The sequence below is a fragment of the Candidatus Nitrososphaera sp. 86-2 genome (genome assembly GCF_056726185.1).
Window position 1 is genome coordinate 382,206 of record NZ_JBWZON010000001.1, and the last position, 54,245, is coordinate 436,450.

A 54,245-nucleotide genomic window follows, 5' to 3' on the forward strand; every position below is an offset into this window, starting at 1 on the left:
CGGGATTGTGGAAGAGCATGTCAATAAGGCAGGTTCCTAGAGAAATTTTCGTAGTGTTTCCTGCTACGTAGGTGAGAGTTTCAAGTGGGTCAAGCACGTTCTGGTATTCTGTTGGAAGGGAACCGTCAGGAGTCGCAACGTATGGCGTCTGCGGCTTTAGCGGCCACAGGAGGCGCTCAAACACCCAGACAGAATCGAGACCCTCCTTTTCTGCTTCCTTTGCTACATACAACACGTTTTCTTTGGTAGCGTGCTCTGTAACTTGCGGCAATAATATTCCGACCTTCATATCTGTACATGCAAAAGCCGTAGCAGCTATAATAAGAATTTTGGAAATTACTTTATTTTTTTTTACAGCTGTTATCTGCTGATTCGATTACGCGACATAAAAAGCGGTAGCTAAAGACTCAAAAGAATAATACTCGTGAATATTATGTGAAAATGCTTACCGACTCTAGTGACAGTTCTAGTTCTGGTGCTACTGATACTATAGATGACAAGATTGCTTATCACGAGGAGCTGGAACATATCGCTACTACGGCAGGAGACTTTACAAAGGCAGAGCACCACAGGAAGATGCAAGAGATTTACAAGGCTATCCAAGAGGCAGTAACCGCTGAAGCTGTTCGATCTAAAAGTCGCGACTAGACTCTAACATGAGCATCGGTGGCAACACTCGGTGTACGAGTCTAAGCGATAGTGGCAGACATGAATCTGGTCAATGTGATTTGTTGTGTATGTATGCAATTACTTCTCTCCTCTAGTCCTTTACTGCATCTTGTCATACACAGGATCAAAAAACATGACGACTATTCATCATCTCATGGCTGGCCAAAAACCACCAGTGTGCCACCCCAAGCATATAGCCAACCTTCAGTGTTGCAACCGCCGAGCCTAGTTATCGGTATCAGCGTCAGGGAATGTTTGCCTTCGGGGATACCTTGCAGCGTTATAATTCCTGTATCGAGTGGAAGGGGTGGAGACCTGCCTTCGTAGCCTAACCAGCGGGTTACACCTACAGTCTTGCCGTCGACTTTTACCACTGCTTTGATATCTGCACACTGGACAACAGATGGCGTGGCGTCGTCAGAAACGTCATCGAAGAATTGGAATTGCAGCGTCCGTGTCTGATTTACATTTACAAGATTTGTCACCACCAAAGACCTTGGAGAAGATCCTTCAGACTGGCTGCCTCCACTTTTTGTAAATTGAATGACTTTCTGTGCATGAATTGCGTCAATACTTGCTGGACAACATAGTGCCGCTATACTGTCTTCCAAGCTGACTCCTGGTTGTCGACCACTCAAAATAGGAACGGCGGCAGAAGAAGACGCTTCTGCTGTTGCCATCGTCGTCGTTGTTGTTGCGGCATTGGCATTCTTTCCAATCGTAAATGCAGGAACTGGCAGTTGCAGCATCGACATGCCAGTGGAGGACAAGAAGAACAGTGAGGCACCCAGTATTATTGCCACTGCTGCAATCGACAGAACCGCAATTATCTTCTGACTAGAACAAGCTTTCTTGGAGTTGCCAGTCACATCATAGTTACGTTAAGCTGAGTATAAGCATTGTTGACTATTGATCAGCAAGTAAATGATGACTTTGCTCTTTTTGTTTTGAACGAGGCCGGTTAGTTAGTCATGACATCGTCTTGTCGCTGATATGGAGAAACTGTTCATACTCATCACTGCGCTGCACGCAGGCACTCTTGGCACATTAGGCAACGTCAAAGTCAGCGCGAGCGTACAGAAAACCCCTGCCAGAAAAGCAACTCTGCTTGTCACTTTTCATCGCTGGCCACCTTCAAGCTCGCTTTCGGCAAGCAGGACCAAAACTCGTGCCCCGTTTTCCGTTATGGAATAGTACCTCGCGGTTCCGATTACGTTCCTTTCCTCGACAAGCCTAGCCTCAAGCAGCATCTCGACGTGGTTGTCCACAGTCTTCCAGTCGACTCCAAGCTCGTTTGCAAGCTGGAGCTTGTTCTTTTGCTCGCTCTTGACTGCTTCGAGAAGCTTTTGCCGGGTCGGGCTCCCGCGCATTTTTGCGACCAGCTTGAACATGTCATAGTCGTAGCCCTGCTTGCTCCACTGCGCCCTTACCCTTCCCCGCCAGATGACGGTCCCTGCTACCGCGCCCCACGTTATGGGAAGGGTGAAAGGCGCATACTCGTACACTGCCTTTGCTGCCGGGTGGTCAAGTGGCCCTGCCGGCTCTGCATCTGCCAGAGTCACGGCAAATTTGTTTCCGTTTACCTGACTTTTGTCTCCACTCCGCTGGCTTGGCGACAATGTCGGGTTTCCGGACAGTTGCTGATTTGCGTCAGGGTTTGTAATGATAAGTTTGGTGTTTTCTTGAACGTTGGCATAGTTCATTGTATGAAACGTGTCAGTCACAACCTTTGCAACGACAATGGCCGTGATGCAGATCGCAATTATTGCCAGAGCCACAAATATGATGTCGATTATGCGCTGTGTAGCAAGCAAGTGTGTGATGCAAATCCGTCTCTAGGGTGTTCTAATAAGGTTTTACCCAAACGAGAGCGACTAAAAGAAGAAGGAAAAGAGAGAGGAGGAGAGTTTTTACTCTGTGCTGAACGAGTGTCCGCACGAGCAGCTCTTTGTGACGTTCGGGTTATTGATCTTGAAGCCGGAACCCATCAGGCTCTCGACATAGTCGATGCTTGCGCCTTTCAGGTACCTCTGGCTGTAGCTGTCAACAAGAACCTTGACGCCGTTCTGCTCGATGACGCTGTCGTCCTCGTCGGCCTTTTCTTCAAAGCCCATGCCGTACGACAGGCCGGAGCATCCGCCGCCGGTGACGTAAACCCTAAGAAAGAGGCCAGTGTTACCCTCCTGCTTCATGAACTCGGCGACCTTTTCTGCCGCCTTGGGGGTTACTGTTATGCTTTGTACGTGTTGAGCGCTTTCCATGCTGCCTAAAAGTTGGGTTTTTTAATATAATAAGTTTTTGCTACTGTAAGAAGGGTAAAAAGGGGAGGGCTGTTACTTGGCCGCTTCTGCCTTGGCTGCCTCGGCCGGTTTTGCCCCTGCTTCTTCCTTCTTTTCAGCAGCAGCTGCCGCCGGTTGTGGGGCTGCATAGTTCTCTACGAACTTGACATTCTTGACGGCCGGCACGAACTTGAAGACATCGTTTGCGACTGCCCTCTTTATTATCTGCAAGCCCTCTGCCAGGTACGTCTCTTCCGGCAGTTCCATTTCCAAGTTTGCGCCAGACAGGTTGAACTTGATCTTGCTGTCCTCTATCGGAATCCTGCGCTTTATGAGTGCAGTTACCTTGTCGTTGTCAGTGTCAAGCTTTTTGATGATGTTTACGTCGTACACGAGTGTCTTGCCCGCAAGGCGGTGGTTGAAATCGACCTGCAGCCTGCCAGAGCCGACGTAGCGAATGATCCCTGTCCTGTCGTCCAGTTCCACGACGTCGCCGACGCGGACCTCGTCTGCCTTGTCGCCGAGCTTGCGCTGCGGAATCATCCTCACCTTGTTTGGGTCGCGCTCGCCAAAGCCCTTGTCCGGCGTGACTTCGATATTCATCTTGTCGCCGACACTTGCCTTTGCCAGCGCCTCGTCGAGGCCCTTTAGCACCCACGCCTCGCCGACGGAGACGAGCCTCGGCTCGTACTTGCGGGTCGGGTCGTAGAGGTCTGTCTTTTTCGCCTCTTCTTCGCGAGTAGTCTCAAAAACCTCGTTAGTGTCCTTAACTTTGGCAGTGTAATCTAGCAATACAAGTGAACCCTTTTCCAAAGGCATGAATTGCGAGACGGTTTCTACCTTATATTAATCTTGACGGGTGGTTGATCCTGAAATAATTGCCTTGTTGAATTGGAATATTTTGAACGTGGGTCGGAATATATTCCATGAAAACGCGGGTGCATAAGGCCGGATTTTGAGCGTGCATAATTGCATAAAATGAGCACGTATCTGCATAGACCTCCGATTCTTTTCCTGTTTTCTGCTTTGCAATTGCGGTAATGCTTTGCAGGTACGCAGTTAAAAGAAGTAATTTTGGCAGGAGTGAGAAGATGAGAGCATAGACAAATTCAAAAGCCATAATTAGAGTGGTGCGGGCTGCGGCGGCGCTTGGCAAATTTTCTCCCCTTGGGGAGTAACGCCTTTTATGTCATCTACTATAATTCAAACATGAACAAAAAACTCGGCTTACAGGAGGAAATAAAATGAGAAAACTAAATGTCCTGTCTTTCCTATCGCTCGACGGTGTGATGCAGGCTCCGGGCGGTCCGGAGGAAGACACTACAGGAGGGTTCAAGCATGGAGGCTGGGTTGCCGGATACTCTGATGACTTTATTGGCAAAGTGATGGTCAAGCAAATGAGCAAACCCTTTGAAATGTTGCTTGGCAGGAAAACGTACGAGATATTTGCGGCTCACTGGCCATACATGAACACTAGCGAAGATCCATTTGCAGCCATAATTAACAACGCTAAGAAATACGTAGCTTCAAAGACGCTTACAAAGCTCGACTGGAGCAATTCCGAACTTGTCAAGGGCGATGTCTGGAAAGAGATCAAAAAACTAAAGGAGCAGGATGGGCCAGACATACAGGTTCACGGCAGCGGCAATCTTGTCCATACGCTTTTAAAGCACGACCTTGTCGACGAGCTCTGGCTAAAGATATTTCCTGTCACCCTGGGCGCTGGCAAGCGGCTGTTTGCAGGCGGCGCGATTCCAGTTGGATTCAAACTTGTTGAAGGCGAGATTTCGCCAAGCGGAGTTATCGTCGCCTCGTACGAACGTGCGGGCAAAGTCAAGACAGGATCGTTTGGGCTAGAGACTCCAAGCGAGGCAGAGCTTGCTCGCCGAAAAAAGCTCAAGGAAGAAGAGGGATAAACTTACTCCCCTTGGGGCGCAATTCCTTTTATGCAATTTGCAATAGGGTGCATATATATGAAAAACGCCATTACCGTACAAACCGTAGTGAACGCCCCCGTGGAAAAAGTATGGGAGTGCTGGAACAGGCCGGAACACATCACTGGCTGGGCTTTTGCTTCGGACGACTGGGAGGCACCGGCCGCTGAAAACGACCTGCGCGTCGGAGGCAGGTTCAAGACCACGATGGCCGCCAAGGACAAGAGCGCGAGCTTTGATTTTGGTGGCGTCTATACTAGCGTCAAAGAACACGAACTGATAGAGAACGATATGGACGACGGCCGGCACGTAAAGGTAGAATTTGCGGATTCGCCTCAAGGAGTGAAAATCACAGAGACGTTTGAACCAGAGAACACGCATCCAGAAAACGTGCAGCGCTCAGGCTGGCAGGCAATCCTAAACAACTTTAAAAAATACGCCGAGGCTAACTAACTATAACACATTAATCATTGAGAGCAGATAGTCTTAAAACAAAAAAGGAAAAGCTGTAGAGGACATATATATGCACACACATAGAATGGCTTTGAAAAAACCCTCTTGCAATAGTTCAGGACGTGGTTCTCCATATAATGTTGGAGCAGAAAACTTGCATGAATGCTTTTTGTCATGGAGGCTATGGCATGACCCACTGTAAGACTCGATAGAACATGGCGTAGTACGCCTTAAATCAATCCCGCCGATACCTCTACTTTATGCAAGGCGATCTCGTATTTGATGAGAAAGGCAAGGTGACGGGCAGGAGGGTGCTGGATGCAATGACGATGGAAGTGTCGTTTGAAACGAAAATCAAGGTCAAAGGGGTTGACGGGGTAAACATGGGCACATACACCTCGACCATGATGCAGGACGGCTTGATGTACGGCCAGGGACAGGGATGCATGATGTCTAACGACGGCCAGATGGTCACTTGGAAGGGAAACGGCATGGGCAAGCTCATCCAGAATGGAAAGATCAGGTTTGCGGGAGCTATCTACTTGAGTACGCAGTCCAAGGGCTCGCTTGCGTCACTGAATGGCGTCGCAGTCGTTTTTGAGCACGAGGGCGACATGGAAGGGAATGTAAGCTCCAAAGGCTGGGAGTGGAAGTAAGTAAGTAACTCAACTCGCCTGCTTTCTCTTTTTTTCTTTTCAGGGCGCATATGCAGCTTGCGCCAGTACCCACTAGTGTACTACGAACGCGCATTTGACTCGCTTGAAAAACAAGCCGGAACCTACATTACCATTTTGTAGTTGTGGGGAATTGGAAACGCGCGCACGCACACATAAAGAAATGGCCCTTTGTGTAAAAAGAGGAGAAAAAGGGCTCTAGTTGAGCGCCTTGAGCCTTTCCAGTGCGACAGACGTGGCTTCTGGGTTTGCCTTGACGCCTATCATGTTCATTGCAGAAGCGATTGACGACAGCGTCCTCATGACGTGGTATCTGTGCACCTCGCCCATGCAGCCGACCCTGAACACCTTGCCCTTTAAGTCGCCAAAGCCGCCGGCGACGAGAACCTTGAACTGCTCGCCGAGCAGGCCCCGGAACTTTTTGTCGTCCATCCCCTGCAAGTAGTTGACTGCGATGACGACGTTGCTCCTTGCGTCCGGCTTGGCAAACGGGGTCAGGCCCATAGCGTTGAGGCCGGCGTAAAAGGCGTCGGCGCATATCTTGTGGCGCCTTATCCTGTTCTCCATGCCTTCTTCGAGTATGATGTTGAGAGCCTCGCGGAACGCATAGTATAATGGCAATGCAGGCGTGAACGGCGTCTCAAAGTGCTCCTCCTGGTACTTGAAGTAGCGTTTCAAGTTGAGGTAAGCAGTGGGAGGCGGGTTTTCCTGCATGTATTTCTTGGCTCTTGGGCTCACCGACACCGGCGAGACGCCCGGAGGTGCTGCAAGCGCCTTTTGCGATGCAGTGACGCAGACGTCGATGTTCCACTTGTCCACCGGGAGCTCGTCGCCTCCGAGGATTGAAACGGAATCGGCGACAAAGAACGCGCCCTTGCGTGAAGCAAGCTCGCCCAGCTTGTCCATGTAGCGGATTGTGGTGCCAGTCGAAGTCTCGTTGTACACCGCGTACAGCGCCTTGATGTCCTTGTGCTGGTCGAAAACCTTCTCAAACTCTTCGTACGGCGGGTTTTCGCCAAACGGAGCCTTTATCCTGATCGCCTGGCCGCCCCAGCTGTCGATGAGGTCTGCAAGGCGCGTGGAGAACTCGCCGTTGACCGGGATGACTGCCTTGTCGCCTTTTTTTATGAGGTTGACGACCGAGGTCTCGACCGCGCCGGTGCCCGAAGTCGTGAGGAGCACCACGTCGCCGGTGGTCTGGAAGACCTTCTGGGTCTTTTCAAATATCTCCTTGTATAGCACGCGGAAATCGTCGCTCCTGTGGTTTATCACAGGCGCAAGCATGGCGTTCATCACCCTGTTGGGCACGTTTGTAGGACCGGGAAGCATGACGAGGTATTCCATGAGCGGGGGAAATGGCGCGCTGGCCGATATTTAAATCAACAAGACAGTAGTAGTAGTTCGTAGCGCATCTGGAGCAGGCCGTTGTCGTACCTGACGAGGTCGAGCAGTTTCATATCAGCCTGTTTTACTCTGTTGAACATCGGTATGCCACTTCCCAGGATGGTCGGATGCACCGCCACGATTATCTCGTGCACCAGGCCGGCGTCAAGCAGGATAGAGTTTATCTCGGCGCCTCCGACAAGCCAGATGTCCTTCTTGCCTTCCGAGGATACGAGGTCTCTTGTGACGCCGACAACGTCAGAGGAAAACTCGACATTGCGGTATCTCTCACCCAGGCTTCTGGTGAACACGTAGCATTTCTTGTCCTTGTACGGCTGCTCCTCGAATTTCAGCGCAGTCTCGTAGGTCTTTCTCCCCATTATGGCAGTGTCGATTGAATCATAGAATTTTGCATAGCCATAGTCGCCGTCCGTAAACAGCCAGTCGACTCTTCCGTCGCTCCTTGCGATGTAGCAGTCAAGACTTGAAGCGATGAACAGCTTTACCTTCCGCATGGAACCTGAAAAGCAGGACGGACTAATAATTACCGCAGCGCCGGGAAAACCGTAACTCATTAGATAAATAAACGCCAAAGATAGCCGTGGTCGACAACAACAACAAGCGTGGCTGGAAACGCGAAATCGTTGCTCTGGAGGTCATCATCAGATGATGCCTTCTTCTTCTGACAATAATAACAAAGCGAGCCTGAAGGTGGCAGAGGCAGACGCCCGGGACGCCGGGAGAAAGATTGCAAGGATAGACCCCGAGGTGGCCGGAAGGCTTGGCATAACAACCGGCGACGCGGTAGAGATCACCTCCCCTGCAACCAAGAGGAAAACCACAGTCCTGAACTGGCCTGCGTACCAGAGGGACAACGGAAAAGAACTGATAAGGATTGACGGCTATGCCCGAAACAAGCTCGGAATAGGGATAGGCGACACCGTTGATGTCAAAAAGGTGGAGGCAAAGCCAGCGCAGAGCGTCGCGCTTGCTCCCACGGAACCCCTGCGCATTCTGGGCGCCGAAGTCTACCTTGCAGGCTTTTTGCAGGGACAGCTCGTCACAAAGGGAGACACGATTCCGCTCAGCATCATGGGTCAGCGCGTTGATCTAGTCGTCATCTCGACAAACCCCTCGGGGCCTGTCATCATAGAGCAGTCGACAGAAGTATCGATATCAGAGGAGAGCGCCAAGGCGGCAGCCGCGGCCAAAGAAGCCGGCATCCCGGCCATCACGTACGAGGACATTGGCGGCCTGCGCGGCGAGGTGACAAAAGTCAGGGAGATGATAGAGCTCCCCCTGCGCCACCCGGAGCTTTTCAGGAGGCTTGGAGTCGAGGCGCCAAAGGGCGTCATACTACACGGCCCGCCCGGAACAGGCAAGACCCTGCTTGCAAAGGCGGTGGCCAACGAGACGCAGGCCAACTTTTACTCGATAGGCGGGCCGGAGATAATGAGCAAGTTCTACGGCGAAAGCGAGGAGAGGCTGCGCAACATCTTTCAGGAAGCGCAAAAGAACGCGCCGTCGATAATATTCATTGACGAACTGGATTCCATCGCCCCAAAGAGGGAGGAGGTCAGCGGCGAAGTCGAGCGCAGAGTGGTGGCGCAGCTCTTGTCGCTGATGGACGGGCTTGCCGCAAGGGGCAAGGTAGTGGTAATCGGCGCCACCAACAGGATAAACGCTATTGATCCTGCGCTCAGGAGGCCCGGCAGGTTCGACAGAGAAATAGAGATTGGAGTACCGGACAGGGACGGCAGGCTGGAGGTGCTACAGATCCACACAAGAGGTATGCCTCTTGACAAGGACGTGAACCTGGAAAGACTGGCAGACATCTCGCATGGCTTTGTCGGGGCCGACCTGCAGGCGCTGGCAAAGGAGGCCGCCATGCGCGCCCTGCGTCGCGTCCTTCCGGAAATCGACGTATCCGCGGAAAGCATCCCCGGCGAAGTGCTAAACAAGATTATAGTAAAGATGCAGGATTTCCTGGACGTGGCAAAGGAGATGGAGCCTTCTGCCATGAGGGAGGTGTTTGTCGAAGTCCCGGATGTCAAGTGGGCCGACGTGGGCGGCCTAGAGGGCGTCAAGCAAGAGCTGCGCGAAGCCGTGGAATGGCCGCTAAAGTACCAGGAGCTTTTTGAATATTCGGACGCGACTCCGCCAAAAGGCATCCTGCTGTACGGGCCCCCGGGCACCGGCAAGACCCTTCTTGCCAAGGCTGCGGCAAACGAAAGCGAGGCCAACTTTATCAGCATAAAGGGGCCAGAGCTTTTGAGCAAATGGGTGGGAGAATCAGAAAAAGGCGTCAGGGAGATATTCCGAAAGGCAAGGCAGGCTGCGCCTTGCATCATATTCTTTGACGAGATTGACGCCATAGCTCCTATGCGGGGAGGCAGTTTTGGCGACTCGCATGTGACAGAGAGGGTGATAAGCCAGATGCTGACAGAGCTTGACGGCCTAGAGATACTGGCAAACGTCGTGGTGGTAGCCGCTACGAACCGGCCCGACATCATCGACCCCGCGCTGCTTCGCCCCGGCAGGTTTGACAGGCTGCTGTACGTTCCGCCGCCGGACAGGGAATCTAGGTTACAGATAATCAAGATCCACACAAAGAAAAAGCCGCTTGACAAGGACGTCGACGTTGAAAAACTGGCAGGCGACATGGACGGCTACACCGGCGCAGACATTGCGTCGGTCGCCTCTGCTGCCGTCATGCTTGCACTGCGCGAGCATATTGCAAAATACAAGGGCGACGCCAAGGAGGCGGAAAGCCACTCCAAGGACCTGAAAGTAAAGATGCAGCATTTCAGAGAAGCGATGGCCAAAGTGAGACCACTGTCGTCACAAGAGCTGGACATGTACCGAAATATTGCAGAAAAGTTCGGGATGCCGTCAAGAGTCTCTTCCGGGGCAGCATACGCCGGGTAGAGGCTCATCCGTCGCAACAGCATTTTTTCTTGGCAACGTTTTATAAAACTGGGCCTTTAATCGAGGCATACATATATGATGATGAAAGAGCGCAGGTCTCGACTTTTGCAGCATGCCGCAAGGGCCGGCTGCGACGCGGTGGCGGCGTTTGAGTCTGAAAACGTGTTTTACCTCACCGGCTTTTGGGGCGAGGCAATAGCGGTATGCACCGAGAGCGGAACCAAGCTCGTAGCGCCGAAACTGGAATACTCGCGAGCGCAGCAGTCGTCGGTAGACTGCGAGGTTATTCCTACAGAGAGGGGAAGCGAGCTCTTGACCACGTTTGTTTCGCAGATTAAGAACAAGAAAACGTGTACTGACTGCAGCGACTATGGCACCGTTGAGCAGGTGAGGAAGCTGCAAGGAAACATTATCGTCTACACCGAGCCGTTCTTTCTGACGCGCAGGATAAAGGACGAGGCCGAGATGAAGGTGATAGCAAGGGCATCGCGCATACTCGACAAACTGTACGAGGTCTGCGCAGACGAGATAAAGGCAGGCATGACAGAACGCGACTTGCAAGCAAAGCTCGTCTACGAGGGGCTAAGGATGGGAGCAAACCCGCCTTCGTACAAGTCGACTCTGAACCCGCTGATAATAGCAGGCGGGCCAAACGGCGCGCTCCCGCACGCCGAGGTAACCGGCCGCAAATTCCGCAGCAAGGACATGATAGTCGTCGACCTGACGCTGCGCCACCAGGGCTACATTGCGGATGCTACGCGCACGTTTGCCCTGGGCAAGCCGACTGCAGAAATGATAAAAGTCTATGAAATAGTGCAAGAGTCGCAAAAAGCCGGCCTCGACGCCGCGGTGGCAGGCGCCACGTGCGGCCAGGTCGACGCGGCGTGCAGGGACCTGATAAGGGAGCGCGGCTATGAAAAGCAGTTCATCCATTCCACCGGCCATGGCATCGGCCTTGACGTGCACGAGCCTCCTTGGGTGCGCTCGAAAAACGATGAGGTGCTGCAAAAGAACATGGCAGTGACGGTGGAGCCGGGAATCTACCTCGGGGGCAAGTTCGGAGTCCGGATAGAGGACAGCATACTTGTCACCGACGGAAAACCCAAGGTGCTAAACAGGTTCACAAAGGACTTGGTAGTGCTGTAAATAGACAGCAACGGTAAAGAAGCTGCACGACAGACTAGGAGCAATGAAGGCCGCTGCTCTGGCAGTCGCCGCGCTTGCACTCGCAGGCATGATCATTCCGCTTGCCGCAGAAGCGCAGCCTTTTGAAGAGTGGCTATTCTTCTATCCCGAAGTGCCGACCGAGAAAAGCCCGGTGACTGCCCGGGTGCTTTTGGTGACGCCGACTCCCTGTTACGGAGCAGAAGTGCAAAGTTTTGAAAAATCTGGCAATAATGAAATATCGATAAACGTCAAGGTCACGCCGCCCTCGCCGGAGACAACCTGCGCGCAGGTGCTAAAGGAGCATCTGCTTGAGAAGGACATCGGCACGCTAAAAGTTGGGGCCTATACCGCCCGGCTCTATATCAACGGAGAGCAAAAAGCCATGACGAGGCTCTACGTCACCGAAAGGGACGTCGCCGTGCTTTCGACTGGCAGGTACGTGGACTATCAGGGCGACTCCAACCTTGTGGGCGAGGTGCGCAACGACGGCAGCGCGCCGGTTGGACGCGTGGCAGTTGACGTCAATTTCTTTCAGGGCGACACGCTGTTCCGTGAAGAGCGCGTCTACACCACGATGGGGACGCTGACGCCAAACATGACCTCGGGATTCAGCCTTTTGCTCGGCGACAACGACCTGCGCGACAAAGACTACTCTGTCAGGGTGACGTCGTACGACTCTGCCCCTGCAAGGCAGGGCGCACTGCGCCTGGAAGTAGAGCCGCAGCCCGACAGAGGCGTCGTCTCGGGAACCGTCTACAACGACAGCATCGACCAAAACGCCACGCAGGTCAAAATAGCCTGCGTGCTCTACGACGCGCAGGGAGCCGTCGTGGATTCGGTGTTTGACTATTCCAAGCCAGCCACGGTTGCGCCGGGAAAAAGCGCCGGCATTGAGATACCGGCAAACCACGACGCCGGCAAGTTTACGGCCAGCTGCAACTCTGAATCAGTCGAGTTTGTCGCAGGCGCGGTGCAGGTGACTCCTGAATTTCCGGCCTCAGCGCTGGTGCTGGCAGCAGGCTCACTTGCCGGCCTTGTCGTTGTTTATAGATTTAGAAACAATCTCTAGCAGTCTTTTTGCCACCTTTTGCTTGTCGTCAAGGGGCACGTGCACCACGTTTTTCTTGGCGTCGACGATAAACACCTCGTTCCTGTCAGAGCCTGCGTTAGAGCCGTCGCGGCCAATGTCATTTGCCACTACGAGATCTGCCTTGCATTCCTGCAGTTTTTTGTATGCCTTGTCCACAAGGACAGAATCCGAAACGCCGTAATCTGCCTTGAACGCGACAAGAAAAGAGCTATCGCTCTTCTTCTTGACCTCGTCGACTATTTTCTTTGTGGCTGCAAGCGAGAGGTCCAGCCTGCCGTTTCTCGTGTCTATCTTTTTCGTAGACGCCGACGAAGGTGCATAGTCTGCCACTGCGGCAGCCATTATCGCAACATCGTACTTTTCTTTTTTCTCCAGCTCGGCGACAACTGCGTCGTACATCTGCTTGCCCGTGTCCACCCTGGCGACGCTTGCGACAACTGGCTCTTTTTCTGTGCCGTGGCCGTAGACGAGCGTCACCTTGGCGCCCATTCTCTCTGCCTCTTTTGCTATTGCGATTCCCATCTTGCCAGAGCTGGTGTTGGTGATGACGCGGATGGGGTCGATGTACTCAAAGGTGCTTCCGGCCGTTACAAGCACGCGCCTTCCTGCAAGCGGCCCCTTGGCGGCAAGCGCGCCTATCGCAGATGCCAGCACCTGCTCCGGCTCTGCAGCCTTGGCTTTTCCCTCCTCCATGTTCGGGCCGACAAACAAAATGCCCTGTTCCTGCAGCTTTTTCACGTTCTGCCGGATGAACCTGTTCTCATACATGGCCTCGTGCATCGCCGGCGCTACTAGTACCGGGATTTTCGAGCCCAGCGCGACGCTCAGGACGGACGTAACTGGCGTGTCGTCGATTCCTGCAACCATCTTGCCGATCGTGTTTGCCGTGCACGGGTACACGATTATCAGATCGGACATGCCATAGTCTGCTAGCGCAACGTGCTCCAAGTTTCCAGTGAGTTTTGAGACAACTTCGTTTCCAGTCGCCCACTTCATCATCTCCGGGTGCAGGAGCGTCGAAGCGGTGGCCTCGCTCATGACTGCGTGCACGTCGGCTCCGTGGCGCATCAAAAGGCGCGCAAGGTCGATTGCGCGGTATGCGGCCACGCTTCCTGTTATGCACAAAACTACTTTCTTGCCTTCAAGCTCGCACCCGTCAGAACTGGTGATGTCCTTTGACGGGTGGACGCCGCGTCGCTGCTTCATTTCTTGTCCTTTCCTCTGAACTTGTCCAGCTCTTCCGGGTTCATGTGGAAGGTGTTTATCTCTTCTGGGAACTTGCCTGCCTTGATGTCGTGCGTATAGCTTGAAACCGCGTCAAAGATGGGCTTGGCAAGCTCGGCGTACCTCTTTACAAACTTGGGCTTCATGTCCTCGTATATCCCAAGCAGGTCGTGGAGCACGAGCACTTGGCCGTCGCACCCCGGGCCGGAACCTATGCCAATTGTGGGCACGGACACTTTTTTTGTGATGGCGTCTGCGACCTCGCTTGCGACCATCTCTAGCACTATCGAGAAAACGCCCGCCTTTTCAAGCGCCTGTGCGTCCTGCACCAGCCGCTGCGCCGACTCGGCGGTCCTGCCCTGCAGGCGGTAGCCCTCCCACAGCGACGACGTCTGCGGCTTTAGCCCGATGTGGCCCATCACGGGCACGCCGGCGTCCACAATCGCCTTTACCTTGTCTGCTATTTCCGCGCCGCCTTCCAGTTTCACCGCGTCGCAGCCTCCCTTGATGAACTGGACGGCGTTTTCAATGGCCATGCTCGTACTCGGTTGGTACGAGCCAAACGGCATGTCGCCTATTATCATCGCCCTTTTTGCGCCCCTTGACACCGCGCCGCAGAATATCAGCATCTCCGGCATGTTGACAGGGACTGTGCTTGGGTGCCCGAGGACGACGTTTCCAGCGCTGTCGCCCACCAGCAGGACGTCGACGCCTGCCCTGTCGCATATCAGCGCGGTGGAATAGTCGTACGCCGTGAGGACAGAGATCTTTTCTTTTCCTTTTTTCATAGAGAAAAGGTCGCTGACGCTAACCTTCTTTCTTGGTGCCTGCGTCATGATACTCCACCCCTTATCTTTTTGAGCGACTGGGCGAGGTTCTTTTTGTTGTCAAACGCGCTGACAATCTTTCTCAGCGATTTTTCGTCCCTGCCCCTTAGCGCCTGCGCCTCCTGCACAAGCGCCGGCATTGCCCTTACCAAATTATCAACTATGGTCACGCGCGCGGCCCTCGCAGTCCTTGAAAGCGGGTTCAGGTCAACTGTAATCACTGTCTTGCCCATCTTGGCAAGCGCCTCCGTCCGGTCGCCGTCTTCAAGCGGCACGAAAACCGTGTCTGCCACAAATATGCCGTCCGGGTCGACGCGCCTGCGCTCGCTTGAAAGCTCGGGTATCCTGGCAGACGCGCGCGCACCGACTCCAAGCACGTTTCTTGCGCCGTGCCTTTCAAGCTCGGCCTTGATGGCGCGCTCCCTTTCCTCGGTGCGGTAAAACAGGTTCACCTCGATTGCCGCGCCAGTGATTTCAGACAGTTCCACGATCTCTTTTGGGCACAGCGCGGCCGCGTTGCCGTTGACCGAAAGCACGGCCTTGTTGCTTGATAGCAAAAGCGCCGCGGCAGCCGCGCGTATCGCTTTTTTTGCAGCCGCGTCAGTGCGCTCGCCAATCAAATAGTCAAAAGCCTCGCCCCTTCCGTGTGCTATCAGACCCTCCGCAACCACCAGGTTGCGCCTAAAGCCGTCGACCAGCATCTCCCTCGTATGCAGCGACTCGGCGCGCGGATGATCCTTGGGTATCATCTTAGAGTACCCTTGCGCCCCTGCCGTCGATGTCGCATACAAGGAGCGTGCCTTCTTTAAATTTCTGCAGGATGCTTGCTACTTCACCCGCACGTGCCTCTGGAACGACGGTGAACACCGTCTCGCCAAACATGGCCACGCTGCACTCTATCCCTGCCGCCCTCAGCGCGCGCACAGGAGCCCTGCACCTGCCTTCCGTGAGCCCGAGCGTGTCTGCAAACTGGTACGACATTTTCAGAAATTCGCCGACGCTCCTTGTCTCTCCAAGCCTGGCAAGCATCTTGCCTCCGAGGCCGTTTATCATGTCCATACGGTTTGCGAGAAACGCCTTGGTTGAGATTGGCGATATGCAGAGTATCACTGCCTTGTAGCGGCCCTCAAGCGGGATGCTCTCGACCGTGCCGATGCCCGGCGCGCCTGCGCCCGTGCGCATCTCAAACCCGCCCGCGTACTCGGCAATCACTGTTCCAAGGCCGGTCCTGCACGCTATCTCTGCCTCGTGGGCCAGCTGTGCCGCCTCTTGCACGCTCTGCTTTGCGCCGAGCGCGGAATTGAGGGCGTAGCTGAGGCTCAATGCGGCCGCGCCGCTGGAACCCAAGCCAAAGCCTACTGGGATGTCTATTTCATGCTCGACTCTCACAAAGAACGGCCTATCCGCGCTCTTTTCTGCATACCTGTCGACCACCCACTGCGACACCTCTGCCTCCTTTGGCTTGGCGGCCTTGCCGTTTATCAAAATCTTTGAACCCGTCCTGCCTCCCTCAAAGACATGGACGGTTGTAGAAATGCCCCTGTCGATGGAGAAGCCTGCGCCTCTGGACCCTTTGTACAGGGGGCTTGCGCTATTCAGCTTTGGTATCTCAAAGAACCCCGTGACGTGGCCCGGGGAAAACGCCTTGGCGACAGCAACCGGCGCAGTGACCACCGTGGATGCCATAGCCATTTATAAAAGTCAGTGAATATAAAAATAATGTTTAATTAGTTTAAATGGGTTTATACTATTTATGGTGAGATACGCAAGGCGCCTCCAGCAGATAGGAAGCAGCATCCTCATTTCGCTTCCGAGCCAGTGGGTCAAGGACAACAACCTGAAGAAGGGAAGCATCGTCCCGATAGACGTCAACCGCGATAACACGATTTCGATATTTCCGTCCTGCGAGGAGTCAGAGAGCACCAAAGAGGTGACTATCCAGTATTCGCCGGCCTCGATGGACTCGCTTGTCAACCAGGTATACGGCGCATACCTGCTCGGCTACGACATGATACGGGTAAAGGCGACCGGCTCGATAACGTACGAGGACACCGAGCGCTTCAAGCGGGCGATGAGAAAGCTGGTGGGTCTGGAGATAGTGGAGGAGGACAGGCAGACCATCTCGTCGCAGTTCCTGCTGGACCCAAACACTCTTGACGCCGAAAAAATATTGCGCCGGATGAACTCGCTTGTCGCTGGCATGTTTCGCGAAATGCTTGAAGCGGTAAGGGAAAGGGAGAACATTGCAAAGCGCTCGATAGGCGGGCGCGATGACGAGGTCGACCGGCAGTATTTCCTGCTTGTACGCCTCATAAGGAGCGCCATGATGGACCAGCAGCTTGCCGGCAAGCTCAACCTGAGCAATATCGATATCCTCGACTACAGGATTGCGGCAAACCTGCTTGAAAGCGCCGGCGACTTTATGGTTGACCTTGCGTCGATGCAGGACTTTGCCAAGCTCTCCTTCGTGGACAGGTTCGTGCAGGCCGGCGAGCTCGTGGAAAAGATGCAGGAAAACTCGGTGGCCGCGTTTGCAGGCAAGAACAGGGCAGAGTCAGTGGAGGTAGTCAACGCGTACGGCAGGTTCAACGAAATATTGAGTTCAATCAAGGAAGCCTCGGCCGACGCGGACGGCAAGAACCCCGAGTCGACGGTCGCCGTCCTGAACCTAACCTACTCGCTGGACAGAATAGCGCGCTGCTGGGTCGACATTGCCGACTTGGTAAAGCCGATGCACCTTATAGCTCCCCTGAAAAATGCCTAGCATCCGGCTAGCCCAGTACTAGGCCCTTGGTGTCTATCTCGACTTCAAAGGCGCCCTGGCCGGTCGCCTTTATCGCAGAGGCAATGGCCTCGCTGTCCTCCTTTGAAGCAGCCAGCGCGATAATCGCGCCCCCGCCTCCTGCGCCCGTTATCTTGGCTCCAAGGGCACCGGCGCGCCTTGCCACGTCTATCAGGTCGTCTGCCTTTTCGTGCGAGACTCCGAGGCGCTCCAGCAAGAGCTGGTTCTCGTTCATCAGCATCCCGAGGTGATCGATGTTGCCGCTGTTGAGGGCGGCAAGGGCCTGGTTGCAGATGTCCTTTGACTGCGACATCAGGCCGGAAAACGCCATCTGGTTTGCCTCCTTTAGCTTGCGCACGCTGGAGACTAGGTCGCCGGTGTTGTGCTTTATTCCAGTGTCGCCGATTACTAGAAAGATCTTGCTCTTGGCCTCGACTTTTTTAAAGCCGCCGCCCTTGCTGTAGTGCATCATGCCTCCAAAGGTGCTTACAAAGCAGTCCGCCCCGGACGAGTTCTTGTGGATTATCTTTTCTGCTTCAATCGCGCTCCCGCAGACCTTTTTCTTGTCGGCCCTGCCGAGCAGTGATTCCACTGCCGCTATCGTGGCGACAAGCGCCGCTGCCGACGAGCCGAGCCCCACACCGTAAGGGATGTCTGATTTTATCTCTATCTCCAGCCCGTCCTTTTGCTTCCTGTCGGAAAGCGCCTGCCTTGCCGCATAGTACAGCGGCTCCAAAGTCGCCCTCGCGTTGGCACCCTCTATCAGCCGGAACGTCGAGCCGTCAAACTCGCCCGACGCAATGTCTGATTTTATCTTGACCTTGCCGTCCTTTGACCTCTTTGCCGTGACGGTTATCCTGCGGTTGATGGACGCAAGTATGGCAGGATTGCCGTACACGACGAAATGCTCGCCAAACAGGATTATCTTTGCCGGAGCCGCCGCCCTTGCCTTTGCTGCTGTTGTCGCTGCCGTTGAAGTTGTTGTAGTCATACGAATACCACCGAAGAATAGCCTACCACTGCGTCCGTGTCCCCCGTCACATCTCCGCTGGTCGCATATTTCAACAGCTCGCCCTGGGTCGCGCCCAGGCTCTTTGCGGCAACCATCACGGACGCGATGGCGCCGTACCCGCACGCGGAGACGTCCATCCTCTCCAGCACCGCGTAGAACTTTGTCACGTCAAGCGTGAGCATCGCCTTTATCAGCTCGCTGTCTTTTTCGTGCGCCATGATGTTCGGCTCATAGTGCGTCAGGTCTGACGACGCGACCAGCATTGTCTTTGTCTTTGGGTTCTCGGCGACCGTGTCTGCTATGGCCTTTCCGATGTCAAACGCGGTGTCGATGTCCTGCATTATCAAGATAACTGGAACGATTGTAAACTTGCTGCTCTTTATCGACTGCAGGAAAGGCAATTGCACTTCCAGGCAGTGGTCGCGGCTGTGGGCAAAGTCGTCAAAATCGATGATGCCGGATTTTCTTGCTATCTCTTGCGCCCACTCGCTGTTTACCTGCACCTGGCCGAGGGGAGTTTCCCACGTCCCGCCCTTCATGGTCGCCACGCCGGAGCCGATGCCGTAGTGATTGGGGCCCACCAGAACGACGTTGTCAAAGTCGCTTGCGGAAACCGCGTAAAAGCCGTTTGCAGCCACCGCGCCAGAGTAGGCATAGCCGGCGTGCGGAGAAACGATGCCGTATATCTTGCGTTCTGGAGTCAGCGCGGGCGGGGGCATTCCCGGCCCGAACTTGGTGTTGCGAAAAGACTGGTCGATGGCTGACCGTAACTCGTGCTCGCTTGAAGGGTAGAACATGCCGGCGACGGCCGGCGGCCGTTTTGTGGGCTTGGTCAAGATGTTGTGTGTCCCTCTATATTATTTTCTGGCCAGCAAATAATAATAATCCTTCAATCTTGACATGCAGCGGCAAGGTTGCTGCCTGAAGCGGCGCTTTGCAACCCTGATGATGCCTGTTTATCACCGTCATATTCTCGCCATCAGCTGGAAATAGAAAACGACTGCCCGTATTTAGACGTTAAAATGTGCTTTTTTTGCCCCATCTGCGACCAACGCGGCAAAAATACCGGATAGGTGGTGGTTCTAGCCAGATTGCAGGCGCGCTGCAGAGGAAAGCACCACCGGCGTACAGCAAAAAACTCGCGTACTTGGATACTTGCACGACAAATAGTTAAGTACCTCTGTCCTTCCATAATGGTGTCTTGGAGTCGGTTAGCCGTTGCTTACGAGAAAGGCTGTAGATGCCATAGAGGACTCGATGACTGATTTTCTCGGTGTGGATGTCTGGCGAGTCCTCCGGAGCAAGATGGATAGTTCGCGGGGTGTGAGGCTTGAAAATATTCTGGAGCATTCCACTGCCGTCAAATTCGCGCAGGCGCTCAACGACATACTGCCGCCGGCGGCGCCTTTTGTTCTGGACAAGATCTCGGCAAGGCTGGCGCACGAGTTCCCGAGGATAGGGGAAGCGGGGCAGCTCTCTAATTTCCTCAAAGTGGTCGACGAGATACGGAGCCGCTATGACGGCGCACACGTGCTGTCCGGGCTTGAAAACCATCAGCATGTGGCGCTGGTGTACAGGTCGGAAAACGATTTTTCAAAGATCCTCTCCTCGTTTCGCGCTGCGGGGATAAAGAAAAACAGGCTGAACGTCCTTGTTTGCCCAAAAGAGCTGCAAGAGCACGCCAAGACCATGATGGATGTCGGCATGGCTACGCAGCAACAGCAGCAAGACCTAGTCATGCTTGATTGCAACAATCTGGGAGTTGGGGACGCCCGGATGAAAGAGTCTATGGAGTCGGCGCTAAAATCCGTGTTCAAAACAGCCGCCAGAGGAAAAAAGTCTGGGCTCAACGTGCTCGGCTTGTGTGCCAGCCACCTTATCGCCCACGAAAATTATGTTGACTGCATGGCACTGGAAGACGCGTGTGAGGACATTATTTCAATGACCAATCTACCCGTCTCTGTTATCTGCCCGTACATGTGGGACGCCCGCCTTCCCGAGTCAAGGCTTGAACAGAACCACAACCACGGCGTCCGCTACCTGTAGTACGCCTGCAAATTGAAGAGAAAATAGGTGGGAGAAAAAAATCCCGCGCGGCTTAGGATATTTCTTCGACGAGCTTTGTCTCAAAGTCGTCGATTGATACCTTCATCTCGCTGTCGGACTTGATCTTGCCCTGCTTCTTCATGACTTCCCTTGCGAGGAGCCAGTACGCTGTCGCAAGCGCCTTTCTGCCCCTGTTGTTTGCGGGGATGACCAAGTCGACCTTGGAGGTGACGTTGTCGCTGTTTGCCACGGCAATAACTGGCACTCCTGCCCTAGTCGCCTCGATGACTGCCTGCTGGTCTGCCTGCGGGTCAGTCACTACTACTATCTCCGGCTCCATATAGTCGGGAAGCGACGGGTTGGTGAAAGTGCCGGGCATAAAGCGGCCGAGTATCGGTGTTGCGCCCGTCAGCTCGCAGAATTTCTCCACCGGGGTCTTGCCGTACTCGCGAGCAGAAGTTACTGCGACCTTGGAAATGTCTGACCTGCCGATGAACTTGGCAGCCACGTCGATCCTTGCAAGCGTCTTGCTGATGTCCAGGATGTACAGGCCCTCCGGGTTTGCGCGCACGATGAAAGGCGACATGTATTTCGTCTTGACCGGCGTTCCTACCCTGATGCCTGTTGAAAGTATCATCTTTTCTAAATTGTCAGTGTCAATAGAGTCCTGGCCTTCCGGGCTTTCTACCACGGCTGCTGCAGTCTCCTCTTCCACCTTGGTCTCTTCCGCTGGAGAAGAGACGTCTTCGGGGTTGCTCATGTCGTAGAGGTCAGTTCGGCCATACCATCTATTAAATCATTCCACGGAGGTGCCCTACCTGAATATAACAAGACTAAAGACAGATAGAATTTGGGTAACAACTTTTACAACAACCTGTTAATTAAATGTTAGATTAGTCCGGCTGCCTTCAATTCCCGCTCTATATCGTCAACCTTTTCCTCAATATTGTCTTTAAAGTCTATCCTGTTTATCCCTTCTAGATCTGAATGTATCTTGGTTCCTTTCTTGAAGAGTATGCAGACCCTGTCACGTCCTGAACGCCCATAGAACCAACCTAACTCAAATAATGCATTTGGTCTCGCCTGCTGGTACTCTTCATCTTCCTCCACCGTTATCTTGTCTTCCCCAGTTAGAAACACAAAGGCATATCCTACTTGCAATGCCTCCTGTTCAAACTTTTCAATAACTGTTCTTCCTTTGCCGGCCTTATCCTTCAAAACAACAAAAGGGAGACCCCACTTTTCCCGTAAGAGGTTTTGTAATCTTAATAGGTTCAATTCATCATGTCCATGAACGATGAATACTGCCTTTTTGACATCGCCGGAGGCTGTCGCCGTTGCTCCGGAAGTTTTTGCAAGGGGTGCAACCGACACCAGCATCTCCAACTCCTCCTTGTATGTTTGAAGGAATCTCAGCATTGATGCCAGCCGTGACATGTAATCCTGCTGCTTCTCTTCAGGCGAATACTCTTTCCCAATGACCGCAAAAAAGAAGTTCACATCACCATCATACTCTTTGACCTTTTCAACGCCGTCATCAAATGCATTCTTGACTAAAGAACGAATCTTGCTGCTCAGGAGTTCCCTTTTTTCTTCTCCGTCGGAATATCTCAGCTTTTTAAGTCTCCCCACTTCTGACAGATACTCTTCGGTTTTTGCCAGCGCCTTTTCTGGCCCAATCAACGGCAACTATGAGGGTCAGTAGCAAGCAGCTAAAAAACATAAGCCCTGTGGCGGCATAGGTGAACCTCAGGCACGGCACTTGTCTTTCATATCTCGCCGGATGCACTAATCTAGACCCAAGCTCAAAGACACTAAATCTTACTTGATAAATATCAGTAAGCTTATTCTATCATCACTATGGCGAAAAACACAGATGAAATACTAAAGTTGAGTGATAACGGGATGGGGCAAAGAGGTGTTCAACTCTACAAAGAGGACGTTGATTCAGCAAAAATGCAGCGGGCTGAGTTCGTTGTTAGAAACGATGACACGGATCATATTGCATTTTTCTGTCCACGTTGTAAGAAAGAAGCAAACATTGAAAGTCTTGCGTACTATAGAGACACTGTAAAACCCACCAATCCAACTCAAACGCTTTACTTTGACCTATACTGTGACCAATGCGGTAAGAAAGGCCAGAAGAAGATGTATCCGAACCTAAAACTTGGCGATGTTAGTTGGCACTAGATTAGAGCTGCCGAAGCGAGCACCGTTACACACGTATAACAATCCATCTAACAATACGTAACAGCCTCACAATAACGATGTAAATCATACCTCTTTTTTCCGTCTTATCAAATCCCCTATGATCATACGACAATAATGCCTCCCACCGTTACAGCGCATGTGTTATCTTTCCTTTTTATTATAGAGATGAATACTCTTCACTTACAGCAATACGTTGATCACATCTCCAAGTACGAGAATCCATCGCCGTATACCATCGATATCTACCAGCGTGCGCTTAAGGCATGTGCACTTGAATCAGTCGAGCCAACGCCTGATGGTATCTCTAAGACTTGGGAGTACCTGACAAAAAGACTGGATTCGGGCGAAAGCACCTACGGATTTATTCACAATGCCGTAGCAGTTGTGAAGGGAACTTTAACTCTGCATGGCGTGGCATGGGGTAAAGACTATAATTACAATCTCCTAATTGCAAAGCTGCGAAAGGCCAAGCCTCCAACAAAAAAGGCTTACAGTGATAGCGACATAAATGAGATCCTTAGGCTGGTCCAGTACGACCCACAGTTGTTCAATTGCATCATTATGATGGTTGCAAGTTCTTGTCGTGTGGGTGCAACTAGAGGTCTGGCTTATGATATGCTTGAGAAGACTGATGTCCCCGGCGTTCGAGTCTGGAACTGCAGATCTAAAGGCCGGACCTATGTAGCTGCGATTAGTGAGTATGCCGTTGAGCAGTGCCTCCTTCACAACACCCGAAACAGCAAACTTGTAGTCCCCTCCAGTGATAGTTATGAGAGGGACTATGTAGGAAACATGCGGAAACGCCTCCTAACTGTTTTACAAAGGGAGAATAAGGTAGCTCTTAGGGTTGGCAAGAGTACTCTGCATTCGGTCAGAAAGTGGGCAATCGGAAGATTGCAGATGGGTGATTTTAAGAACGGCATAGCCGGCTTGGCTCCAGATGAAGTAAGCAGGCTCGCAGGTCACGCTGTAAAGGTTGGCTCCCGAATAACCGAAAAGAACTATGTTGATGCAAACACCTACACTCGTGATTGGAAAAACTATGTCGCCGGCTTGTATGCCAAATCTGCGCTTATGACATGGAGGCTGGCCTAAGAATGGCTAGGGGTAAGTCAGGCGGAGGACCGTTCGTAGGCATGATTTTCCACTTCCTAAAGTCTGCCGATAACGCATATGCTCGTGGCGACGGCTATGCTGCATGCGGTAATCTTGTTGCGGTTGCAAGACTAGTTAAAGCAAAAATGCCTCAACTGCCGTTCAAAGAACGAAACCCGTACTATAGTCCACAACTACAGGCAGCATACAACCAGTACTACGTGGATAATGTGACTTATGTTGCAGGCGCAGTCAGAGAGTACATCGACAGTCACGGTGATAGCGAGCTAGGTGTGAATGGCGATGAAGATGGAGGAGAGGAGTAAGCATGGATCCGAGTTTTGTCCGTGCCATGACAAGGTGGTATGAAGAGATGATTCATCAAAACGAGATGGCAAACATGCCGCAAGTGCAACAGGAAGACGAAAACAGGCTGAGGAGCATCGACACATTAACTTCCATCATGACAACCAAGGATCTCGTAAAAATTCTCGGCAATCAACTTGACGCATCCAACTATGGAATACTCTGTGTGACCGGAATGCAGGGCTCTGGAAAGTCAAGTTTGATCCGTTCAGTTAGTCATCATATGCATAGTGAACTTGGCTACAAAATAATTTACGTCAGCGGATTTGATGTCATGGAGATGCCTGAGAAGCTGGTGGAACAAGCGGGTGATGCCAAGCGTGTATTTGTTGCGATCGACGACGCCAGTTATGTTTTCAATTCGGTTTCGGGTGTCGCTGCATCTCGTGCAAAACAGTTCATAGGAATCGTGAGACATGCCCTTCAGGGCGCACAGGTGTGTCTAGCGCCAATTACCCATGTAACAGCCGGCATCCCACCTATTCTCCGTAATTCAAATGCATTCATCTTTTCGGGTCCGACTTTGCAAGAGTACGATACCATTAGCAAGCTGACCGGGAAGAATGATGCGGCGAGAGAGGCACTGAACAGTGTGTTTAACTCTGTCACAAAAATACAAGCCATGGCAGCCAAGAACCCGGATCTAACTCTCACATTCGGCAAACATCAGTACAGTTTCTTATGGGGTACGAAACACCGCAAAGGAGATGGCAGAATCATGTTAAGTGTCATCTCCGGTAAGCCGTACGTATATCGCAGTGTGGAGGAATACTGCAATGAATGCAAACACGTAGGCTATGCTGTCAAATATAATCCGGCAAACTACATGAGCAAGAAGCAAGCAGCCGAAAAGGTAGAGGGACAAGTGCATGAACACAAGGAGGGCAGTGTATCGCAATGACAGAGTTTCATTTTATGAGCTGTGTAGAATGCGATGGCACTATAATTGGCACAATGCAGATTCCTCAAGGTAAGGTAATTTGCGATATATGCTTCAAACAGAAACAAAGGACCAAATTGCAAGTAGTATGGGACGCAATATACGGAGTCTATGCAAAAGTCTATAACAAGGCGGAAAAAATCTATTGGAATTTATACCTACAAGTAGATGACAAATATCGCTGGTACTTCCATCGCATCCTTGGACGCTGGCCCGGCATGAAGAAAGGAGGGGACTTCTAAATATGACGACAATCAGGCGCAAGTTCAAATCGTTCGTCAAGGAGCAAATGGCAGACCTTGCTGAGTTGAATAGTAGCCGGTTTAGGGACAGGGCATCAATCAATCAGGATCTCCGCACTTACCATGCCCTGCAACAGGTTCTTGATTGCCTGAAGCAAGGCGAGAATCCTCTTAATCTCATCTTGCAAAAAAGCGAGCAGGATAGCGAGCGATACAAGGTTTGGCTGAAAATGTTCGAGCAAGACAATGATACCTTGGTGCCGATGCCAGACCAGACATGGAATAATATTGCATTCATGGTCATGCTGTTTCTGAAAGCCGAAGAGGAGAATGTGCAAAAGAATGCAGCCTAAACCTCCACAGTGGATGATTAAAGATGGCAAACTAGTGTGCTATGTGTTCATCCCGCCACGCAAGGCAAAGCATGACTTGCCGTTGCCGAGTGGGATTTACGGCTAGGGTATTTCCATCGGATAGATTATTTTTCCATTGATGGCATCGACATAGATTCCTGCATACCCACTATGGCCCTCAGTGTTATAGTACAACTCTATCCAGTAGAATATGTGCCCTTCCAAAGCTGCCCGGAACTCTTTATTGTGACCCACACATCCAGTACAGTGCGCCATAGTGGTATAGTTTGTGCTGTCAAGCCTGATCAAAGTGTCATTTCTGTCGTTTAAGTAGCCTAGGAGGATCTGATTTGGCGCTTTGCCATCATATCCATGTTCGAGTGTCAGCTCCTGTTGAGTTCTAATCCTTGTTATGTTTGCCACCTGACTATTCAGGAATGCCATTGCAGTGTCAAGAGCCTGCTCCTTGGTTATTTGCGGCTTTGAATGTGATACTAGAGGAACCTTTTGGCCGAATGTTTCTGAATAATATAGCAGGGAAAAAAGTGCAACGAAAGCAAGGATCATCACCAATACAGACGAGCGCCCTGCCACAAGTGAAAATGATGTATTGTTGTACTTGAGGTTTTGTCCTAATGATCAAGGTCTACTTAGGTCGGCATAGTCAGAAACCCAATAATAAAGAAAACTAGAACTGCTCCCAAGCCTAGAGCGGCAAGAGCATATTTTTTCCATAACTCCATCATCTGATATGGTCTTTCAGTATTCTTGAACTTGCCGACAGTGCCTACTAGTTGCGAGTTCTAGGGTTTCCTTTTTATAATGGTGTCAAAAAGTGTCCTCAAAATTCATAACCGTTAAACTTAGGCAGGAACTCTACCAAGAACTCCGGGCACGTGCTCCGAGTCCTTATGCCAGCATGAGCGACATTGTGTATCAGGTCCTTCATTCCAAGGAGGGCAAGAGCTAGAATGACTGGGATTGACGATGCCTATAAGAAATATCAACAGGTCAATTTGCAAAAGCAAGCTGAGGCTATTCGTACCGGTCAGTCACAAACCATAACTTCAAACGATATTGGTCCTATACGTTCTGAGTCTGCAAGTGATCGAGAGGCTGCAATGAAAGATGAAGCCACTCGCAAGATTGCGACAAATGCCTACGTGCGGGCACAAAATGACGCAATGGCTGAAGCCCTCAGCACGGGCAAGCCTGTTGAGCTGACGCAGTCTCGTGTTAATGCATCTAAGGAGAAAGTCATTGATAATTACACGACGTCACGGACGCCAGATTTAACGATCATCGGACCCGGCGGTAAGGATGTAATCCCCGGCACTCGCACAATAAGTGTGCCGGTTGGCGAAGCTGAGGCACGCAATAAAGCCCTAACTGCCGGCTATGCATCCTACCAAAAGCAGAATTTGGATCTCCAAAAACAATATTTGGATGAGCGGGCAAAAGCTGCCGAGGCTGCGAAGAAAAACGCCAATGTAGAATATCACAAGGTTTACAGTGTGAATTTAGAAGACAGACTTTCCGGCGGGCCCTACGGATATCAAGTAAACCTGAACGACAAACTTAGTGGCGACAAGGAGTCGCAGGAGCAAAAGAAGCCGGCCGATCCATTGGGTGATCTTTACCAAGGTACCGTTGGCTCGGTAGGAGAATTTTTGGCTGGTGGAATGCGGGCATTTTATGAAAAAATCGGTTACAAAGATGTCGGCGAAAGGGGCGCAAAACACTTTGAGGACCTGCTTGGGATAGATCGCAAGAACCCGCCGGTAGGTGGAGGCAGCCTGGTCATAGGAGCCGGCACGAGCGCACTGGCCAAAGCAACAGGCGATACAGCACGAGCTAAAACTGAAGATGCAAACGTGGACTATGCTGAAAAATATGCACAGGAGCATCCCATTGGTTTTGGAGCTGCGACAGCCATCGACATTTTACCCGCCCTGTTTGGCGCAAAGCTCGGCAAAGGAGGCAATGTGGAAGCGGTTGCGCCCAAGCCATCAGGTTCCAAGTTTGTGCAGAGGGCATATGCAGATGAAGCTCCTGCTCCTGCAATAAAGCCGGCGGGACCTCCTGTTGATAATGTATCACTGGTTGAGGTCAAGCCGATAGCAGCATCAAAACCTGTGGGTGGAACATTTGAAAACTCACCCGTCAATCTCGGCAGTGGTCTCTTGAAGGATATATCGATCCCTGCAGCTCCCAAGCCTTTCGTGAACGAGTCTGTAGCATTGGGTGCCGGCTCCATCCGGCTCACACAGGTCCCTGAGTTCAAAAATGTCTCGATCGATCTGGGAGCTTCAAGCTCGACTGGATTGGGCAAAGTTGGTGGTTCAAGCGGCGGAGGCGGCAGCAAGCCATCCGGTGGCAACGGCGGTAATTTCATACCTAGCCAATCAATAAAACCCGGCGACTTCGGGTTTAAAGAGACTAAAGGCAGTGACGGGACGGTCACATTGCAAAAGGTGGAGGATTTGACAACCATCAAGCCTCAGAAGCCGGTGACAACGTCGCAAAAACCCACCAATTCTATTGAATCCTTGCCACAAAAGAGTGATACACTCCGGACATTGTTGGGACAGGACGTTAAGGCAAAGAGCAGGCCAGCGCAGACAAAAAACAAGCCGGCTGATACACAGGCCCTGCAATCTCTAATTAATCCAGTAGTCCAGACCTCTAGCCAGAAGCGCAAACAGAAGGTTGAACAGAAAGTGCAGACCACGCAGATTCTTCAGGTACAGGAAGCGCCAACACATCAACAAACTCAGGACCTTGGCATAAGTCTCGCCGTACGGCAGACAGCGTTGCAGGAGATTCAGGGCAGAGTCAAGACGAAGCGAAAACCATCAACAATGTCAGGCTTCGCAATTCCTCAGCCGCAGACCACACGGACAATACCGACACAAGGCAGCCGACAAGTTGTAACTACAATACCCAAGCTGGACATACCGAATTTGACACGGACGGTGCCCGACAATCCATTCATCAGAATACCGACCAACCGTCCGCCGCCACCACGCACGCCACCTACAAGGACGCCTCCGCCTCCTGATATGATCAAACTACCTCCGCTCCCTAAACTGGAAGGTGGAGGACTCGGCTTGACGTTCGGTAGGAGGGGCAAGATCGGCAAGAGTGACGTTGATGCGTTGGGAGTTAGCAACATCCTATACCCTGCCTTTTCAATCTCTGAAAAGCCAAGCAAGGGCGCATTGAAAAGGCATGGCAGCGGCGGAATGTTCTCAGGCTTGCCAAAGATAAGCGAAAAATCGGCCGGGCTGCTAGCACCTTTCAAAGAGAAGAAGGACGGAAGGAGAAAGAAAGGAAAGTTTACTCTATTCTGAGTGTGAATTGGGCTCTTTCTTGCCCAAATCAACTATCTTGCCGTCGCCGGTTCCCAAGTTAACGCTTGTGTTTTGGAATCCCGGCTTTGGCTTGTCGTGTTGCTTGACTAGCTGCCACGCGTCATACCTTGTGTAGATTGCAATTCCAAGGGTTGCCAGAACGACAAACGGCACGTATTGTTGGAGGAGTATGGAAGTAATCCATAGGCCGAACAGTATCAAGCCTCTTACACGTTGGCCGAATATCAGGTAAGTTACGAGTGGGAATAATATTGCAAAGATTTTGCCGACGGTGGTGCGATTCATTTTCTCTACTCCTGAATCAAAAAAGGGAGGGCCTTACTCCAGCCCTGTAGGCTCACAGAACGGGCATTCGCCCAATTCCATGGCGTCAATCGCACGGTGCACCATCGCAGCGCCTTCTTTGGTCAGATGGATCTCAGTAAGGAGGCAGATGTGCTCTATGCGCCCAAACATGTGTTTAGAAACGCTTGTGGACATTTACACCAAAGCCTCCACTGATGATTTGCGTCCATTCTTGAAGCCTATCGTGTAGCCCAAGAGGCATCCGATGCCTACCAAGCCCACGGTCATCGCCCCAAGTCCGGCTGCCGTATTGCTGAACCCTGCACCTATGCTAATTGCCAGCAGGGTTCCGAGTATTCCGCCGACGCCCACCATTGCTTGTTTCGTGTTTTTTGCCTTCACGTTGTTGTTATTCATGCCCTTAGTTACCTATAAGAGCTATAAGAACATTGTGATCTATATGGACTGTAACTTTATATAGGTCACATAGCCTATTTAAGGCATGATTACCAGTAAGGTCCAAAATGCCAATAATGTATCGGGATCTATCCGTATTACAATCCCTGCCGAAGTGGCACAAGCTTTAAAGCTTCAGATTGGTGATGTGCTGGCTTGGACCATTGAAGGTAAGAAGGCAACGGTACGCAAGCTGGAATAACGACGAAAGACGGCAAGGATAGAAGTTTTTAAGACGTTATTCAATATTTGATAAACGAATGTCGTAAATAGCTTGTTGTTTTTCGTTATTCGATGGTAACTTTTTGGAAATAAGTTACGATAGACCTTTACTAAAACAAAAAAGTCACACTTTGGCCTCTTCTGCCATGTCATTTGTAGCTCGCTTATCGCTGTGGTGTGACTGAAAGAGGCATAAAAGTTTCTTGAGATAGTGCTTTGCGTTATTGATTGACGGAAAGGCAAGGTTGGTACTAGCCTTTAATATCAATTTGAAAAAGCCGCATTTGTTATAGTAGTATGTATCAAAACAACGTAACGTCAAGGCCGATGGCCTGTAGAAGGTGCGGCTATGAATGGACCTATCGTGGCAAGTCCCTATTTTACGTGAGTTGCGCACGATGCAAGACCTGCATGAAGTTGGAAGACGGGATAAGAGTAGCTACCGTGATCGACGGTGCAGAGCGGAGGATTGAATAAAAGAAATGAGCGGTCAGGTCCCGGAGAGCAATCCAAGAACCGACTTCAAGGTAAAAAATACATTCGATGATATAAAAGGCAAATGCCACACCAGCGGTCAGGTAAAATGGTACGATGTAGTAGTGGCTTGCAGAAACGGCAAACGGCTAGTGTTCTACAATGGATGGACGAAACTTATAATCAAATACAGTAGGTTACAGGCACTGATGTACAATTCAGTCGATCCCATAACAGATTTTCGTGAAGTCTGCAAAGACATAGGTTTAGTTGTAAACTCTGAAAGCTGGAGCGAGAACGAACAAGGTGTGCCAGTCGTCACATGCCGGATCACGGAGTATGGACCAGTATGAATCAAGAAGAAGATAACAGGAAGATCAAGGGAATATACGTCGATGAGGAAGGGTTTTACGCCTTGGCGGAGAAACTGTGGGTGAAGGATCAGTTTGCAATCGTTCCTCTACGATCTCCTGTAGACAAATCAGTGCGTAATAAGAAAAATCGAGGACTCGTTCCTGTGGATAGGTACTGGCAGAAAAAGACATGTGACCCGGACCCTTTCGTTATAGGCTCTCAGTATGCGAATGGATTCTATCCCAACCTTGCCATCGCAACAGGATCGCCGGGATCGCATGTATTACTGTCTATGAATGAGCTGGATCTCAGACGTCTGCCACTTTCCAAGGACCTAATTGCAAAAATATGCAAGAGTTCTAAAATATCGGGACGTAGAGGTGGTGGGATGATTCTAAAGTATAATCGAGAAGAGTTCCCCAATGGGATACCAACTATCGAACTAGGAAAGTCGGCAATACTCTATGGCAATGGACACTATATTCCAATCGCACCTTCCTTTACACTAGAATGGAACAAAAGAGAATCTAGTTATGAAAAGAATAGTTGCGATAAACTGATGTATGGTTTTGGGGTATCTGAGGTATCGAAAGCTGATATTCTTGAAGTGTTGCAATGCTTCGGCAAAACCCTGCCGGAGCGAAAGGAAGCAAAGGAGATCACTCACGGTTACATGGAGGGTCATAAAGAGAGTATAGTCAAGTTCATCTCTGCTTGCTGCACCGTAGGATTCGGTAGGAGAATACAGACAACGACTTTTGTCGATGAACTAAACAAATGGTGTGAACAGAACAATGCGACTCCTGTTAATAACGCTAGAGTTGGCAACATCCTAAAGCCTATGGGATTTAAGAGAAGGCAGTGTAGAGTTAACGGAGAACTAGTCCGGTTCTATGAAGGGCTCTCCATCTCGATGGATGTAACCAGTGTAACTGGTGAATGCTTATGATACATATTGCTAACTATATGCATTATAGAATAATAATATAATATAGAGGGAAAGGGTAGGCAATGTGCATCATAAGCACCCACTGGTTACACTAGTTACAGCAAGCCCAAAACAATACTAGCCTTAAATATCATTTTTTATAGTGAACAATTATGGCTATTGACTTGACAAAGTACGATGACTACAAGCTTTGCCGATACGTAAAGAAGCAATATGGCCTATCCGACACGCATTCGGCAGCTATCTTGAGGCATACACTGGCCATCCTCAGAGATGACCTCTTGAGGGATAAGGGCAGACCTAAACCCTAGTCTGCCATGGCAGCTATGCTACTTTTATCGTAATCCCCTGCGCTCGCCCTCACGCCCGCCCTACCAACAGTCAGTAGGAAAACCTTACTATGAATATTTACCTCACCTAATACCGGTAATTTCCGGTATTTTTATATAACAGACTTACCTAACCCCAGCTACAGTAGTTACCGTAACATGCGGAATGCATGTGAAAGAAAAAAGGTGGGAATCAAACCGCTACGCCCCGCTACCAACGGTCATAACGGTTTGAGTATGAGGGCCACAACGAATGTGACCGCAACTACGACGAGAATCGTAGTAAACGCCAACTGCCGGGTTACTCACCTCCCGCTCTTTTTATTATAATTAACATCTATATAACATCTTTCTAAGCGATTTGTCTGGATTAGTAGTCAAAATTATACATGCTATGAGACAATTATTTTTGCTCCCACAATCTTTTTCAGTAAGAATCTTCACTAAGGTTCTTCATGAATAAGATACGCAAGTATGTGTGGAAGTGTCAGGCTAGAGCTAACCTTACGGATGAATGGAAAGACCAGCTATCCCCACAATACATTCGAGTTGTAGGCGTAGAGTTTAACATTACATCAGAACGTCCCAATATCTTCCGGTTAAGAGACGGGGCACCCATTCCAGATGAGGCATTTAGAGTAGTAGCAGGGGCCATGCCTAGGATTGGATTCTATATTCGTGAGATTCTAGAGAGCAAAGACGATAATGGCCAACCAATAGTGATGGTGATACGGGAGCACGATGCCATCGATCCAAATAAGAAAATAAAACTAGACAATGGTAAGGCTTTTGTCATCTGTTTGTATGAGGATTGTGGTGAGGAAGTAGAGGCCGCAAAGGCTTCTCAGCACTTAAGAGAGGTTCATCGCATCCGATTTAAAACGGCTAAAGAAATAGACCATACAAACAAGAAGTATTTCAAACTGGGGTATAGACACGGCGATTAGGTCCCCTCTCCCTCCCCTCAAGGTGTCAGCTCTGCTATATCACACCCGCCGAGAGCTGGCAAATGAAATGGTCGGAGAACCCCTTCAGCCCTAATAATCCCGACAGGCCAAAAGAGTCTCTCGACCTTGAGCGATATTGTGATATGATGCGTCAAGGGATCAACGACCACTACAACCCGTTAGTCGTGAGAGACTCGCTCATTAGAATAATGATTCTCCGGCATGGGCCACGAGACAAGGATGAGATATTGCGCATCCTTGCAGGACTACATGTGCTCAAGGAAGAGGCAAACAACATCGAAGATACTGAGTTCTATCTGCGGCAGATAGAGGCATACGAACGGCTGTATTTCTGGCTCTACAAACGGTCGTAGCAATAACAACTTGTGTTTTTTATGGTAGGTAAGGCGGTCAGCCTTTCCGCCTTGCCCGTCTTCTGCGAGATGTTTCGCAGGGTCCGCCCGCCATTTGGAGGACCCTGTTATCATTTTTAATTCTAGAGTATTATGCCTAGGAAACTAACCGAGACGGAAAAGAAAGCAATTGCACGTCGTGCAGCGAAACAGAAACGCCTTGCTGAAAAAGCGGCAAAAGCACGTGCTGAAGAATTGGAGCGATTGGAGGAGATTAAGCAGGCGGAGGTGCAGCATGAAGAGTTTGAAGCCGCCCGGCGCAAATACCTTGCAGAAAGTCAGGCGCAATCTTCTATCAACGAAGCACGAATGTTGGCAAGCATGAGACAAGCTAGGAGGATCCTAAAACTTGCCGAAGCTTGAGCTGCCCCTCGTCTCCTATAGCGCCTTGCCAGCTCCCCTTCCTGAAGGGTCCGTGACTTGGGGTGCGGGCTCTAAAGATCTTGTAATTAGTTTGCTTCAATCGGGCAAGAGCATTGATGATGTGGCCACCGAGACCGGCAATAGGAAGAGCTTTGTACGCACCATAGCCTATCGTATACAGCATCCAGAAGAGTTTGTAAAATCAGAGTCGGTGAAGAAGGTCAAAAATGCACGGGTTCTAAAGAGGTCCGATATCAACTGCAAGGGTTGCGGTGCTACCTTTAGCGTTCCCAATTGCCAACGAGACACGATCAAGTTTTGTGGTCGTGAATGCAGGCGAAAATATTATGATGCACGCAAGGCGGTTGTACCGAAGGAACGTGTTGTTAGAAGGAAGTCACATACCATAGTTTGCAGAAATTGTGGCAAGCAAACGACGGTCCTAAAACAAAATAATTTATTCTGTAACCAGCATTGTTATTTTGAGTTCAAGCGCAAGAGCGCAAAAGTCCCGACATACACATATGTTTGCAGGCATTGCAACAATGAATTTGGGTCTTGGGTAAAGAATCGAGTTTACTGCTCGGCCAAGTGCCGTTTGGACCATGCATGGCGGCCTGCGTTCGCAGGCCAGTTGAGTAGAGACCAGAAGCCCATATGTAGAAACTGTCACAAGCCATTCAAGCCCGGACACAATCAGAACGTCTATTGCAGTTGGGCGTGTTTCAGAGCCTATCCACATAAAGAAACCAAGCGCAAAGTGATCCGGAGCAGGGAGAAAGCCTGTATTGTGTGTGCCAAGACGTTTAGGGTCTTTCCATCACATGAGGGGCGCAAGACTTGCAGTATGGATTGTTATAATAAAATTAGGAGGAAACGCCATGCTCCTCCTAAAAACCAGCCTTAAATATCATAACTCCCGCACTTCAATATGCAATGGCGCAAACTGCCGACAACCTTGCAGAGTTTGTCTCAACGTATGAGACTCTCGTATTACACCTAAAGAGCCATGCGAACTTTAGAGGCGAGATAAAGCAACTTTCTCCTGATTGTCCTATTTGCAAGAAGTACTTTGCAGATAAAATAGGAAAGAATGTGGCTGCCTAGAGGTCCTCCAACCGTGGTAGCTTGTCTAATCGCTTACGAATCTCTATAATTTCTTTCTCCAAGGATTGTTGCTTCGCCTCTACAGCAGCCGTATCCATGAATGTTAAAATCGGCTCGACTCTGGAAAAGTCTGCGGCTACTTCCTCCTCCGTCGATTTATCATACTCGTGTGTCTTTCTACCGATGTGGTATTTTGCGTAACCCTCATTCACGGTTCGCTTGCACTGCGTATAGACGAACCTGCGCATACTATGCAATGTTACAGCTCTGCGCTTGCTATCATCCTCCCACTTTATTCCTAGCCTGTCTGTAGTGTGCCTAAACTTTTTGCTCGTGGCTCCGTAGAGGTTGTTCAATGCTTCATTTTTGTCGATCTTGTTTGTCTGCGCTAACTTGTGATAGTCACTAACTTCCGAGTGATACGGCGCAAAGAGTGGATCGCTAAGCTTTGGCGTAAGTGTGACATGCCTGTTCACATATTTCCCATTGGGGAGCTTGTAGTGTATTCTCCGCTTGCGATAGTTAAAGGCAAGTAACTTCTCAATCTGTCGCCCCATCTCAGCCGTTAACTGTCGTCTCTTGCCCCTCTTGGTTTTTGCGTATTTGCCACTTGCGTTGATGAAAGGTGTGCCTGTGAACTTTAGCGTCTTGATATCAAAGTTTTCAAGATTGCCGATGGTTAGTGTTAGACTTTCTGTCGCTCTCCAACCTGCACTCGCCAAGAATAAGGCATAGGTTTGCATACGTGGGTCAGGTAGAGCCAAAATTATGCTCCTGATCGTTTCCTTCTTCACAGGCGATATGTCAGGGTCCTCCGGTCTAGGACTCATGACGAGCGCCCTGAAGGCAGTCTTAGATATTGGGATGAAGTTAATTTCAAGCAGCTTGCGGGCCCAACTTATTTTATTAGAGACAGAGCGGGCATTATTGTCGCCGGTCTCCAGTCGATTAGTGACTAGCCATCTGGCATACCTACCCATGACATCATAGGGCTGTTCTTCCCGTGGAGACGCATTCCACCTACCTGCCTTTAGCTTTACAATGACTTCAGCCACAGGGTTTGCCTTATCGGCGGCTCCTAGATCCTTCTCGCAAAAAGTCTGGAAGTCTTGTAGGAAATAAGATACTGTGCTGGCACTGTTCTTATTCTTCGTGGCTATGATGTCTAGGTATCGCTGGATGGCACTGTCTACCATGACATTCCCATAGCAGGACCTACTATAAGAAGTTTATACTATGGTAGGTTGCATACCATCTATTAAATCATACTCTGACAGGCGCACAAGCTCGTTAAGTTTTGCGATGCGCTCGCCTCCAAGCACGCCTGTCTTTATCATCTTTGAGCCAGTAGCCACGGCGATGTGGGCGATGTGCGAGTCGACTGACTCGCCGGACCTGTGCGACGTGATTATGCCGATGCCGTTTTTGGTGCATTCCTTGGCGAACTGGAGCGCGTCGTACAGGCTCCCTGCCTGATTCACCTTCAGTATCGCGCCAGAGCACGCGCCGAACTTGATTGCCTTTCTTACCATTTCCGCGTTTGTCACCAGCATGTCATCGCCTGTCACCAGAGTCCTTGGGTTCCTTTTAGTCAGGACTGCCATGCTCTCAAAATCCGCCTCGTGCACAGGATCTTCTGCGTACGCGAGCTTGAAGTCCTTCATCAGCCTGCTTGCAAACTCGATCTGCTCGCCGGTGTCGCGCTTTATGCCCTGCCTCGCATAGTCGTAGACACTGTTTTTCTCGTCCCAGAACGACGAGCTGGCAAAGTCGATGCCAAGGGCCATGTCCTTGCCGAGGCGGTAGCCGCAGCTTTCAATGGTTTTCTCGGCGATTTCAAGCGCCTGGTCGTTGTTGACGCTTGGCGCCCACGCGCCCTCGTCGCCCCTGCCGTACGTAAACTTGCTGTCTATTGACTCGATGACCTTGCGCATCTCAGAGTGGAACCGGAAATTCATCTCAAGTGCCTCCATGATGCCCTTTGCGCCGACAGGGCAGCAAAGTATTTCCTGTATGTCCGGAGTGCCTGGACCGGCGTGCGCGCCTCCGCCAAGCACGTTTCCAAGCGGGAATGGAAAGCGGTATGGCTTTTTCGGATTCAAGAGCTTGAAAAGCGGCACGCCCTTTGCCCTTGCGGCAGAGTCGACTGCTGCTATCGAAAGCGCGTACGCGACGGAACCTCCAATCTTGGAATAGTTGTCCGTATCGTCTATTTTCCGCAGTGCGTCAAAAACCGCTTTTGTGTCAGAGGCGTCAAGGCCGATGAATTTTTTCTTGCTTGCGTTGAACGCTGCAAGGGCCTTTTCCGGCTTGTTGTCCGGAAAGCTCTGGGCCTCCAGCTTGCCGACGCTTGCGCCGGACGGCGCGCAGGCGCGGCCTGAAAATTTCTTGTCTGTCACGACGTCGACTTCGATGGTCTTGCTTCCGCGGCTGTTGAAAACTATTCTAGCGTCAAGTGCGGTGATGATGGAGGAGGGCATTTTATGAAAAACTGCCGCAAGTCGTTATTTATTTATTCTATTCAATTTCCGTCTGTACTTCGGACATCCTGCGCCTGAGTGCCTCGTAGTAGGGAATAATCTGGTATATCGTCTCGACGGTCGAGATGAACATGCGCCTGCAGCAGTAGCGCTTGACCCCCAGAGAGTCCATCACCTTGGCAGGGTCCTCTCCTGCCTTGACCCTGTTTGAATACTCGCCGTACTTGTCAGCAATGAGACCGCCGCATGTGAAGCAGCGAACTGGAACAAGCATGTGCTTTTGTTGTTTGAATCGAGTCTTATAAAAACCATTGTGGAAGGAGAGCGTTATAGCGGCTTTTCTGCTCTTTTTTTGCAAGGCTTGAACAAAGTTTCTGTACGTCATCATGGCTATCGCGGCAATGAAAATATTCAAATTAGCGAGTGAAAGCGTGTAGGTTGGAGCGGGAGTCGCCCAGCTTGGCCAAAGGCGTAAGACTGAGGCTCTTATCCCGAAGGGGTTCGTGGGTTCAAATCCCATCTCCCGCACCATTATTATTATTTTCAAGCGGCAGTACTGTTCTTCTTCTGGGACCAGAGAAAAACGTGCAAAAATCCGTCGCTATTCGAATTTCTTGAGAACCTGGTAATGTGGCGACGTCTTGTGGTGGTCTATGCACTTGTTGCAGTACGACCTGTCGCCGTATTTCTTGTGACAGGGGCACGTGCACGTACTTGGCTCGGACGACAACTCTACTACCATCCCGATTCCGTCCAAGTTATTTAAACCTAAACAATCGGCTGTGACAAATTATTGGTACCACTAATTCCGCCACATATCCATCCACTTTGATCATTCAAGATGCCGATTTTCATAGTAGTATATTCTGGCCAATATCTTATCGTTAGTCGAAGTGGCTCTACTACTTGGTGTCGTTGTTATTGAAAATCAAAAGTGGTTTGTAGGATTGCATGGAGGCTCGCCTACTTTGTATCAGACGCCATTCTTATTGGATGGAACTCCTCTCCTCCATCACTAACCCTTTATTGATGTCTCGTCAAAAGCTGCGTTTGCTTGGTCTATTATCGTGTCGAGATTGCCTCTGGCTTCCCAATGCATGAAGGTAGTCTTTGGCGTCTCGTTTATCATATGGTTGTGTATGCCTGTCACCGTCCAGCCATTGTCCTTGACTACCGCGAGGACACCATTCATCTCGGTCTCAAGAAGCGCAAAGTCTCCCATCACGTACACTTGCTGGGAAGTAGCAGGTTGCTCTCCACCGCCGGTTGTAGCATTGCTTGGAGCCGCAGTAAACTCTAGCACGCTATTCATCAAAGTAAACTGCGTGAGGTTCATGCCATCTGAGCCAGTAATCTGTGGACTCTGCCGGACTACTACAACATCACATACAGGACCATTGGGTACCGGTAATCCTCCAAGTCTGCTAGCTATATCACTGCAGTTTAGAGGGTTTTCGGTTGTCATCTGTGCAGATGCTGATGGTCGTTGGCCCCAGAAAGGAACGGTGGCACTGAAACCAAAAAGAATTGTGCCTGCAATAGCCACTGTCGCAACTGTTAGCAACAAATTCCGTATTGCCATGTTAGATTATATCATCTATATTTTATTAATGACTTTCTTGTGTTTTTTCTGCTATCAGATGACAAAATATCGGATTATCATACATTGTACTTAATCCCTTTAGAGAAAATATATTCTGCATCAGGAAGCAGACGCAGTATAGATTCGCCTTGAGGCTCAAAGGAGGTTCGCTCAATCTAAACCCGTTTAGATTACTTTTGCGTAATCTTGTCTGCATGACAGATCCAGTCAAAGACGCAAAAAAGGCGGCACAAGACGCTGAAGCCAAGATCAAGACGGATATAGACCATGCCAAAGGCAAGCCAAGTTCAGAGACTCTGAACAAGGCAAAAGTGAAAGTCAAGGACGCTCTAAAGTAAAAAATCCGTCTTGCCTTTTTTATTTATTTACTTGTTTTGCTTCTCGCCCTTGAGCACCTCGTTCCGGCCTCGCACGTCTTGGTAGACTAGGGGTTCAACTGAATTACTTCTTGCTTAAACCTAAACACACTCTTTTATTGTGGTTCTGCGTGTAAACCCTGCCAATGGATTCCAGGCTCAAGCAGCTTGAAAAGAAGCAAAAGCTGTACTCGCTTTTGAAAACGCAGCACGAAGCAGAGGTCAAGGAGCTCATGCACTACATGTCCGTGCTGACGACTGTGGAGAACAACCTTGTGAGAAGCTACCTGCACTCCCTCCTGTCAGACGGCCTGCGCCACATTGAATACATATCGCGCATCATGGCCGACATCGAGGGCGCCACGGGAAGCGCGTCCCTGACGAAAAAGGGAATTCAGGAATCCATAGCCGACGAGCGCGAGTCGCATGACGCCCTTCTGAAATGCGCAGAGATGGCCGACGACCCAGAGACCGCGGCGCTATTGAAGAGCATAAGCGTCGACGAGGAGCACCACATGAGGATCTTGGAGCACCTGTCAGAGCTTGTCGAGTCGGCTTCAACTGCTAAATGACTCTAGCACTTCTTTGCTGTGGCCTGCCGGCTTGACCTTGCCAAACACCTTGACCACCTTGCCGGACTTGTCCACAAGAAACGTCGACCTGATGACGCCCATAAACTCGCGGCCCATGAACATCTTTTTCCCGTACACGCCGTAGCTTTTCGCCACCTCTTTTTCCGGATCTGACACGAGCGGGTATGGTATGCCCATCTTTTCGCGGAACTTGTCATGCGAGTCCTCCGTGTCGGGGCTGATGCCTATTATTTCAATGCCGGCGTCCTGGAATTTCTTGTAATCGCGGGTAAACTCGGCTGCCTCTGTCGTGCAGCCTGGCGTAAAGTCTCTGGGGTAAAAGTAAACGACCGTGTTCTTTTTCCCTTTCAGGTCCGACAGCTTGAAAACCTTGTCGTTTGAATCGCGCATTGCAAAGTCGGGCGCCACGCTCCCTTCAGCTAGCTCTGACATGAAGGAACATACCTTGCAGCCGATAAAAAACTTACTTACCCAAACACGAACGTATAGAACACGAAATTGTCCGAGCGCGGTATTATCTCTATCTCGTGCACCTCCTGCTTCTCCGTCTTTACCAGGTTGTGCATGAAGGGCCATTCGATGTCGACGACGCTTGCGCCGCTTTCAAGTTTGACGTCCTTGCCCAGCTGCTCCTTTGCCAGCAGGTTTCCGTCCAGCCTTACCTCCGCCCTGCCCGGCCTGCCGTCTGACGTGCCCATGATGCCGTGCACCCTCTTGGCAGAATTGTATTTCATGATTACTGCAGGCTTTTGCTCCTTGCCTCCCGGCGCAAACTGGACGCCTTCGCGTTGCCAGACCCATTTCCCGCGCAGGTAGACGACGTTGTCAAAGTGCGAGCCGGAATCTACTGCGACGCTCGGCTCGTCCGGCCTGAACGTCTGGTTGTTGCCAAAGCGCCTCATGCGGGAGTAGCCGACGCATATCTCTGGCGCCATGCCTGAAAAGTGCATACCGTACGTGTCGAAAATCTCGTCGTCTGGGTTCTTGTCGTCATAGTCGACTGCCGGCTTGGTCCCTGCCTCTTCCAAAAGTTCAGCGATAACGGGCTCAAACTCGGTAATGTCGCCATAGCCGGCGTGCTCGTAGCGCACAAACCCTGCATGGTCTATTATGACGTGCTTTGGCCAGTACATGTTGCCGTACGCCTCCCATGTCTTGTTCTTGGTGTCAAAGGCATTCGGCAGGCTCGCGTTGTAACGAGCAAGAGCTCTTGAAATATTGGCGTGGTCGGTTGCAAAGTGGTATTCCGCGGAATGCGCTTGCACCACCTGCAGGCCGTGCTTGCCGTACTTTTCCTGCAGGCGCTTTAGTGTTGGTATGGTGCGCAGGCAGAATACGCAGGTGTAGGTCCAGCAGTCGAGTATGACGACCTTGCCTTTCAGCGACTTTATCGAAAGCGGGTTAGAAGAATTGGCCCAGCCCGAGATCTCTTTGAACTCGGAAGCCGGCGCGGCCGGTATGAGTTGCATACGGTCAGTGTTTTGTGCAGGAGATATAACTGTAGATCCTTTTATCCGCGCCTGCACAATAAATGCCATATGAGGCGCGCCGATTGCGGCTGCAATCCCAAGGAATGCGCTCAGGCCCGGTCAGACGATGAATGCCCAAACTGCACGCTTGTACAGTGTTGCTGCTGGCAATCCGTCAACTCTAACACATTTTAGGCGCGGGCTGCAGCAGATGCCTATGGCAACAACAGCCATAGTGACCGGAAGCGGCCGTGGCATAGGAAAGGCAACCGCGCTGTTGCTTGCAAAAAAGGGCGTCAACGTCGTGGTGTGCTCGCGTACAAAAAGCGAGGTAGACAGCACAGTCAATGAAGCCCGGAAATTCCACGACGGCGTCCTGGGCGTCGTGTGCGACGTCGGGAACGCGTTGCAGGTCGAAGGACTAGTGGAAAAGGCAGTCGCGCGCTTTGGTCAAATTGACATTTTGGTAAATAACGCCGGCATCTTTTACCTCAAAAGACTTGTCAACACCTCTGAAAAAGAGTGGGACGACACGATGAACTCTAACCTGAAAAGCGCGTTTCTCTGCTCAAAAGCGGTCCTACCACACCTGGCCAAGACGGGCACGATAATCAACGTCAGTTCCGGAGCCGGCAAGACGGGGTTTGAAAACCTCTTGGCGTACTGCGCAAGCAAGTTCGGCATGATGGGCCTGACAGAAAGCCTGTCTTGGGAGGTGCAGGATAAGATCCGCATCATGGCCATCTGCCCCGGCGAGGTCGACACCAGAATGCAAGAGTCGGATCCCAAGTACTACCGGGAAAACAAGTCGAGGATGCTCACGGCAGGGCAGGTGGCGGAAAAGATAGCCGAGATGATCTTTGACACGCGCTATAGAAACGGCCAGTCAGTAGACATTTAACTACTCTTAATTTCAGTATTCAATAATGCTGAAGGGAAACATCCGCGACATTGCGCCCGACTCGGCGATGCTGAAATATTTTGAAGGGCAGGTAGAGATAAAAAAGATGGTGACTGAAGCCGCAAGCAAGGAGGCCGAGGCGTACCTGGTGACGTTTTTGCGCGGCGCCCGCACGAAACTGCACTACCACGAGACCGACCAGATACTTATTGCAACAAAAGGCAAGGGAATAGTGGCGCTGCAGACAAGAGTGGAGATGGAAGGCGACAACTCTGCCCGGGTGCGGCTGGATGATGTGCACACCCTTGAGGAGGGCGACTTTGTGTGCGTGCCGGCGTACGCATGGCACTGGCATGGCGCGCAAAAGGGCGAGGATTTTGCGCACATACAGGTCAAAAAGCCGGGCAAGACGACATGGCTTGAATAAAGAGCCTAAAAGACTAGTCTGCTATAACAACGGGGATTGAAACCATCAAAGTCCGAACGCATAGAATTTTCAAAATTGCTGGTATCTCTTAAAAAAAGCATATACCAAAGCTCTTGCATTTGGTGTCATGGCAAAAATGCTGACCTGTCCGTGCGGATGGACTATAATCTCTCCCCCGGGAGATGAGGACGTAAAGAAACACATCATGATACATGTCAAAGACACCCACCCTGGGACTACCATGAAGGAAGAAGAACTCGGAAAGATGATCAAAACCGTCTAGACCTTCAGAAAAGCGCCAACTGCCAATCAAGAGCTTGTAGGGTTTCAGCCAGACTTTGATGAGGTCATTATCTTTTCTTCAATGAGTTTGTCCAGCCAATTCGGTCTTTGCGGTTCTATCGCTTCCTTGAATATGAGGACAGAACATGCCCTGACGCCTTCAAGCTCGAGTGTCGTTACTACTGCTTGCTCCGGCTCTGCCAGAGTAAAACCAAAGAAATTGGCTAGCAAGACGCCTCCTTCCGAAGTAGTGCGCATGGACCATAGCTTCTCTCCATACATCTCGCTAAGGAGCTTGACAACTGCGAACTGTTTTGTTTCTTCAACCGTGACTTCTAGCTCGTAAAACAGCAGGCCCTCTTGCTTTTGCGTATCAAGTATTGCCCGGATTAGTAGCGAGCCTGATCCAAAGAGCTTTGTAATCCTGTATTCCGCCATCCTGGGTGTTATCGACAACGCTTGGGCAAGATCCTTTGTACCGCATAACGCGTCATACCTCAGCTTTAGAATTATCTGCCAGTCAAGCTTGTCCGGTTTTGATATTGGCTTTCTGATTGGTCGTCCTCCTAGGTCTATGGTGGTCAACTCAAACCTCTTGGCAATGCTGTCTGCGACTGTCTGGGCCTCTTTGGATGAATTGCCTGCTATGCTGACAGAGACTGCATGGCCCAGATAATCTGCCGCTTCCATGACATGAGGAATTTGCTGGATGTGCTCCACAACCCGACGCTTTGTCATGATGTTGATTGCCTCAAACCTGTAAGAGCATATGCTCTGAAGACCAAAGAATGCCAAACTGGGAACCACTTGGTAGTATTTTATGAACCCCTCGTCTTCCATCTTCTTCACCCTTACCCGAACAGTCTTTTCGTCTAGCCCCAACTTCCTGCCTATTGCCCCCGGGCTTACGTGCCTGTCCGTAAATGAATCGTAATCAAGACCCTTGAATGCCATTTCACAGAAAATTCTCACATCCATGGCATCCAACTAATAATATGCGCCCCGCTTGCTTTGTGAGGCTGACTAGTCGGCAATAAGGTTAGCGCTGCAGCAGGCATCGTCTTCTGACTGCTGTAGATCTCGGTATTTCAAATTCGCCGTCAAGGAACCTGAACCTTTGCCGCAAACTGCCTACAGCATTTTGTAGAATACGGGTGTCCAACTCCCGTTGACGCTTTATCATCTATGGGCCATAAAATGCTATGACAGACAAAACGGTGAATGGAGTAAACGTCGACAACCTGTTCAAGACAGTGGTAGCAGTCAAAGGCAACCCGACCATCGCAAAGTTCAATTTCAGGGCCAAGAACCGATGGGTCAATGGTGGAAACAACCGGACAACGGTCAACGAGTTTTACGGTGCGTGCCAGACGCACAGCCGGAGCAAACCTTTCGAATACGTAAAGGACGAGCCGCCTGTGCTGTTGGGTCAGGATCAGGGAGCCAATCCGGTGGAATACGCCTTGGCTGCTCTGGCAGGCTGCCTGACTACAAGTCTCATCTACCACGCAGCGGCGCAAGGAATCAATATAGATGAAGTCGAATCGACATTGCAAGGCGACTTGGACGTGCAGGGCTTTCTGGGGCTGTCAGAGAAAGTAAGGAATGGGTACGAGAAGATTGATATGGCTTTCAGGATAAAGGCGGATGCGCCAGAGGAAAAGCTCCAAGAGCTGGTCGAGCTTGCTCAAAAACGCTCTCCAGTGTTTGACATCATCTCGAATCCTACGCCCGTGCATGTCCATCTGGAAAAGAATTAGGGCAAAACCGGCTGTCGGGATAAGCAGGGAGATCCCGCATGTTTCTTTTTCCATGCTTGTTCAGGATCTCAGACGTCTGAGCAGCTAATTCGCTATAATAACAAGAGTTGAAACCAACATTCGGCAAAAACATCTTCTGAATAAAAACATCTCGCTCTACTGCCCTGCACCCGTTGTTATCCTGTATATCTTGCCGTCAATGTGCGTGAGCACATACAGGTATCCGTCGGGGCCGGTCTCAACGTCCGTTATTGCAGCAAAGCCCTTGCCAAAGGTTATCGGGGCAAGCTCGCCGTCTAGCCTGCCAGTGTCCTTGTCAGGCACGGGGTCTGCTACGAGGTCTGCAAGGTTGGACTGCTTGTCGCCGAAATAGAGCCCGGTCCTGTTCTGGTTTGCTTCAAAGAAGTAGAGGTTGCCGTTGTTGACGTCTCCTACAAAGATATTGTTCCTGTATTTCTCGCCCAGCTTGTCAGAGTTGAAAAATTCGATGTCAGTCACGCCGACTGGGATGTACCAGTTAAACACCGGATCGCTGTATTTTGCACCTTTTACCATGACAAGGTCGTCCATCGTCGCGTTGCTTTTTGCAATCGGGCCCGTGAATTTGTCCCACCCGCTGTTGAACCCCGGCGGCACCACGTTTATCTCGTCGTACGTTGTCGGGCCGTTCTCGGTCATCCACAGCCTGTTTGTTACGGGGTCAAAGTCCATTCCAAAGCTGTTCCTAATGCCATACGCGTAGGCTCTTTCTAATCCTTTTATCCCGTAGAACGGGTTGTCGCTTGGGGCCTTGCCTGTTTCCCTGTCAATGCGTATTATGACCGACCTGTAGTCCGGAGCCTGATCTGTAAAATGGTTGTCTGAAATTCCCATGCTAAAGTTTGTGTCCCCGATGACTGCGTACAGATATCCGTCGGGGCCGATTGTCATCTTGCCGCCGTTGTGGTAGGGTCCAGGCCCACCTGCAAGGTCGAGGAGGAGCGTGCCATTGACCAGGGTCTTTTTGTCCCAGTCGTAATTGTACTTGTATATCCTGTTCATGGCAAGCGTGTCTTTCCCATCAGTCACGTTTTCTGTAAGGTAGAGGAACACCTCGTTGCCAGTGGCGCTGCTGCCGTTCCACACGGCTATGCCAAGAAGCCCCCGCTCCACGTCGTTTTCCACGGCGACCTGCAGGACCGGCTGTTCGACAAGCTCGCCATTTGAAACGAGCCGCACCTGGCCGTCATTTTTCTGAAGCACCAGTATGTTGCCTACGTCCAGAAATGCCATGCTGGTAGGAAACTGCAGCCCCTCTACAACCTGCTCTAGAACAAGCGAGCTATCAAGCAGAGTCGGCCCGCTGCTGCTTTCAACCTCTGTGGTGCCACTTGTCCTGAAGGGGAGGTCCACGTCGGGTAAAAACGCAATGGCGCTGATGATTGTAATGCCTGCAACAGCTGCTACTGCTGACAGCATCACAATTGTCCTCTTTTTCACCGCCGATTATCTACAATTATCAAATAAATGGGGTACGGAGGAAGAATACATAGCAGTCACAAGACATAATTTACAGAAACACGTCACGGTTGTGTGTCTTTGTTGCAACATCCACAAGCGATGCTCGACGCACTGCGGTCGCTCGTCTCGTCGTCGTCGAGGGGCGCAAGCTATGTCGAGGCGCGCTACCAGGCCCGGTCGTTCTCCGAGGTCAATTTCGCAAACGGCCGGCTGGAGAGGGTGCGCATGGTCGAAAGCGCCGGCTGCGGCATCAGGGTGCTGGTGGACGGCTGCTGGGGCTTTTCAAGCACCGCAAGCATGTCAAAAGATGATTTGAAAGAGTCGCTTGCGCACGCGGTGTCTATGGCCCGTGTCCTTGGCAGGTCGAAGAAGAACAAGGTAAAGGGCCTTGCCGAGTCAAAAATGGCGAGGGGGACATTCGTGGCAAAGGCAAAGGGCGACCTTGCCGGGATAGACATCGAGCAAAAGATAAGGGTAGCAAGGGAGGCAGAGGCGGCCGCGCGCAAGCACGCCAAAGTGATAAAAACTGCTTCGGCCACCTACCGTGACATCCTTGACCACAAGGCGATTGCAAACAGCGATGGCGCAGAAGTAGAGATATTTGATTCCAAGCCCGAGTTCAACGTCACCGCGGTGGCAAGGGACGGCGCCCAGAGCGTCACCGCAAGCGAGGGCATCGGCATAACCGGAGGCTGGGATGACCTGTTCAAGAAAGGCCACCTAGAGTACGCGCAGCTGGCGGCGGAAAAGGCTGCAAAACTCCTCAGAGCAAAATACGCGACAGGTGAAAAGACCGTGATAATACTGGACCCCGGCATGGTAGGGCTCTTGTGCCACGAGGCAGTCGGACACACGGTCGAGGCAGATTTCGTGCTCTCTGGCTCTGTCGTCAAGGATAGGCTGGGCCAAAAGGTGGCAAGCGACCTTGTCACCCTTGTTGACAGCGGCAGGTCTGACATTTCTGATAACGCTGCCGGCACAATCGGAGTCGACGACGAGGGAGTCGAGGCCGGCAGGACTGCAATAATCGAAAACGGCGTGCTGAAATCGTTTCTGCACAACCGCGAGTCTGCCTTTGAGTTTGGGACAGCATCGACCGGCAACGCACGCGCGTTCACCTACAGCGACGAGCCCCTGATAAGGATGAGAAACACGTACATCGAGCCACGCTCTGACACGCTTGCAGAGATGGTTAAAGAGACGAAACACGGATACCTCGTCAAGGGCGCTAGAAACGGCCAGGCCGACGCAAACGGCGAGTTCATGTTCGGCGCGCAGGAGGCGTATCTCATCGAAAACGGCGAGATAAAGGAGCTGATGAGGGGCGCAAGCATCTCCGGCAACGCATTTGACGTGCTGCAGTCGATAGACATGGTCGGAAGCAAGTTCGAGTACGACATCGGCACCGGCTATTGCGGCAAGTACCAGCCGGCCAAGGTCGACGGCGGGGGCCCGCACGTACGGTGCACTGCGATAATAGGGGGTATGCAGTGACGACGATGGAAAGCCTTCTGCGCCTCGCCCTCCGGGAGGCTGAGGCCCACGGCGCAGGCGACGCCGAGGTCTATGCTGCAGTTACCAAAGAGTCTGAAGTGTTTATCGAGAACAACGACCTGAAGCAGGCCAAGACGCAAAAGGCAAGCGCGGTCGGGATACGCATCTTTCTCCACGGCGCGCTCGGGTTCTACGCGGTCAACAGCATCGACCCGGAAAAAATCAGAGGCGCAGTGTATTCTGCAGTCAAGATGGCGCGCGCAAGCCCCCGGGACAAGCTCAACTCGCTTCCCGCAAAGCCGAGAAAGATTAGCCGCCTAGGCGGGATTTATGACAGAAATTCTGAATCGTTTGAAGCCAAGGACGCGGCGAGGCTTGCCGCCGAGATGCTCAAAACAGCAAAATCGCACGACAAGAGGGTGAGCGTCGACAGTGGCAACTTTTCTGCCACCGGCATGACGCACTGGCTTGCCAACTCTAATGGCGTCTTGTTGTCGGAAAAACTGAGCGTGTTTTCGTGGTCGATAATGGGAATGGCAATAGACGGCGGCGATGTGTCAAGCTTTGACGTCCAGTCTGGAGGTACTCACCGCGTAAAGGAAATCGACGTCAATGCTGCCGCGACGGAATTTGCGCGCACTGTCGCCGGCTCGCTTGGCGCAAAAAAGATAGAGAGCTTCAAGGGCGAGATGCTCCTCACGCCTGCGGCAGCGATGGAGATGGTGGAGGAGGTCATAGCGCATTCCATAAACTCTGACGCCGTCCAGAAAAAGTCGAGCATGTTTGCGGGCAAGCTCGGCAAGCGCGTAGCGTCTGACATGCTGTCCGTGGAGGACGACGCGACAAACGCTGACGGTCTGGCGGCTGCAAGCTTTGACCGCGAGGGCGTGCCGCACAGGAAAAACGCCGTCATCGAAAACGGCGTGCTAAAACAATTCCTCTACAACACCTACACCGCAAAAAAGGCCGGCGAAACGAGCACGGGAAACGCCTACGGCTCGACAAGCTCGCCTCCATCGGTTGCGACCACCAACTTTGTTGTACGGCCTGGCAGGTCGTCCCTCGACGGCCTCGTGTCAGAGATGAAGCAGGGAGTGATGATAAGCAGGTTTTCCGGAAACGTCAACTCTGTAAACGGCGACTTTTCCGGCGTGGTAAAGGGCGGCTGGCTGGTGAGAAACGGCGAGCTTGTACACCCTGTCAAGGAGGTGATGGTCGCCGGGAACGTCTTTGACTGCATAAAGAACATGACGGGGATGTCGAAGGAGCGCAAGGTTATAGGCGCCTCGGTACTGCCGTACATGCGCTTTGGAAAGGTCTCTTTCACGGCAGGGTGAGATGTGATAATGGTAGTGACGATGGAAAAATACGACATTGCCGTCGTGGGGGGAGGTCCTGCGGGACTCTCTGCGGCCTGGGCGGCCGCAAAGGCAGGTACAAATGTCATCCTCTTTGAGAAGGACGAGGCAATCGCGCACAGCGTGAGGACGTCCGGCGTAAGCTGGATAGATTCGATGGACGCGCTCGGCATTCCTTCTCATTTGTACAACCCTATCTCCAGCTACCAGTTCATCTCGCCCTCAAACGAGGTCATGATAACCGGCAGCAGCAACAATCCCCGCTCATGCGTGCTTGACGTGAGGGCGACGTACCAGCACCTTGCATTCATGGCGGCAGAAGCCGGCGCCAAGATAATGGTCAGGAGCAACGTCATCAACGTTGTAAAAAAAGGAGAGAACGGCAGGGTCGCAGGCGTCAAGGCAAGCACGCCGGCAGGCGACCTTGAGGTTTCCTGTCCTCTTGTTATAGATGCAAGCGGCTTTGGCACATCGGCTGCGCGCAGGGCCGGCATGGCCGGCGAGTGGAAGCGCTACGGAGTAGGCGCGGAATACGAGTGCTACTGCGACCACGCGGACAGCAAACTTTGGACGCTGATGGTCGGACAGCAGTATTCGGAGGCCGGCTACGCTTGGGTCTTTCCGCTTTCAAAAAACAGGGTGAGGATTGGAGTCGGAATAGGCAGGCCCGAGTCGCCGGCTGACCCGCTTGACAAATTACATGCTATTCTGGAAAAGAGGCTAAAGCCGCTTGACAAGCTGGGCAAGATACAGCCGGTAGAGCTGCACTACGGCTCTATCCCAAACGAGGGCACGCGTGCAAGCACGGTAGCAGACGGCCTTCTCATGGTGGGCGACTCGGCCGGCCAGGCAAACCCGCTTGTGCTTGAGGGCATACGCTATGCAATCGAGTTTGGCAGGCTCGCCGGCGAGGTGGGCGCGCAGTCGCTAGAGAGGGGCGCCACCCGCGAGTCTCTTTTAAGTTATGAAAAGGCGTGGAAGGCCAAGGTGGCATCAAAAATCGCGTCTGCTCTGAAGGTGCAGTCGCGCTGGATAGGGCTGTCGGACGAGGAATGGGACAGAGAGATAGAGATACTGCGAGACATGTCAGCAGACGAGTTCATTGACTTTGTCAAGGCCGAGTTTACCGCCGGCAAGATGATGAAGCTTGCGCTGCACCACCCAAAACTCGCCGCGCGCCAGCTGTTCAACATGGTCCTGAAAGGTTGACAGATTAACCGATTGACGATTGCCGCACATAATTCTCGTTAAGTTTTTATATCTTCATTAGACCAGCATGGGTGACTTGGCTGGAGAGACCGCTGCAGACTTTACGCCAATTCTTTACATGCTTGGCTTTGGTCTTGTAGCCTCGGTGCCCGCCCTCATCTTGTCGAGGCTGGTGTCGCCAAGGCGCCGCTACAACCCGGTAAAGTTCTTGCCGATGGAGTGCGGGCAGATGCCGACGGGCGAAGGCCGCTCCCACTTCATGATGCAGTATTACGCTTACATCCTCATGTTCGTGGTCTTTGACGTAATGTCGATATTCCTGTACGCTTGGGGCACGGCCCTCTTTCACATCCCAAGGACCGCCACGCTTCCGATAATAGCTTTCCTTGGAATAATGTTTGCAGCCATGGGCTATGCTCTGTATCTTGCGGGGAGGAAGGGAATTTGGTAAACATCATTATGCTAGCAGGTTTTAAATACAGTCACGGCGAAGTACAGGTGGAGGAAGATTTGCGTAAATGAACAAGGAACTGGTAACCCCAAGCCCGAACAACTTTAACGTGCTTGTGACCAAGCTGTCCGACGTCCTGGTCAGGGCGCTTGACAGGCCCCTTGGATACGCAATCAACTGGGGTAGGATCTGGTCCCTGTGGCCGGTGCACCTTGAAACGGCGTGTTGCAGTGTCGAGTTCGGAGCTGCCTCAAGCCCGAGATACGATGTCGAGAGGTTCGGCATCATCGAGGCGTTCGGCTCGCTGCGCATGTGCGATCTTATCGTGGTGCAGGGCACGGTGACGAGAAAGATGGCCCCGAGGCTGAGAATGGTCTACGACCAGATGCCAGAGCCCAAGTACGTAATAGCAATGGGCGCCTGCGCAATCACTGGCGGACTATACATCGACTCGTACAACGTCCTCCCAGGGTGCGACGGCATAATCCCAGTCGACGTCTATGTGCCGGGGTGCCCTCCGAGACCTGAGACCCTTATCCAGGGCTGTATGTTGCTCCAAGAAAAGATCAAGAGACAAAAGATCAAGTAACATGAGCGACAACGAAGAGCAGAAAAAACCAGCTCCGCCAGCCAAGCCAGCACCGGCAGCTGCAAAACCCGCTGATTCTACTGCTAATACTAAACCCGTGCCAAAGGCGGCGCCACCTGCGCCGGCCAAGGCAACGGCCCCGCCAGTACCCGCAGCTGCAAAACCGGCGACAGCTGCAGCTCCTCCGGCCAAAAAAGAGCCCGAGCCTCCAGCATTTGAAAAAGGTATCGCGCAGCAGCTCGTCACGCGCTTTGGCGACGCAGTCAAAATCCTTTACATTAGACCATTGCGCATCAAGGTCCAGATAGAGCCCGGCAACATTGTCGAAGTCGCGTCGTACATCCGCGACAACATGGGCTTTGACCACGCCGAGAGCGCTTCCGGCACCGATTATCCGAAGGACCAACAGATAGAGGTCGACTACCACCTCGGCTCGTACACGCGCGACGACCTTCTTGCCCACGTCCTTGTTCTCGCTACTCGAACTAACCGCGACGACGCTCACATCCCAAGCTTAATTAACGTCTTCAAGTCCGTGGAGTACCACGAGCGGGAGACGTTCGAGATGCTGGGCGTCTACTTTGACGGCCACCCGAGGAACGAGAGGTTCCTCCTGCCTGAGGACTGGGCCGACATCCCGCCGCTGCGCAAGGAATTCAGGATAAAGGGTAGATAAAATGGCAAGCCTTGAAGAAAAGATAGAGGAGACGAGGAAGCTGGGACTGCAGGTGGTCAAGGAGACCGAAGAAGACCGACTGATGACGCTTTCAATCGGCCCTCAGCACCCCGGCTCCGGCCACTTTCGTTTTGTGGTAAAGGTTGACGGCGACTATATCGTCTACTGCGACCCGGACCCCGGCTATGTCCACCGCGGAGAGGAAAAGATGTGCGAGTACCGCAACGTCATCCAGAACATCCCGCACCTTGAAAGACCCGTTATTCATGATTCGACCAACATCACCTACTCGTACAGCCTCGCAGTCGAGGAGCTGATGGGAATTGAGGTCCCGCGCAGGGGCCAATTCATCCGCGCCCTTGCGTCAGAGATGAACCGGCAAGTGTATACATTGTATTGGCTTGCAATCTATGGTATATTCCTCGGCCACTCGACCATGTTCATGTGGCCGGCAGGCGACCGCGAGCTTTTCATCGACCTGCTGGAGAGGCTGACGGGGGCCCGCGTGACTCATGCTTACAACATACCCGGAGGCGTGAGAAACGACATGCCTGACAATTTCAAGGAAAAGTGCCTTGAGCACATCAACTACTTTGAAAAGCGCCTGAAGGAATACGAGGACATCTTCTACAACATGCCCCTTTTCAGGCAGAGGACAGAAGGCGTCGGCGTGCTCTCAAAGGAAGACGCGATAAAGCTCGGGGTCACCGGCTCGGTGCTTCGGGCGTCAGGCGTTCCTTATGACATTCGCAAGGTAGAGCCCTATGACATTTACAACGAGATAGACTTTAAGGTGCAGTACATGAAGACGGGCGACTCATTTGCCCGCTCGTACGTGCCGTTCCTCGACATGAAAGAGTCGTGCAACATCATGAGACAGCTGCTCGACAAGATGCCGGCTTCCGGCGACGTGCGCACGAAACTCCAGCCAAACCCGAAAGGGCCGCCGGGTGAAGCCTACAGGCGCGTCGAGTCGGGAAGGGGAGCATTAGGCTATTACATTGTTAGCGATGGTACGCCCAAGCCTTACCGCGTAAAAATATCGGTGGGCTCGTTCCGCAACATGCTTGCACTGCCGTTCCTGCTAGTGGGCAACAAGCTAGCAGACATGCCATCGATATACTGGTCGCTGAACTACTGGCCCGTGGAGGCTGACAGATAAAAGATGTCGTACACCGAGTCGTTCCGCTTTGGCGAGTTCATCGGGAGCGTCCTGTGGCTGGTATTCTGGGTACTCATCATATTCTCGCTCGTGGGGCTCCCGCTCCTCTTCGTGGTACTATTCTACGTGCCCCTGCCGCCGGTCAACAACGCGCCTCTGACCCCGTACCTGTTCCTGACTATGGTCGTTGACCCGACGCGCACCATCCCGATAGTAAAGTACATGATCCACACGGACCTGTTCCGCGTGGCGGCGTTCCCAGGCTTTAGCTACGCGGCGCTCTTTGCTGCGGTGACCATCTTTGTGGAGCGCAAGTTCCTGGCAAAGATGCAGCTAAGGTACGGACCGCTCTACGTGGGCAAGATAGAGGGCATCCTGCAGTTGCTGGCCGACGGCCTAAAACTGATTTCAAAGGAGATCATTGTACCCTCCGGCGCCGACAAGCCGATATTCTGGGCCGCGCCAATAGCGTTTGTCTCGACTGCGGCGGCAGTCACCGCGCTCATCCCCGTGGCGCCCGGCTGGGTAGTGGCAAACATCGACGTGGGCCTGCTTGCAGTCTTTGCGATACTCGGGTTCTTCCCGCTCATAGCGCTTCTGTTCTCGTGGGCGTCAAACAGCAAGTACCCATTCATCGGCGGCCTGCGCGCGCTCCACCAGATAATCGCGTTTGAAATCCCGTTCATAATATCCGCGCTGTCGGTGGTCATACTGGCCGGCACGCTCAACCTGACAGGAATAGTCAACGCCCAGATCTCGTCGTACTGGTACGTCTTTTTCCTGCCCATAAGCGCATTCGTGTTCTACCTGTCGTCGCTGGCAGAGCTTGAGCGGATTCCCTTCGACCTGCCGGAGGCAGAGTCTGAAATCGTCGCAGGCTGGATCACAGAGACTTCGGGCATGATATACGGCCTCATCCAGCTAGGCTCGTACGTAAAGACGTACGCGCTGGCTGCGCTGTTTGTAGTATTGTTCCTTGGAGGATGG

General features: G+C 51.7%; 64 protein-coding genes and 1 tRNA gene (2 of these 65 cut by a window edge). 36 read left to right on the plus strand and 29 right to left on the minus strand.

Annotated elements, in window-relative coordinates; translation table 11 throughout:
* A protein-coding gene (locus tag ACYOR7_RS02345; RefSeq protein WP_294803765.1) for an LLM class F420-dependent oxidoreductase crosses the window boundary here: on the minus strand, positions 1-289 show its 5' portion. It extends 644 nt beyond the left edge of the window; 289 of the gene's 933 nt are visible here — the first part of the coding sequence; it begins with the start codon at positions 287-289; its stop codon lies off the left edge, out of view.
* 146 nt (positions 290-435) lie between these two features.
* Between ACYOR7_RS02345 and ACYOR7_RS02350 the strand changes: the two genes are divergently transcribed.
* Entirely contained in the window at positions 436-648 is a 213-nt protein-coding gene (locus tag ACYOR7_RS02350; RefSeq protein ID WP_479913005.1) for a hypothetical protein, read from the plus strand.
* A 173-nt stretch (positions 649-821) separates the two neighbouring features.
* On the opposite strand, the gene ACYOR7_RS02355 is transcribed toward ACYOR7_RS02350, so the two are convergent.
* The 5 genes from ACYOR7_RS02355 to ACYOR7_RS02375 all read right to left on the minus strand — a co-directional run bounded on the left by ACYOR7_RS02355 (position 822) and on the right by ACYOR7_RS02375 (position 4,104).
* Positions 822-1,538, minus strand: a complete 717-nt coding sequence (locus ACYOR7_RS02355; RefSeq protein ID WP_294803762.1) for a hypothetical protein — start codon at positions 1,536-1,538, stop codon at positions 822-824.
* 249 nt (positions 1,539-1,787) lie between these two features.
* Positions 1,788-2,483 carry an ArsR/SmtB family transcription factor gene (locus ACYOR7_RS02360; protein ID WP_479913006.1) on the minus strand — a complete coding sequence of 232 codons (696 nt, stop codon included), beginning with the start codon at positions 2,481-2,483 and terminating at the stop codon, positions 1,788-1,790.
* A gap of 96 nt (positions 2,484-2,579) precedes the next feature.
* Positions 2,580-2,930 carry an iron-sulfur cluster insertion protein ErpA gene (gene erpA, locus ACYOR7_RS02365; RefSeq protein WP_294803756.1) on the minus strand — a complete coding sequence of 117 codons (351 nt, stop codon included), beginning with the start codon at positions 2,928-2,930 and terminating at the stop codon, positions 2,580-2,582.
* A gap of 72 nt (positions 2,931-3,002) precedes the next feature.
* Entirely contained in the window at positions 3,003-3,767 is a 765-nt protein-coding gene (locus ACYOR7_RS02370) for an FKBP-type peptidyl-prolyl cis-trans isomerase (protein WP_479913007.1), read from the minus strand.
* 22 nt (positions 3,768-3,789) lie between these two features.
* Positions 3,790-4,104, minus strand: coding sequence for a hypothetical protein (locus tag ACYOR7_RS02375; RefSeq protein WP_479913008.1), 315 nt, complete (start codon positions 4,102-4,104; stop codon positions 3,790-3,792).
* Positions 4,105-4,192: 88 nt separating this feature from the next.
* On the opposite strand from ACYOR7_RS02375, the gene ACYOR7_RS02380 reads away from it, so the two are divergent.
* From ACYOR7_RS02380 to ACYOR7_RS02390, 3 genes are all read left to right on the plus strand, one after another.
* Positions 4,193-4,864 carry a dihydrofolate reductase family protein gene (locus tag ACYOR7_RS02380; protein WP_479913009.1) on the plus strand — a complete coding sequence of 224 codons (672 nt, stop codon included), beginning with the start codon at positions 4,193-4,195 and terminating at the stop codon, positions 4,862-4,864.
* Between the two features lie 57 nt (positions 4,865-4,921).
* A complete protein-coding gene (locus tag ACYOR7_RS02385) occupies positions 4,922-5,335 on the plus strand; it encodes an SRPBCC family protein (RefSeq protein WP_479913010.1) in 414 nt (137 codons plus the stop codon).
* A gap of 260 nt (positions 5,336-5,595) precedes the next feature.
* Complete coding sequence (locus ACYOR7_RS02390) at positions 5,596-5,991, plus strand: hypothetical protein (RefSeq protein WP_479913011.1); 396 nt, start codon at positions 5,596-5,598, stop codon at positions 5,989-5,991.
* Positions 5,992-6,207: 216 nt separating this feature from the next.
* Here ACYOR7_RS02390 and ACYOR7_RS02395 read toward each other — a convergent pair whose 3' ends face one another.
* Together ACYOR7_RS02395 and ACYOR7_RS02400 are read right to left on the minus strand one after the other, a co-directional pair.
* Positions 6,208-7,353, minus strand: coding sequence for a pyridoxal-phosphate-dependent aminotransferase family protein (locus tag ACYOR7_RS02395; protein ID WP_294803740.1), 1,146 nt, complete (start codon positions 7,351-7,353; stop codon positions 6,208-6,210).
* A gap of 35 nt (positions 7,354-7,388) precedes the next feature.
* A complete protein-coding gene (locus ACYOR7_RS02400) occupies positions 7,389-7,907 on the minus strand; it encodes a dihydrofolate reductase family protein (RefSeq protein ID WP_479913012.1) in 519 nt (172 codons plus the stop codon).
* A 151-nt stretch (positions 7,908-8,058) separates the two neighbouring features.
* Between ACYOR7_RS02400 and ACYOR7_RS02405 the strand changes: the two genes are divergently transcribed.
* The 3 genes from ACYOR7_RS02405 (at position 8,059) to ACYOR7_RS02415 (ending at position 12,556) form a co-directional block, all read left to right on the plus strand.
* Positions 8,059-10,320: a CDC48 family AAA ATPase gene (locus ACYOR7_RS02405; protein WP_479913013.1), complete on the plus strand. Its 2,262-nt coding sequence runs from the start codon at positions 8,059-8,061 to the stop codon at positions 10,318-10,320.
* A gap of 75 nt (positions 10,321-10,395) precedes the next feature.
* The gene (locus tag ACYOR7_RS02410; RefSeq protein WP_479913014.1) at positions 10,396-11,466 is read left to right on the plus strand and encodes a M24 family metallopeptidase; all 1,071 of its coding nucleotides are present in this window, start codon (positions 10,396-10,398) and stop codon (positions 11,464-11,466) included.
* Between the two features lie 43 nt (positions 11,467-11,509).
* Positions 11,510-12,556: an FxLYD domain-containing protein gene (locus ACYOR7_RS02415; RefSeq protein WP_479913015.1), complete on the plus strand. Its 1,047-nt coding sequence runs from the start codon at positions 11,510-11,512 to the stop codon at positions 12,554-12,556.
* On the opposite strand, the gene coaBC is transcribed toward ACYOR7_RS02415, so the two are convergent.
* From coaBC to ACYOR7_RS02435, 4 genes are read right to left on the minus strand one after another with little or no spacing between them, the layout of a single operon-like run.
* Positions 12,509-13,783, minus strand: a complete 1,275-nt coding sequence (gene coaBC / locus ACYOR7_RS02420) for a bifunctional phosphopantothenoylcysteine decarboxylase/phosphopantothenate--cysteine ligase CoaBC (RefSeq protein ID WP_294803726.1) — start codon at positions 13,781-13,783, stop codon at positions 12,509-12,511. The two genes, ACYOR7_RS02415 and coaBC, sit on opposite strands and share 48 nt — an antisense overlap.
* Entirely contained in the window at positions 13,780-14,637 is an 858-nt protein-coding gene (panB, locus tag ACYOR7_RS02425; protein WP_294803723.1) for a 3-methyl-2-oxobutanoate hydroxymethyltransferase, read from the minus strand. Before panB ends, coaBC begins: the two co-directional genes overlap by 4 nt.
* Positions 14,634-15,377, minus strand: coding sequence for a 4-phosphopantoate--beta-alanine ligase (locus tag ACYOR7_RS02430; RefSeq protein ID WP_366137237.1), 744 nt, complete (start codon positions 15,375-15,377; stop codon positions 14,634-14,636). The genes panB and ACYOR7_RS02430 overlap by 4 nt, the downstream gene beginning before the upstream one ends.
* Before the next feature lies 1 nt (position 15,378).
* Positions 15,379-16,314: a pantoate kinase gene (locus ACYOR7_RS02435; protein ID WP_479913016.1), complete on the minus strand. Its 936-nt coding sequence runs from the start codon at positions 16,312-16,314 to the stop codon at positions 15,379-15,381.
* 67 nt (positions 16,315-16,381) lie between these two features.
* Here ACYOR7_RS02435 and ACYOR7_RS02440 point away from each other — a divergent pair, with 67 nt between their 5' ends.
* Positions 16,382-17,392 carry a PhoU domain-containing protein gene (locus ACYOR7_RS02440; protein ID WP_294803715.1) on the plus strand — a complete coding sequence of 337 codons (1,011 nt, stop codon included), beginning with the start codon at positions 16,382-16,384 and terminating at the stop codon, positions 17,390-17,392.
* Positions 17,393-17,399: 7 nt separating this feature from the next.
* On the opposite strand, the gene mvk is transcribed toward ACYOR7_RS02440, so the two are convergent.
* The gene (mvk, locus tag ACYOR7_RS02445) at positions 17,400-18,401 is read right to left on the minus strand and encodes a mevalonate kinase (RefSeq protein ID WP_479913017.1); all 1,002 of its coding nucleotides are present in this window, start codon (positions 18,399-18,401) and stop codon (positions 17,400-17,402) included.
* Positions 18,398-19,258 carry an MEMO1 family protein gene (locus tag ACYOR7_RS02450; protein ID WP_479913018.1) on the minus strand — a complete coding sequence of 287 codons (861 nt, stop codon included), beginning with the start codon at positions 19,256-19,258 and terminating at the stop codon, positions 18,398-18,400. Before ACYOR7_RS02450 ends, mvk begins: the two co-directional genes overlap by 4 nt.
* Positions 19,259-19,640: 382 nt before the next feature.
* Here ACYOR7_RS02450 and ACYOR7_RS02455 point away from each other — a divergent pair, with 382 nt between their 5' ends.
* Positions 19,641-20,468, plus strand: coding sequence for an MEDS domain-containing protein (locus ACYOR7_RS02455; RefSeq protein ID WP_479913019.1), 828 nt, complete (start codon positions 19,641-19,643; stop codon positions 20,466-20,468).
* A 52-nt stretch (positions 20,469-20,520) separates the two neighbouring features.
* On the opposite strand, the gene rpsB is transcribed toward ACYOR7_RS02455, so the two are convergent.
* Together rpsB and ACYOR7_RS02465 are read right to left on the minus strand one after the other, a co-directional pair.
* On the minus strand, positions 20,521-21,105 hold the full coding sequence (rpsB, locus tag ACYOR7_RS02460) for a 30S ribosomal protein S2 (protein WP_366137859.1): 585 nt from the start codon (positions 21,103-21,105) through the stop codon (positions 20,521-20,523).
* 251 nt (positions 21,106-21,356) lie between these two features.
* Positions 21,357-22,151: a TIR domain-containing protein gene (locus ACYOR7_RS02465; protein ID WP_479913020.1), complete on the minus strand. Its 795-nt coding sequence runs from the start codon at positions 22,149-22,151 to the stop codon at positions 21,357-21,359.
* 177 nt (positions 22,152-22,328) lie between these two features.
* Here ACYOR7_RS02465 and ACYOR7_RS02470 point away from each other — a divergent pair, with 177 nt between their 5' ends.
* The 5 genes from ACYOR7_RS02470 (at position 22,329) to ACYOR7_RS02490 (ending at position 25,675) form a co-directional block, all read left to right on the plus strand.
* Positions 22,329-22,658 carry a hypothetical protein gene (locus ACYOR7_RS02470; RefSeq protein WP_479913021.1) on the plus strand — a complete coding sequence of 110 codons (330 nt, stop codon included), beginning with the start codon at positions 22,329-22,331 and terminating at the stop codon, positions 22,656-22,658.
* A 135-nt stretch (positions 22,659-22,793) separates the two neighbouring features.
* Positions 22,794-23,774: a hypothetical protein gene (locus ACYOR7_RS02475; protein WP_479913022.1), complete on the plus strand. Its 981-nt coding sequence runs from the start codon at positions 22,794-22,796 to the stop codon at positions 23,772-23,774.
* A gap of 2 nt (positions 23,775-23,776) precedes the next feature.
* Positions 23,777-24,100 carry a hypothetical protein gene (locus tag ACYOR7_RS02480; protein WP_479913023.1) on the plus strand — a complete coding sequence of 108 codons (324 nt, stop codon included), beginning with the start codon at positions 23,777-23,779 and terminating at the stop codon, positions 24,098-24,100.
* Positions 24,101-24,102: 2 nt separating this feature from the next.
* Positions 24,103-25,041 carry a DUF815 domain-containing protein gene (locus ACYOR7_RS02485; protein WP_479913024.1) on the plus strand — a complete coding sequence of 313 codons (939 nt, stop codon included), beginning with the start codon at positions 24,103-24,105 and terminating at the stop codon, positions 25,039-25,041.
* 283 nt (positions 25,042-25,324) lie between these two features.
* Positions 25,325-25,675 (plus strand): hypothetical protein, encoded by a 351-nt coding sequence (locus ACYOR7_RS02490; RefSeq protein ID WP_479913025.1) that lies wholly within the window; start codon positions 25,325-25,327, stop codon positions 25,673-25,675.
* A gap of 102 nt (positions 25,676-25,777) precedes the next feature.
* On the opposite strand, the gene ACYOR7_RS02495 is transcribed toward ACYOR7_RS02490, so the two are convergent.
* A complete protein-coding gene (locus ACYOR7_RS02495) occupies positions 25,778-26,248 on the minus strand; it encodes a hypothetical protein (protein ID WP_479913026.1) in 471 nt (156 codons plus the stop codon).
* Positions 26,249-26,646: 398 nt separating this feature from the next.
* On the opposite strand from ACYOR7_RS02495, the gene ACYOR7_RS02500 reads away from it, so the two are divergent.
* Positions 26,647-29,028, plus strand: a complete 2,382-nt coding sequence (locus tag ACYOR7_RS02500) for a hypothetical protein (protein WP_479913027.1) — start codon at positions 26,647-26,649, stop codon at positions 29,026-29,028.
* On the opposite strand, the gene ACYOR7_RS02505 is transcribed toward ACYOR7_RS02500, so the two are convergent.
* The 3 genes from ACYOR7_RS02505 to ACYOR7_RS02515 are packed head-to-tail and all read right to left on the minus strand — an operon-like array spanning position 29,020 to position 29,751.
* Positions 29,020-29,334, minus strand: coding sequence for a hypothetical protein (locus ACYOR7_RS02505; protein WP_479913028.1), 315 nt, complete (start codon positions 29,332-29,334; stop codon positions 29,020-29,022). The two genes, ACYOR7_RS02500 and ACYOR7_RS02505, sit on opposite strands and share 9 nt — an antisense overlap.
* A 33-nt stretch (positions 29,335-29,367) precedes the next feature.
* Positions 29,368-29,529, minus strand: a complete 162-nt coding sequence (locus tag ACYOR7_RS02510) for a hypothetical protein (RefSeq protein WP_479913029.1) — start codon at positions 29,527-29,529, stop codon at positions 29,368-29,370.
* A complete protein-coding gene (locus tag ACYOR7_RS02515) occupies positions 29,530-29,751 on the minus strand; it encodes a hypothetical protein (protein WP_479913030.1) in 222 nt (73 codons plus the stop codon).
* Between the two features lie 85 nt (positions 29,752-29,836).
* Between ACYOR7_RS02515 and ACYOR7_RS02520 the strand changes: the two genes are divergently transcribed.
* The 6 genes from ACYOR7_RS02520 (at position 29,837) to ACYOR7_RS02545 (ending at position 33,841) form a co-directional block, all read left to right on the plus strand.
* Complete coding sequence (locus ACYOR7_RS02520) at positions 29,837-29,992, plus strand: AbrB/MazE/SpoVT family DNA-binding domain-containing protein (protein ID WP_479913031.1); 156 nt, start codon at positions 29,837-29,839, stop codon at positions 29,990-29,992.
* Between the two features lie 502 nt (positions 29,993-30,494).
* Positions 30,495-30,839: a hypothetical protein gene (locus ACYOR7_RS02525; protein WP_479913032.1), complete on the plus strand. Its 345-nt coding sequence runs from the start codon at positions 30,495-30,497 to the stop codon at positions 30,837-30,839.
* Positions 30,836-31,789, plus strand: a complete 954-nt coding sequence (locus ACYOR7_RS02530; protein WP_479913033.1) for a hypothetical protein — start codon at positions 30,836-30,838, stop codon at positions 31,787-31,789. Before ACYOR7_RS02525 ends, ACYOR7_RS02530 begins: the two co-directional genes overlap by 4 nt.
* Before the next feature lie 784 nt (positions 31,790-32,573).
* Entirely contained in the window at positions 32,574-33,065 is a 492-nt protein-coding gene (locus tag ACYOR7_RS02535; RefSeq protein WP_479913034.1) for a hypothetical protein, read from the plus strand.
* A gap of 62 nt (positions 33,066-33,127) precedes the next feature.
* Entirely contained in the window at positions 33,128-33,439 is a 312-nt protein-coding gene (locus ACYOR7_RS02540) for a hypothetical protein (protein ID WP_479913035.1), read from the plus strand.
* A gap of 132 nt (positions 33,440-33,571) precedes the next feature.
* Positions 33,572-33,841 carry a hypothetical protein gene (locus ACYOR7_RS02545; RefSeq protein ID WP_479913036.1) on the plus strand — a complete coding sequence of 90 codons (270 nt, stop codon included), beginning with the start codon at positions 33,572-33,574 and terminating at the stop codon, positions 33,839-33,841.
* 1,103 nt (positions 33,842-34,944) lie between these two features.
* Here ACYOR7_RS02545 and ACYOR7_RS02550 read toward each other — a convergent pair.
* The 3 genes from ACYOR7_RS02550 to ACYOR7_RS02560 are packed head-to-tail and all read right to left on the minus strand — an operon-like array spanning position 34,945 to position 37,702.
* Positions 34,945-36,144, minus strand: a complete 1,200-nt coding sequence (locus ACYOR7_RS02550) for a hypothetical protein (protein ID WP_479913037.1) — start codon at positions 36,142-36,144, stop codon at positions 34,945-34,947.
* A gap of 33 nt (positions 36,145-36,177) precedes the next feature.
* Positions 36,178-37,428 carry a phosphopyruvate hydratase gene (eno, locus tag ACYOR7_RS02555; protein ID WP_479913038.1) on the minus strand — a complete coding sequence of 417 codons (1,251 nt, stop codon included), beginning with the start codon at positions 37,426-37,428 and terminating at the stop codon, positions 36,178-36,180.
* 37 nt (positions 37,429-37,465) lie between these two features.
* On the minus strand, positions 37,466-37,702 hold the full coding sequence (locus ACYOR7_RS02560) for a DNA-directed RNA polymerase subunit N (RefSeq protein WP_075054423.1): 237 nt from the start codon (positions 37,700-37,702) through the stop codon (positions 37,466-37,468).
* 169 nt (positions 37,703-37,871) lie between these two features.
* Here ACYOR7_RS02560 and ACYOR7_RS02565 point away from each other — a divergent pair.
* Positions 37,872-37,959 (plus strand) — tRNA-Leu (locus ACYOR7_RS02565).
* A 70-nt stretch (positions 37,960-38,029) separates the two neighbouring features.
* Here the strand turns inward: ACYOR7_RS02565 and ACYOR7_RS02570 are convergent.
* Positions 38,030-38,185, minus strand: coding sequence for a hypothetical protein (locus tag ACYOR7_RS02570; protein ID WP_294807278.1), 156 nt, complete (start codon positions 38,183-38,185; stop codon positions 38,030-38,032).
* A 258-nt stretch (positions 38,186-38,443) separates the two neighbouring features.
* Complete coding sequence (locus ACYOR7_RS02575; RefSeq protein ID WP_479913039.1) at positions 38,444-39,010, minus strand: DUF1259 domain-containing protein; 567 nt, start codon at positions 39,008-39,010, stop codon at positions 38,444-38,446.
* A gap of 215 nt (positions 39,011-39,225) precedes the next feature.
* Here ACYOR7_RS02575 and ACYOR7_RS02580 point away from each other — a divergent pair, with 215 nt between their 5' ends.
* Both ACYOR7_RS02580 and ACYOR7_RS02585 read left to right on the plus strand, forming a co-directional pair.
* Positions 39,226-39,369 (plus strand): hypothetical protein, encoded by a 144-nt coding sequence (locus ACYOR7_RS02580; RefSeq protein ID WP_294807274.1) that lies wholly within the window; start codon positions 39,226-39,228, stop codon positions 39,367-39,369.
* Positions 39,370-39,533: 164 nt separating this feature from the next.
* Complete coding sequence (locus ACYOR7_RS02585) at positions 39,534-39,959, plus strand: ferritin family protein (RefSeq protein ID WP_294807271.1); 426 nt, start codon at positions 39,534-39,536, stop codon at positions 39,957-39,959.
* On the opposite strand, the gene bcp is transcribed toward ACYOR7_RS02585, so the two are convergent.
* The gene (gene bcp / locus ACYOR7_RS02590; RefSeq protein ID WP_294807268.1) at positions 39,945-40,412 is read right to left on the minus strand and encodes a thioredoxin-dependent thiol peroxidase; all 468 of its coding nucleotides are present in this window, start codon (positions 40,410-40,412) and stop codon (positions 39,945-39,947) included. The two genes, ACYOR7_RS02585 and bcp, sit on opposite strands and share 15 nt — an antisense overlap.
* A gap of 35 nt (positions 40,413-40,447) precedes the next feature.
* Complete coding sequence (locus tag ACYOR7_RS02595; protein ID WP_479913040.1) at positions 40,448-41,449, minus strand: redoxin domain-containing protein; 1,002 nt, start codon at positions 41,447-41,449, stop codon at positions 40,448-40,450.
* A gap of 217 nt (positions 41,450-41,666) precedes the next feature.
* Here ACYOR7_RS02595 and ACYOR7_RS02600 point away from each other — a divergent pair, with 217 nt between their 5' ends.
* From ACYOR7_RS02600 to ACYOR7_RS02610, 3 genes are all read left to right on the plus strand, one after another.
* On the plus strand, positions 41,667-42,350 hold the full coding sequence (locus ACYOR7_RS02600) for an SDR family NAD(P)-dependent oxidoreductase (RefSeq protein ID WP_479913041.1): 684 nt from the start codon (positions 41,667-41,669) through the stop codon (positions 42,348-42,350).
* A gap of 25 nt (positions 42,351-42,375) precedes the next feature.
* Entirely contained in the window at positions 42,376-42,777 is a 402-nt protein-coding gene (locus tag ACYOR7_RS02605) for a cupin domain-containing protein (RefSeq protein WP_294807257.1), read from the plus strand.
* A gap of 127 nt (positions 42,778-42,904) precedes the next feature.
* Positions 42,905-43,060: a hypothetical protein gene (locus ACYOR7_RS02610; RefSeq protein ID WP_479913042.1), complete on the plus strand. Its 156-nt coding sequence runs from the start codon at positions 42,905-42,907 to the stop codon at positions 43,058-43,060.
* Positions 43,061-43,104: 44 nt separating this feature from the next.
* Here the strand turns inward: ACYOR7_RS02610 and ACYOR7_RS02615 are convergent, their stop codons facing one another.
* Positions 43,105-44,013 carry a winged helix-turn-helix transcriptional regulator gene (locus ACYOR7_RS02615; protein WP_479913043.1) on the minus strand — a complete coding sequence of 303 codons (909 nt, stop codon included), beginning with the start codon at positions 44,011-44,013 and terminating at the stop codon, positions 43,105-43,107.
* Positions 44,014-44,261: 248 nt separating this feature from the next.
* On the opposite strand from ACYOR7_RS02615, the gene ACYOR7_RS02620 reads away from it, so the two are divergent.
* Positions 44,262-44,819, plus strand: a complete 558-nt coding sequence (locus ACYOR7_RS02620; protein WP_479913044.1) for an OsmC family protein — start codon at positions 44,262-44,264, stop codon at positions 44,817-44,819.
* Positions 44,820-44,975: 156 nt separating this feature from the next.
* Here ACYOR7_RS02620 and ACYOR7_RS02625 read toward each other — a convergent pair whose 3' ends face one another.
* Complete coding sequence (locus ACYOR7_RS02625) at positions 44,976-46,298, minus strand: PQQ-dependent sugar dehydrogenase (RefSeq protein ID WP_479913045.1); 1,323 nt, start codon at positions 46,296-46,298, stop codon at positions 44,976-44,978.
* A gap of 102 nt (positions 46,299-46,400) precedes the next feature.
* On the opposite strand from ACYOR7_RS02625, the gene ACYOR7_RS02630 reads away from it, so the two are divergent.
* The 8 genes from ACYOR7_RS02630 to ACYOR7_RS02665 all read left to right on the plus strand — a co-directional run.
* On the plus strand, positions 46,401-47,813 hold the full coding sequence (locus ACYOR7_RS02630; RefSeq protein WP_294804543.1) for a TldD/PmbA family protein: 1,413 nt from the start codon (positions 46,401-46,403) through the stop codon (positions 47,811-47,813).
* A 5-nt stretch (positions 47,814-47,818) separates the two neighbouring features.
* A complete protein-coding gene (locus ACYOR7_RS02635) occupies positions 47,819-49,150 on the plus strand; it encodes a TldD/PmbA family protein (protein WP_479914443.1) in 1,332 nt (443 codons plus the stop codon).
* A gap of 9 nt (positions 49,151-49,159) precedes the next feature.
* Positions 49,160-50,380, plus strand: a complete 1,221-nt coding sequence (locus ACYOR7_RS02640) for an NAD(P)/FAD-dependent oxidoreductase (RefSeq protein ID WP_479913046.1) — start codon at positions 49,160-49,162, stop codon at positions 50,378-50,380.
* Positions 50,381-50,498: 118 nt separating this feature from the next.
* Complete coding sequence (locus tag ACYOR7_RS02645; protein ID WP_366137378.1) at positions 50,499-50,831, plus strand: NADH-quinone oxidoreductase subunit A; 333 nt, start codon at positions 50,499-50,501, stop codon at positions 50,829-50,831.
* A gap of 67 nt (positions 50,832-50,898) precedes the next feature.
* Positions 50,899-51,420 carry an NADH-quinone oxidoreductase subunit B gene (locus ACYOR7_RS02650; protein WP_294804549.1) on the plus strand — a complete coding sequence of 174 codons (522 nt, stop codon included), beginning with the start codon at positions 50,899-50,901 and terminating at the stop codon, positions 51,418-51,420.
* 1 nt (position 51,421) lies between these two features.
* Positions 51,422-52,096 carry an NADH-quinone oxidoreductase subunit C gene (locus ACYOR7_RS02655; RefSeq protein ID WP_479913047.1) on the plus strand — a complete coding sequence of 225 codons (675 nt, stop codon included), beginning with the start codon at positions 51,422-51,424 and terminating at the stop codon, positions 52,094-52,096.
* 82 nt (positions 52,097-52,178) lie between these two features.
* Complete coding sequence (locus tag ACYOR7_RS02660) at positions 52,179-53,258, plus strand: NADH-quinone oxidoreductase subunit D (RefSeq protein ID WP_366137380.1); 1,080 nt, start codon at positions 52,179-52,181, stop codon at positions 53,256-53,258.
* Between the two features lie 3 nt (positions 53,259-53,261).
* Positions 53,262-54,245 carry the 5' portion of a complex I subunit 1/NuoH family protein gene (locus tag ACYOR7_RS02665; protein ID WP_294804555.1) on the plus strand. The gene runs 282 nt beyond the window's last position, so only the first 984 of its 1,266 coding nucleotides appear in the window; it begins with the start codon at positions 53,262-53,264; its stop codon lies off the right edge, out of view.

What these genes read in the sequence shown, in the direction of transcription:
- ACYOR7_RS02435 (WP_479913016.1), bottom strand. Translation starts at nt 16,314, where the DNA reads ATGGCATCCACGGTGGTCACTGCGCCGGTTGCTGTCGCCAAGGCGTTT.
- coaBC (WP_294803726.1), bottom strand. Translation starts at nt 13,783, where the DNA reads ATGAAGCAGCGACGCGGCGTCCACCCGTCAAAGGACATCACCAGTTCT.
- panB (WP_294803723.1), bottom strand. Translation starts at nt 14,637, where the DNA reads ATGACGCAGGCACCAAGAAAGAAGGTTAGCGTCAGCGACCTTTTCTCT.
- ACYOR7_RS02650 (WP_294804549.1), top strand. Translation starts at nt 50,899, where the DNA reads ATGAACAAGGAACTGGTAACCCCAAGCCCGAACAACTTTAACGTGCTT.
- ACYOR7_RS02480 (WP_479913023.1), top strand. Translation starts at nt 23,777, where the DNA reads ATGGCTAGGGGTAAGTCAGGCGGAGGACCGTTCGTAGGCATGATTTTC.
- ACYOR7_RS02475 (WP_479913022.1), top strand. Translation starts at nt 22,794, where the DNA reads ATGCCTCCCACCGTTACAGCGCATGTGTTATCTTTCCTTTTTATTATA.
- ACYOR7_RS02500 (WP_479913027.1), top strand. Translation starts at nt 26,647, where the DNA reads ATGACTGGGATTGACGATGCCTATAAGAAATATCAACAGGTCAATTTG.
- ACYOR7_RS02620 (WP_479913044.1), top strand. Translation starts at nt 44,262, where the DNA reads ATGACAGACAAAACGGTGAATGGAGTAAACGTCGACAACCTGTTCAAG.
- ACYOR7_RS02585 (WP_294807271.1), top strand. Translation starts at nt 39,534, where the DNA reads ATGGATTCCAGGCTCAAGCAGCTTGAAAAGAAGCAAAAGCTGTACTCG.
- ACYOR7_RS02560 (WP_075054423.1), bottom strand. Translation starts at nt 37,702, where the DNA reads ATGCTTGTTCCAGTTCGCTGCTTCACATGCGGCGGTCTCATTGCTGAC.
- ACYOR7_RS02400 (WP_479913012.1), bottom strand. Translation starts at nt 7,907, where the DNA reads ATGCGGAAGGTAAAGCTGTTCATCGCTTCAAGTCTTGACTGCTACATC.
- ACYOR7_RS02610 (WP_479913042.1), top strand. Translation starts at nt 42,905, where the DNA reads ATGGCAAAAATGCTGACCTGTCCGTGCGGATGGACTATAATCTCTCCC.
- ACYOR7_RS02385 (WP_479913010.1), top strand. Translation starts at nt 4,922, where the DNA reads ATGAAAAACGCCATTACCGTACAAACCGTAGTGAACGCCCCCGTGGAA.
- ACYOR7_RS02535 (WP_479913034.1), top strand. Translation starts at nt 32,574, where the DNA reads ATGAATAAGATACGCAAGTATGTGTGGAAGTGTCAGGCTAGAGCTAAC.
- ACYOR7_RS02390 (WP_479913011.1), top strand. Translation starts at nt 5,596, where the DNA reads ATGCAAGGCGATCTCGTATTTGATGAGAAAGGCAAGGTGACGGGCAGG.
- ACYOR7_RS02505 (WP_479913028.1), bottom strand. Translation starts at nt 29,334, where the DNA reads ATGAATCGCACCACCGTCGGCAAAATCTTTGCAATATTATTCCCACTC.
- ACYOR7_RS02635 (WP_479914443.1), top strand. Translation starts at nt 47,819, where the DNA reads ATGGAAAGCCTTCTGCGCCTCGCCCTCCGGGAGGCTGAGGCCCACGGC.
- ACYOR7_RS02410 (WP_479913014.1), top strand. Translation starts at nt 10,396, where the DNA reads ATGATGATGAAAGAGCGCAGGTCTCGACTTTTGCAGCATGCCGCAAGG.
- bcp (WP_294807268.1), bottom strand. Translation starts at nt 40,412, where the DNA reads ATGTCAGAGCTAGCTGAAGGGAGCGTGGCGCCCGACTTTGCAATGCGC.
- ACYOR7_RS02370 (WP_479913007.1), bottom strand. Translation starts at nt 3,767, where the DNA reads ATGCCTTTGGAAAAGGGTTCACTTGTATTGCTAGATTACACTGCCAAA.
- ACYOR7_RS02545 (WP_479913036.1), top strand. Translation starts at nt 33,572, where the DNA reads ATGCCTAGGAAACTAACCGAGACGGAAAAGAAAGCAATTGCACGTCGT.
- ACYOR7_RS02485 (WP_479913024.1), top strand. Translation starts at nt 24,103, where the DNA reads ATGGATCCGAGTTTTGTCCGTGCCATGACAAGGTGGTATGAAGAGATG.
- ACYOR7_RS02510 (WP_479913029.1), bottom strand. Translation starts at nt 29,529, where the DNA reads ATGTCCACAAGCGTTTCTAAACACATGTTTGGGCGCATAGAGCACATC.
- ACYOR7_RS02600 (WP_479913041.1), top strand. Translation starts at nt 41,667, where the DNA reads ATGGCAACAACAGCCATAGTGACCGGAAGCGGCCGTGGCATAGGAAAG.
- ACYOR7_RS02515 (WP_479913030.1), bottom strand. Translation starts at nt 29,751, where the DNA reads ATGAATAACAACAACGTGAAGGCAAAAAACACGAAACAAGCAATGGTG.
- ACYOR7_RS02440 (WP_294803715.1), top strand. Translation starts at nt 16,382, where the DNA reads ATGGTGAGATACGCAAGGCGCCTCCAGCAGATAGGAAGCAGCATCCTC.
- ACYOR7_RS02540 (WP_479913035.1), top strand. Translation starts at nt 33,128, where the DNA reads ATGAAATGGTCGGAGAACCCCTTCAGCCCTAATAATCCCGACAGGCCA.
- mvk (WP_479913017.1), bottom strand. Translation starts at nt 18,401, where the DNA reads ATGACTACAACAACTTCAACGGCAGCGACAACAGCAGCAAAGGCAAGG.
- ACYOR7_RS02520 (WP_479913031.1), top strand. Translation starts at nt 29,837, where the DNA reads ATGATTACCAGTAAGGTCCAAAATGCCAATAATGTATCGGGATCTATC.
- ACYOR7_RS02660 (WP_366137380.1), top strand. Translation starts at nt 52,179, where the DNA reads ATGACGCTTTCAATCGGCCCTCAGCACCCCGGCTCCGGCCACTTTCGT.
- ACYOR7_RS02415 (WP_479913015.1), top strand. Translation starts at nt 11,510, where the DNA reads ATGAAGGCCGCTGCTCTGGCAGTCGCCGCGCTTGCACTCGCAGGCATG.
- eno (WP_479913038.1), bottom strand. Translation starts at nt 37,428, where the DNA reads ATGCCCTCCTCCATCATCACCGCACTTGACGCTAGAATAGTTTTCAAC.
- ACYOR7_RS02595 (WP_479913040.1), bottom strand. Translation starts at nt 41,449, where the DNA reads ATGCAACTCATACCGGCCGCGCCGGCTTCCGAGTTCAAAGAGATCTCG.
- ACYOR7_RS02655 (WP_479913047.1), top strand. Translation starts at nt 51,422, where the DNA reads ATGAGCGACAACGAAGAGCAGAAAAAACCAGCTCCGCCAGCCAAGCCA.
- ACYOR7_RS02430 (WP_366137237.1), bottom strand. Translation starts at nt 15,377, where the DNA reads ATGATACCCAAGGATCATCCGCGCGCCGAGTCGCTGCATACGAGGGAG.
- ACYOR7_RS02525 (WP_479913032.1), top strand. Translation starts at nt 30,495, where the DNA reads ATGAGCGGTCAGGTCCCGGAGAGCAATCCAAGAACCGACTTCAAGGTA.
- ACYOR7_RS02530 (WP_479913033.1), top strand. Translation starts at nt 30,836, where the DNA reads ATGAATCAAGAAGAAGATAACAGGAAGATCAAGGGAATATACGTCGAT.
- ACYOR7_RS02640 (WP_479913046.1), top strand. Translation starts at nt 49,160, where the DNA reads ATGGTAGTGACGATGGAAAAATACGACATTGCCGTCGTGGGGGGAGGT.
- ACYOR7_RS02605 (WP_294807257.1), top strand. Translation starts at nt 42,376, where the DNA reads ATGCTGAAGGGAAACATCCGCGACATTGCGCCCGACTCGGCGATGCTG.
- ACYOR7_RS02490 (WP_479913025.1), top strand. Translation starts at nt 25,325, where the DNA reads ATGACGACAATCAGGCGCAAGTTCAAATCGTTCGTCAAGGAGCAAATG.
- rpsB (WP_366137859.1), bottom strand. Translation starts at nt 21,105, where the DNA reads ATGATACTTTCAACAGGCATCAGGGTAGGAACGCCGGTCAAGACGAAA.
- ACYOR7_RS02405 (WP_479913013.1), top strand. Translation starts at nt 8,059, where the DNA reads ATGATGCCTTCTTCTTCTGACAATAATAACAAAGCGAGCCTGAAGGTG.
- ACYOR7_RS02380 (WP_479913009.1), top strand. Translation starts at nt 4,193, where the DNA reads ATGAGAAAACTAAATGTCCTGTCTTTCCTATCGCTCGACGGTGTGATG.
- ACYOR7_RS02550 (WP_479913037.1), bottom strand. Translation starts at nt 36,144, where the DNA reads ATGGTAGACAGTGCCATCCAGCGATACCTAGACATCATAGCCACGAAG.
- ACYOR7_RS02395 (WP_294803740.1), bottom strand. Translation starts at nt 7,353, where the DNA reads ATGGAATACCTCGTCATGCTTCCCGGTCCTACAAACGTGCCCAACAGG.
- erpA (WP_294803756.1), bottom strand. Translation starts at nt 2,930, where the DNA reads ATGGAAAGCGCTCAACACGTACAAAGCATAACAGTAACCCCCAAGGCG.
- ACYOR7_RS02580 (WP_294807274.1), top strand. Translation starts at nt 39,226, where the DNA reads ATGACAGATCCAGTCAAAGACGCAAAAAAGGCGGCACAAGACGCTGAA.
- ACYOR7_RS02575 (WP_479913039.1), bottom strand. Translation starts at nt 39,010, where the DNA reads ATGGCAATACGGAATTTGTTGCTAACAGTTGCGACAGTGGCTATTGCA.
- ACYOR7_RS02615 (WP_479913043.1), bottom strand. Translation starts at nt 44,013, where the DNA reads ATGGCATTCAAGGGTCTTGATTACGATTCATTTACGGACAGGCACGTA.
- ACYOR7_RS02470 (WP_479913021.1), top strand. Translation starts at nt 22,329, where the DNA reads ATGGCGAAAAACACAGATGAAATACTAAAGTTGAGTGATAACGGGATG.
- ACYOR7_RS02645 (WP_366137378.1), top strand. Translation starts at nt 50,499, where the DNA reads ATGCTTGGCTTTGGTCTTGTAGCCTCGGTGCCCGCCCTCATCTTGTCG.